The sequence below is a fragment of the Rhizobium sp. PK7-22 genome (assembly GCF_056530405.1).
Genome location: NZ_CP096514.1, coordinates 3,720,034 through 3,776,483, shown reverse-complemented (window position 1 = coordinate 3,776,483; position 56,450 = coordinate 3,720,034). Strand labels below are relative to the sequence as shown.

Sequence of the window (56,450 nt, the reverse complement as noted above, 5' to 3'; positions counted from 1 at the left end):
CTGGTTTCACGCCTGCACCCTTTTCTGGCAATCGCCTTCGCAGCGTTTCTGCTGCTTATTCTCGCCGCGCCGATGAACCTCGGCGACGCCGTCACGGCCCTGTCGTTTGCCATGTTCTACAACAGGATCGGGTGGGTGGCTCTTGCCATTCTGCTGGTACTGTATCTCCCGCCTGATCGCATGGCCCGCGGCTCCATCCTGCTGGATGCCGTCGCCGCCGCCGCGCTGACCCTCATCATGATCTATCTGCGCGTCTCCTACGGGCTCGTTGGGCTTGGCTTTCTCCTGTTCATGACGACCGATCGCAGTCAGCTTCGCTGGGCCGCTCTGGCCATTGTTCTGACTGCGCTGGTGCTGCTGGTCGTCGAACTCCTCTGGGGTGGCAGCTCGACCTATCTGCGGGACTCCTGGCAGGCGATGCGTGAGACGAGCGCGGACTATCTGCAGCTGGGTGTGGCCCATCTGGCCGATTTCCTGCTGCTTTCGCTTCTCGCCGGGCTGGCATTGTGGCGCCATTGGAGCGACAGGGACTTCGTCTTCTTCATCTTCTGCTGTGCAGTCGGGCTCTGGCTCCTGAGCCAGAACGTCCAGGGATGGGGGATCATCTCTGTCCATGCGGCCGCCGCCGTGGCCGCCCAGCGGCTCTTGCAGCAGATCGACGAGGGGTCCGAAGCCTACGAAGGCGGATTCGTCAACCGGAGCGGCGTCAAGCTGTTCTTCCTCGCCTTCGTGCTGCCGACGGCGCTTCACTGCGGCATGGCGCTTGCCTTGCATGCCGGCGCCGCGACGGTGCGGGCGGGGCAGGCAGTGGAGCTTCCCCGCCTGTCCGGTATCCGCCTCGCCGATCTCTGGACGGGCGGCGACTTTGGCGGCGGCCGGTGGTATCTTTCGACCGTGGACGACGGGCTTTCTCTTCTTGCCCGGCAGGAGATGCCGATCGGACGCCTCACCGTGGTGGGAGCCGTTGACGCCTTCAGCCCCGCGCTTGGCCTGTCTGCTGCCGAGGGCGGCGTCATGGACCTGCGCTGGAGCGGCATGCAGGCCATCTCCCCAGAGCGCAGCCTGGCAGGAGCCGATACCATCCTGTTCCGAAATCCGGGAGAAACGCCGGCCGGTGCCGCTGCGCAATATCTCGAATTTGCAAACCGGAACTTCTCCAGGATCGGCGAGAGCCAACACTGGATCCTGTTCCGGCGAAGCCAGCCGACCGCCGTTCCGGAATGAGCGCGACCGCTCCCCGTTGGGCCCGACGCCATGCGGCAGCCCTCTGCATCGCGGCGATGACGATCGTCTGCGCCTTAATGCTGGCATTGCCGGGTCGTACGGTGACCGCTGCTTTCACGAACGATGTGCTGATCTTCCTCGACGGCGCCCACCGGATCGCCTCCGGTCAGCTCCCCAACCGGGACTTTCACACCGCTCTCGGCCCGCTCGTCTTCCTCATTCCTGCGGCAGGCTACTGGCTGACCGGCAATCTCGGGGCTGCCATGCCGGTTGGAATGGCCGTTCTTCTTCTCGCGGTCATGCCGGCATTCATCGCGATCCTGAACTCTCGCCTGCATACGCCGATCGCGGTGGCACTGGGGGCCTTCCTGATCCTGATCCTCGCCGCTCCGATCAACCTGGGAAGCCCTGTCTCGCTTCTCTCGTTTGCCATGTTCTACAACCGCATCGGCTGGGTGGCCTTGAGTCTGCTCCTCGTGATGTACCTGCCTGCGCGAGAGCGGGGCGTGACGGGCGAGATTGCGGATGCCATGGCCGCTGCCCTGCTGTTGCTGCTGCAGTTCTACACCAAGGCCACGTATGGGCTCGTCAGCCTGGGCTTCATCGCGTTCATGCTGACGGACGAGAAGCAGCGCCGCTGGGCTGCCGGGAGCCTGCTGCTCACCCTGGTCGCAGCGGCTGTGATCGAGCTGGGCTGGGGCGGCACCCGGCAGCATGTCGAGGACCTGATGGCTGCGGCGCAGGTCAGCGGCGGTCGCGATCTGGCGAGCCTCGTCCGGCCCGGCTTGAACAATCTTGCGGATCTTACCGTCTTCGCCATTGCCGCCGGCGTCGCCCTGTGGCGAACGCGCAGTCTTCGCGACCTTCTCTTCTACGGCTTCTGCGTCACGGCCGGCCTTCTCATTCTCGCTCAGAACGCGCATGGCTGGGGCATCATCACGCTTTACTCGGGAGCGGCGGTTGCAACGGAACTGCTCTTCCGCCTCCACGCCGGAATAGAGAGAGATGTCGCCGTACGACGCCCTTCGCTCGCCGACGGTCTGCCCTTGCTTCTCGCCTTTCTTCTGCTGCCCCCAATCGTCCATCATGGAGCCGTTCTCGCACGGCATGCCATGCTTGCCGCCACAGATGCCGGCAGATCTCTCGGTCTGCCAAAGCTGCGGGACCTGCGGATTCCTGAACGGGCCGACTCCCCCGGTTTCATGACCCGCTACCACGACAGCATCGAGAGCGGCGGCAAGCTGCTGCTGTCGTTGTCACCCAAACCCGAGCGCGTGGTGGTTCTGGATTTCGTCAATCCGTTCTCTGCGGGGCTTGGGCTGCGCCCCCCCGCCGGTGACAGTTCCTGGCTGCACTGGGGAAGGAATATCGATGGCAACACACATCCCGACCCTGAAGTCATGTTCGCCGATGCCCAGTTCGTCATGATCCCCAAGGTCGGCATCAACAGCCTGCCCTTGCAGCAACTCTACGGTCCATTCATATCCAGAAACTTCCAACTCGTGCAGGAGACCGACGCTTGGATCGTCTACGAGAAACGGCAGCCGCGGGAGACGATGCGGTGACGGAGGCAACGGACGCCCGACGACCTGCCTCCGCACCTCGTCTGCCGACGTGGCTGCGGGCCATAGGCCTGCGAGGTGCGATCCTGTGGCTGGGCCTCGTTCTCGCGGCGCTTCTGGCCGCGCCCGGCAAGACGGTGACGACGAAATACGTCAACGACCTGTTCATCTTCCTGGATGGGGCGCAACGGATCTGGTCGGGCCAGGTCCCGAACGTCGACTTCCACACATCGCTCGGCCCTCTTGCCTTCTACATTCCGGCTGCCGGCTACGGTCTCTCCGGCGCCATGAGCGCCGCCATGCCGGTGGGAATGGCACTGGTGGTCCTCGTGATCGCGGTCATCGCGTCGGAGGTGATCGCAAGCCGGATGAGCGCATTGATCGGCCTGCCGCTTGCGGTTTTCCTGCTTCTGATCGCCGCCGTTCCCGCCAATCCCGGCGAATGGATCGGCGAGCTCACCTTTGCCATGTTCTACAACCGCATCGGCTGGGCCTGCCTTGGTCTGCTTCTGGTCCTGTATCTGCCCCGGCAGCCGGACCAGCCCCGGCGCGACGTGCTGGATGCGCTCTGCGCCGCCTGCCTCTCGCTGCTGATGCTGTACACCAAGATCACCTACGGCCTGATGGCCGTGGCGTTTCTCAGCCTGATGCTCCTCGATCGCCGGCAGCGTACCTGGGCTGCCATCGCGCTGGCCATGATCGTCGTCTCCGTCGCCGTCATCGGCCTCGTCTGGCGGGGCAGCCTCAACCACATCGCAGACCTTCGGCTGGCGAGCAGCGTCAGCGGCGAGTTGCCGAGCTTTCGGGTGATGGCGGACATTGTCCTGAAGAACCTCGCGGACATCGCCGTCTACGCAATCTTCGCGGTGGCGCTGCTCCTTCTTCTACGGCGTCTTCGCGATCTCCTGTTCGTCGGCTTCTGTGGCGCCAGCGGGCTGTTGATCATCGAGCAGAACTTTCAGATCGTCGGCATCCTGACGCTGGGCGCCAGCGCAGCGGTCATCGCCGAACTGCTGCTGCGGGCGGACCTTCCGTCACGTCGGCGAACCTGGGCGCGAGGCTTCCCGCTGCTGCTGCCGGTGCTGCTTGTGCCGGCTTCCGCCAGTCATGCCATCAGCCTGTCGATGCATGCGGTCTATGCCGTCGCCGACAAGGGCGAGCAGCTGGCGCTTGCGGACTTTGAAGGGATAAGGCTCGTCCCGATGTGGAGCCAGGGGCAGTATGACTTCTTTCGCCGGTATAACCTCTCGATCGCCGATGGCTCTGCCGCGCTCGCCAACCTGGACGGGCCCGTGGAACGCCTTGCGGTGCTGGATTTCGTCAATCCCTTTTCCGCGGGCATGGCGCTCCTGCCGCCGGTCGGCGACAGCCCCTGGTATCACTGGGGCCGCACCCTGAACCGGCAGCATTATCCGCCGGCGGAGGAGATCTTTGCGGATGTCGCGGTGATCATGGATCCGAAGTCACCCATCGAGGTCTGGACGGCCAACGGCATGAGAGAGATCTATGCGGACTATATAGCCTCGCGGTACCGGCTGGTCGCGGAGACGGGCGACTGGCGTATCTACCGCCGAACAAACTGACGAGCCGGGTATGACGTCTGCCGTTCGTTGGCAATGAGGCCAAGGAGAAGCAGGACGAGCGACCAGCCGTAGACAGAGCCGATCGTAAGCTGCACCCAGGGAGCCGCGCCGAACTGCGCCAGGACGAGCGGCACCGGGATGGTGAGGGCCACTGCGACCGGCCATGTCCAGGGTCTCCGCCAGTGATGCAGGAGGACCGGCAGCAGAAACAGGGTATAGTGGATCCAGCCGAGCGGTGACGCCAGAAGCGCTGCGACGAGCGCAAAGCTGCTGACATCCATCGTCACGGGTTTTCGCCAAGCAGCCCATGCCGCAAGCGTCAGGAGCAGGAGGGCGCTGAGCACGGTCCCGAGCAAGGGCAGCCCCGCCCGCGCCGCAAGTCCCGCGAGGGAGGCGTTGGTGAGAAAGACGGCGCGATCGCCATCGGAGGCCACCAGGCTCAACCAGTCGAGATAGATCTGCGGCCCGAAGACGGCGAGCGGAATTGCGGCAACGACGGCAGCCGTGGCGGCTGCGACAAGAGGCGGTCGCCAGTAGCCCGCAAGAAAGAGGAGCACCGGCCAGACGAGGAAATTCGGCTTCATCGACACCAGTAGGCCGATCATGATACCCGCCTGAACAAGCTTTCCCCGCTCCAGCGACAGCCAGGCGACGACGGCCGCCAGCACCAGCGGCGTATAGATCTGCCCAAGGAACAGGGTGTCCCAGAAGCCCGCCAAGGCAAAGGCCCAGAGCCCGAGGAGGATGGCTTCGAGACCTTCGCTGTAGCGTCGCAGCAGCAGGACGACAGCGGCCAGATAGCAGACGAGGGAAATGACCCACCAGACCCGCAGCGCGGTGTCCAGATCCGCGACGTCGAAGAGCTGGAAGAGGAGCGCGGAGATCGGCGGGTTCAGGTTCGGGTTCCAGGCCTCAAAGCCCGGGAAGACCACATGTGGCGTCAGCGGGGGGTAGATGCCGTAGGGATCCAATCCAGCTGCGGCAGCACGCCCGGAGGCGACGAAGGCGCCGAAATCCCAAAAGCCGTGATCCGACACGACACGCGGAAACTCGAAATTGATAGCCCACAGCGAGAGAAGCGCGAGCCCGATCGGAAACAGCAGCTGAAAAACACGGTGCTGCTGGCGCGACGCAGGAGGTTGTCTCGCATCCATCTGTCTATCTCCTGCCTCGGCTGTGGATCACTGCGCACTCAGCAGGACCGAACGTGCGGCGCTTGCGAAAGTTGCACTATGATCCCCGGTCCGCCAGCAAGGCCCGAGGCCGCGCCGTCGTACGCTATGGAAGGTCTTCCTGGCGCTTTGCATTCTCCCGAACGCGGAGGTCATTGCGCAGGGACGTGACTTCGGCCCGCAGGGCGCGCAATTCGGCCAGCACCGTTATCGAATCGTCGTGCAGCGTCTGTCGGTCGGCCGTGGCGGAAGCCTCGGAATCCTGCTGCATGGCGGATACGATCACACCGATGAACAGGTTCAGAACCGCGTAGGTGGACAGCAGGATAAAGGGCACGAAGAAGGCCCAGGCCTGCGGGTGGACCTCCATGACTGGCCGGACGATGCCCATCGACCAGCTTTCCAGCGTCATCACCTGGAAGAGCGTGTAGAGCGAGGCCGTCAAGGTGCCGAACCAGTCGGGGAAGTTCTGGCCGAAGAGATTGGTGGCCATGACCGCAGCGACGTAGAAGAGCATGGCCATCAGCACCAGGATGGATGTCATGCCCGGCAAGGCCGAGATGAGGCCGCCCACCACCCGTCGCAGCGCCGGCATCGTCGAGATCAGCCGCAGCACCCGCAGGATCCGAAGGGCACGCAGCACCTGGAACGGACCGGTGGCCGGGATGACGGCGATGGCGACGACCGCGAAGTCAAACAGGTTCCAAGGATCGCGGAAGAACCGGGGTCCGAACGCGTAGACGCGCACCACCAACTCCGCCACGAAGATCGCCAGAATGGCCTGGTCCAGAAGATGGAGGAGCGGACCATAGGTGGCGATCATGTCCGGATAGGTCATGAGGCCCAGCACGATCGAATTCACAACGATGATCGCGATGATCACCTGCTCCCAAAGCCGGGAGCCGAGCAGCTTTACGAGCCTTTGACGCATTGCAATAAGTTCCCCTCAAATTGCGAGGAGGAAGAGCGCAACCCGCTGCATTCGTCAAGTGGCGGGAGGCTGCTAGTGCACCGATGGATCGTCCTCGCCGACGAAAGACGCCAGACCGTCGCGCTCGGCCGTGGCGAGGAACTCCTCCCATGCGTCCTTGTCCGTGGCGAAGGGTTCATCCCAGGTGGTCACATCCTCCGTTTGCGAAATGACCTCCATCTGCCAGTCCCCTTGCGTTCCGGCGGGTCGGTAGATGTCGACGAGGACGGTGATCCCGTCGTCTTCAAACTCCCCGGAAAATTCGGAGTGCTCGAGCTTCGGCTCCTTGGCCATCACGTGTGCTCCTGAGAGAATTGCCAGCAATGGCCACCGATACCGCAGGGACCGGCTTCAGGGCAAGCCGGTGATGCAAAGTGAGCCACAGGGCACGGATGCTGTTTCGTGGAACCGGCAACGGGGCACGGACAGTGTCACCGCCTAGACCAGTGATCTGCGGAAGCTGCGCAGCGAGAAGACGAAGAATATCAGGGCGATTGCCGCCAGCCATACGAACTGCGGCCATACCACGGACAACCCGGCGCCGCGGTAGAGGATCGCCTGTGCCATCAGGATGAAATGCGTGTTCGGCGCCGCCAGCATGATCGTCTGGATCATCTCCGGCATGCTTTCGCGCGGCGTGGTTGCGCCCGAAAGGATCTGCAGCGGCAGGAGGACGAGCATCAGGAGCAGGCCGAACTGCGGCATCGAGCCGGCAAGGGTGGCCAGCGCGATGCCCATGGCGGTGGTGGCCAGCAGATGAAGCGTGGCGCCCGCCATGAACAGGAGGAGCGAGCCTTTCGATCGGCACCTGCAGCAATCCCTGCACCACGACGATCAGCGACAGGAAAGTCGCGACAAGCACCACAAGCCCCATCGACCAGACCTTTGCCGCCATGATTTCGAAGGGTGTCAGCGGCATCACCAACAGGTGCTCCACCGTCCCGTGTTCGCGCTCGCGGATGAGGGCGGTGCCGGTCAGGATGATCGACAGCATGGTGACGTTGTTGATGACGTTCATCACCGACGCGAACCACATCTGGTTCAGCTCGGGATTGAATCGCGCGCGGAGCGTCAGGCCCACAGCCGCGCCGGCACCAGCCGCATCCATTGCGCCGAATCCAGCGACTTCGGAGGTGACGATGTTCTGGATGTAGCCGGAGCCCGAAAAGGCCTGGGTCATGCGGGTGGCGTCGACGTTGAGCTGGATGACCGGCGCCTTTCCGGCGATCAGGTCGCTCTGGAAGTTCGGCGGGATGTCGAGGGCGAAGGTATCCGTACCGGCATCCATGCGCGCGTCCATTTCCGCCGTCGAGATCATCACCGGCGGCTTGAAAAAGGGCGCAAGGAAAGCGTCGGCAATCCGCCGTGACAGCGGGGAGTTGTCCTCGTCGACGATGGCGATGGGGGCATTGTTCAATGTCTCCGGAACGGCCTTTGCTTCCGTGTAGACGGCTATGGTGAAGGCGTAGAGGATGAAGGCAAGGAGCGCTGGCTCGCGCATCAGGCCACGAAATTCCTTCACGCCGAGGTGGAAGATGGTCCCGAGCCGCATGGTCAGCGCGCCTGTTTCTTGAGGAGAAGGGCGGCGGTCGTGATCAGCAGCGGTCCGGCGACCAGGAGAGGCAGCAGGGCATCCCAGACATCGCCGAACGCCAGCGCCTTGGAGAAGGTGCCCCGGGCGACGATGTTGAAATAGGTGGTCGGATAGATCGCGCCGATCCAGGCGCCGAATCCCTGCAGCGACGACACGGGATCCATCATCCCCGAAAACTGCGTGGCGGGAATGATCGTCATCATCGTCGTCCCGAAGATGGCCGCGATCTGGCTGGACAGGAAACTCGAGACGAGCAGGCCGAAGGCCGTGGAGAAGGCGACATAGAGCACCGCTGCCAGCGCAAACGTCGGCAGGCTGCCGGTGAAGGGTACCTGGAAGACGAAGACGGCAAACAGCCAGAGCAGCACCGCGTTCGCCACCCCAAGTGCCAGATAGGGTAGCTGTTTGCCGAGCAGGAATTCGAGCCTGGTGACCGGCGTCACGTAGAAGTTGATGATCGAGCCCAGTTCCTTCTCCCGCACCACCGACAGGGCCGCGAGAATGGCCGGGATCAGCAGCAGGAGCAGCGGGATGACCGCCGGCACCATCGCGATGAGGCTTTCGATCCCCGGGTTGTAGCGAAAGCGTGTTTCGATGGCGAAGGAAGCCGCTGCGGCGTCGCCGTAAAGGGCGCGGGCCTGACGGGCCGTCCAGCTGGCATGCATCCCCTGCACATAGCCGCGGATCGTCTCCGCCCTCTGCGGCATCGCCCCGTCGATCCACGCTCCCACCTCGACATTGCTGCCGCGTGCGATGCGTTCGGCAAAGCCTGGCGGGATCTCGACCGCCAACGAAAGAGATCCTTCGCGCATGCGTCGGTCGAGATCGGCGTAGTCCTGGATCGGCGGCTGCTCGATGAAATACCGGGACCCGGAAATGTCGGCGACATAGTCACGGCTCGTCGACGTATTGTCGCGGTCGAGAACCGCAAACGTCAGCGCCTCGACATCCATGTTAATGCCGTAGCCAATGACGAACATCAGGATGACGCTGCCGACCAGAGCCAGCGTTGCCCGGATCGGATCTCGCCGCAGTTCCAGCGTCTCCCGGCGGCTAAAGCTCCAGACGCGGCGCGGGTCGAAAAGGCGGCGACGCCGCATGGCAGCAGGCCTCGGCGGCTCTGCGGGTTCTTCCAGCGCGACCTCGGAGCCGTCTTCCACCTGCGCGCCGACCTCGTCCTCCAGATAGGCGATGAAGGCGTCTTCAAGCGTTGCAGCATGGCGGCTGTCGCGGATGGCGGCCGGCGTGTCGGTCACCAGCACATGGCCGGCGTGCATCAGCGAGATGCGGTCGCAGCGCTCCGCCTCGTTCATGAAATGGGTGGAGATGAAGATCGTCACTTTTTCCTGGCGGGAAAGCGCGATCAGCATCTCCCAGAGCTGGTCTCTGGCGATCGGGTCCACGCCGGAGGTGGGTTCGTCGAGGATGAGGATCTCGGGTGAATGGACGAGCGCCACCGCCAGTGACAGGCGCTGGCGGATCCCAAGCGGCAGCGCATCCGGCAGCGCCTCCATCACGTCGAGCAACTGGAAGCGCCGGGCAAGCTCCAGGATCCGCGTCGGTATCGTGCTCGGCGCGAGCCGGAAGAGGCGGGCGTGCAGCTCGAGGTTCTGCCGGACCGTCAGCTCGGTGTAGAGCGAGAAGGCCTGGCTCATGTAGCCGACCCGTCTGCGGATCTCCATGTCGCGCGGATCGACCGGTTTGCCGAACAGCCGGGCGGTGCCGCTGCTGGCCGGCAAAAGGCCGGTCAGCATCTTCATCGTCGTGGTCTTGCCGCAGCCGTTCGAGCCGAGAAAACCGAAGATCTCGCCCCGGTGGATCCGGAAGCTGGCATTGTCGACGGCCGTGAAGTCGCCGAAGCGCATGGTAAGGCGCTCCGCCTCGATGGCGAAGTCGGAGCTCTCGGAGGAGAGATCGGGTGTTGGTGGGGGACGGTGCTTCTCGTGGTCCTGGACCGGCATCAGGGCGATGAAGGCTTCGTCGAGTGTCGAGGCCCCGGTCTTTGCCAGCAGTTCCGAAGGGGTGCCCGTGGCGAGGATCTGGCCCTGGTCCATCGCGACCAGCCAGTCGAAACGGGCGGCTTCCTCCATATAGGCGGTGGCGACGACGACGCTGATGTTGGGCCGTTCGCGGCGGATGCCGTCGATGAGGCGCCAGAACTGCCGCCGTGACAGAGGGTCGACGCCGGTCGTCGGCTCGTCGAGGATCAGGAGGTCCGGATCGTGGAGGAGGGCGCAGCAGAGGCCGAGCTTCTGCTTCATGCCGCCCGAAAGCTTGCCGGCCGGCCGATCCTCGAAGCCGGAAAGCCCGGTGAGCTTCAGGAGCGCGTGAATGCGCCGCTGTCGTTCCTCGCGTCCCTGTCCGAAGAGGCTGCCGAAGAAGTCGGCGTTCTCGAAAACGGAGAGCGTCGGGTAGAGGTTCTTGCCAAGCCCCTGCGGCATATAGGCAATGGCCGGGCAGACGCGGCTGCGGTGGCTGCCGCTGCGCATGTCGCCGCCCAGCACTTCCACATCGCCCCTCTGGATGACGCGTGCGCCGGCGATCAGGGATAGCAGCGTCGATTTCCCGACCCCATCCGGTCCGATGAAGCCGATCATCCGGCCGGCGGGAATGTCCAGCGTGACATCGTTCAGCGCGACCCGCTTGCCATAGGTGTGGCTCAGCTCTTTCAGCCGTGCGGCATAGGCGGGCTCCGCGGGGTCGCGCATGGCAGTCGCTCCCCGTCTATGGCGTGATGGGATTGGCAAGAAGGGCCGGCCATTCGGCAGCCGAGTCGAGCTTGACGTAGGCCTCGCCGGGAAGCCCCGTCTTCACCTGCGCCACATATTTCTGCAGCAGTTCCTCCGGCACCTGCGCCCGCAGGCGGAACATCAGCTTCTGGCGCTCCTCCTCAGTCTCCACCGTCTTCGGCGTGAACTGTGCGACATCCGACACAAAGGAAATTCGTGCGGGGATGACGTATTGCGGAGCGGCGTCGAGGATGATGCGGGCATCGCTGCCAATGGCGATGCGGCCGGCATCCGCCGTCGGCAGGAAGAAGGTCATGTAGACGTCGCCGACATCGAGCATGTTCAGAACGCGTCCGCCGGCCGCGACCACTTCGCCGGGACGCGCCACCAGGTACTGGATCCGGCCGCTGCGGGGCGCCTTGAGCTCGGCATCGCGCAGATCCGCCTCGAAGCGCTCGATCGTCGCCTGCGCCGCATCCACCGAAGCTTCCGCATCGATCACCTGGGAGCGGGCGGCACCAATCGCCGCGTCCGTGGCGGCGAGCTGAGCCTTGGCAGCAGACAGCGAGGCCTTGGCGGTCTCGACCCGGCTGCGGTCATCGTCGAGCGCCTGTTCGGACACTGTTCCGCTGCGGGAAAGCTGTTCGCTGCGCCCGAGGCGCTTCTGCGCCGATTGCAGCGCGATGTCGTTCTGGGCGACGACGGCCGCTGCAGCCTCCTTTTCAGCCAGCCTCTGGGTCACGACGCTTTGGGCAGTGTTGATGCTGACGCTGGCGCGCGCAAGCTGGGCTTCGGCTTCCCGCTTCTGGGCGCTGAGCTGTTCGATGTCCATGCGGGCGACCACCGTGCCCCTCTCGACGAAGTCACCCTCGCGCACGAGGACATCCGACAGTCGCCCAGCTGTCCGCGCGGCGACGTCGATCTCGGCGGCTTCGATGCGGCCGTTGCCGCTGGCGATCCCGGCCATTGCCTGTGCGCCCACGCGTGTGGACCAGTACTGCCAGCCGAAATAGCCGGCGATGGCCAGGGTGGCGAGGATGGCGCCCATCTTCCAGTATCGGGTCAATCTGCCCTCCTGCTGTGGCACGTTGGAGTGCATCCTCATGCGCTTCTTCGCACCGCAGATCCTTGACGAGGATCAATCCGCAGGGCGAGCTGCCCGATACACTTGGGTTCGCGGAGGCAATCGAAGGCCCCGCGGAACCTGAAGCTGCGTTGGTCGAGATCCATCGCCGGATACGATCTGCATCAATGCAGCCGCCGCTCGGTCCCTGCATCTGGATGTCATCTCCGACACCATAGGTGCTGCCGGCGATGCAGTCGGGCAGGCACCCAGCGGTGGCGGGCTACGGCGATACGGGAGGGCAGAGGCATGAAGTTGAAAGATCCCCATAGTCAGGCATTCAATACTTGCCTCGACACTCTGGAGACGAGTGTGGGTGGGCTCACCGCGGCGGAGGCGGCACGACGGCTGGAGGTGCACGGACACAATCAGCTGCCGGAAGCGCGTCGGCGCGGACCTGTTCGCCGGTTTCTGACCCAGTTCCACAACGTCCTGATCTATGTCCTCCTGGGGGCGGCCCTAGTGACGGCGTTGCTGCAGCATTGGGTGGACACGGGGGTGATCCTGGCCGTGGTGCTGGCCAATGCGGTGATCGGTTTCCTGCAGGAGGGCAAGGCAGAAGCGGCGATGGCGGCGATCAGGGACATGCTGGCTCCGCATGCCGCCGTCCTGCGCGACGGCGCGCGGGTGACTGTCAGCGGCACCGAGCTTGTGCCGGGCGACATCGTGCTGCTGGAGGCCGGTGACAAGGTGCCCGCCGACCTGAGGCTGATCGAGGCACAGGGTCTGGCCGCGCAGGAAGCGATGCTGACGGGAGAATCCGTCCCCGTCGAGAAGGCGACCAATCCGGTCGCGGAGGATGCCGCCCTTGGTGACCGCAGCTCGATGCTGTGGTCCGGCACGCTTGTCACGCAAGGGACGGCGAAAGGGCTGGTGGTTGCCACCGGAGCCTCGACCGAAGTCGGTCGCATCGGCGGACTTCTGGAGGGGGTCGAGCAACTGACGACACCGCTGGTCGCGCAGATGGATTATTTCGCACGCTGGCTGTCTTTCCTGATCCTGCTCATCTCCGCTCTGCTTCTGCTCTACGGCTACTTCGTCGGACATCGGGATTTCGCGGAATTGTTCATGGTCGTCATCGGCGTGGCCGTCGCGGCCATACCCGAGGGTCTACCCGCCGTCATGACCATCACGCTTGCAATCGGCGTGCAGGCGATGGCGCAACGCCATGCGATCGTCCGGCGTCTGCCGGCGATCGAGGCCATCGGCTCCGTTTCCGTGATCTGCACCGACAAGACGGGGACCCTTACACGCAACGAGATGATCGTGGCCGCCGCCGAGACACCTGACGGTGCGTTCGAGATTTCCGGCGAAGGCTATGCCCCGGAGGGCGTCGTGACGCCAAGCGGAGAGCTTGCGCGGCTGGCCCTCGCCGCGAGCCTGTGCAACGACGCGGAACTTGCCATGCGCGACGGTCAGTGGATGGTGGAAGGCGATCCGATGGAAGGGGCACTGCTGGCCTTCGCCGGCAAGATCCTCACCGGAAGCCGCCCGGACATGCGCCGGCTGGACGTCATCCCCTTCGACTCCCGCCACCGCTTCATGGCGGTCCTCAGCGAGGGGGGCGATGGCCGCACCACCTTCGTGAAGGGGGCACCTGAGCGCGTTCTGCGCATGTGCGATGGCATCGACTTCGGCCACTGGCACGATCGGGTCGAGGCAATGGCCTCGCGCGGTTTGCGTGTCCTCGCCCTTGCCGAACGGAGCGAAAGCAGCGACACCATCGATCCCGCATCCCTGCAGGGAAGCCTCCGGTTTCTCGGCCTTGTCGGTCTGATCGACCCGCCACGCCCGGAGGCGATCGCGGCCGTGGCCGAATGCCGTGCGGCCGGCATCCGCGTCAAGATGATCACCGGGGACCATGCCGGGACTGCTGCCGCAATCGCGGCTCAGATCGGTCTGGAGAACCCGACCCGCGTCCTGACGGGTGCCGATCTCGACAAGCTCGACGAGACACAGCTGGCGCTTGAGGTCGCAGGCGTCGATGTCTTTGCCCGCACCAGCCCGGAACACAAGCTGCGGCTGGTCACGGCGCTTCAGGCCAATGGCCTGACCGTCGCCATGACCGGCGACGGTGTGAATGACGCGCCAGCCCTTAAACGCGCGGACGCCGGCATTGCGATGGGGCGAAAAGGGTCCGAAGCTGCCAAGGAGGCTGCCGATCTCGTGCTTGCCGACGACAATTTCGCCTCCATTGCCGCGGCTGTCCGCGAGGGGCGTACGGTGTACGACAACCTCAGGAAGGTGATCAGCTGGACGCTGCCCACCAATGCCGGGGAGGCACTGGTGGTGGTGCTGGCGCTGCTGGTAGGGCTGGCTTTGCCGGTGACCGCAGTGCAGATCCTCTGGATCAACCTCATCACCAGCACAACGCTGGGGGTCGCACTTGCCTTCGAACCCACGGAGGCAGGTACCATGAGGCGGCCGCCACGCCGACGCAATACGCCCATCTTGTCGGGCGAGCTCGTGTGGCATGTCTCGCTGGTCGGCCTGCTGTTCCTCGCGGCCGTCTTCGGGGTCTTCTCCTACGCGATCGACCGAGGCTATCCGCTGGCGCTGGCACAGACGATGGCGATGAACACACTGGTCGTGCTGGAGGTCTTCCACCTCTTCTTCATCCGCAACATCTACAGCACCTCGCTGACCTGGGCGGCCATCCGTGGAACGAAGGTCGTGTGGGGGATCGTCATCACGGTCATCGTCGCCCAGTTCGCCGTCACCTATGTGGCGCCGCTGCAGGCGATCCTCGGCACCAGGCCGGTCGCGTTGCTGGACGGCCTGCTGATCGTGGCCGTTGGTGCCGTCTTCTTTGCCATCATCGAGATCGAAAAGCAGATCCGGCTGGGCTTGAGGCGGTGATTTTTTCAGGAGGTGACGGCACATCAGGATGGAATCGTCGGCTCATACTTGTATAATATACAATATTACATTATGTATTTTAATATCAGGTGATCAACCAGGAGCCAATCATGTCTTTCACGGCAATTACAGAGAAGCTATCGGTGTCCGAGCAGCCCAACGTCAAAGGGATTAAGCTATTCCGCGACCAGGGGTTCATGACGCTGCTCAACAACCGCCCCGACAACGAGGATCCTTCGCAGCCGAGCAGCGAGGCGGAACGGCAGGAGGCCGAACGGTGTGGTCTGGCCTATGCCTTCATCCCGGTGACCTCCGAGACCATCACTGAAGCGGATGTCCGCGCCTTCCAGCGCGTGCTGGAAGGGTCGCAGGGACCGGTGGTGGCGCACTGCAAGACCGGCACGCGCTCGCTCAACCTCTATCTGATCGGCGAGGCTCTGGATGGCCGCATGGCTGCCGAGGAGGTCGTCGAGTTCGGCCGCAGCCGCGGCTTCGACACGACATCCGCCGCAGCCTGGCTGAAGAAGCACGCCGCGCAGCGGCCTCAGGTGAAGGGCTTCTTCGACAAACGCACCTGGAGCGTCCAATACGTCGTCTCCGACCCCGAGACCCGCAAATGCGCCATCATCGATCCCGTGCTCGACTTCGACGAGAAGGCGGGAGCGACGGCACCCAAGTGCGCGGACGAGATCTTGGGCTACATCCGCGACCACGACCTGACGGTGGAATGGATCCTCGACACGCATCCGCATGCCGACCACTTCTCCGCAGCCCATTACTTGAAGGAAAAGACCGGTGCGCAGACCGCCATCGGCGAGCGCGTGGTCGATATCCAGAAGCTGTGGAAGGGGATCTACAACTGGCCGGAGCTTGACACGGACGGCTCGCAGTGGGACCGGCTCTTTGCCCATGGCGACACCTTCAAGGTCGGTTCCATCGAGGCAAAAGTGATGTTTTCTCCAGGGCATACGCTGGCCTCCATCACCTATGTGATCGGCGATGCGGCCTTCGTCCACGACACCCTGTTCATGCCCGACAGCGGCACGGCACGGGCGGACTTTCCCGGCGGGAACGCCCGGGTGCTGTGGCGCTCGATCCAGGACATCCTCGCCCTGCCCGACGAGACACGCATCTTCACCGGCCACGACTACCAGCCGGGCGGCCGGGCTCCTCGTTGGGAAAGCACGGTGGCCGACCAGAAGAAATTCAATGCTCATCTCGCCGGCGTGACGGAGGAGGCCTTCGTGGCGCTGCGGACGAAACGCGACAAGACACTGCCGATGCCGAAGCTGATCCTGCATGCTCTGCAGGTCAACATCCGCGGCGGGCGTCTGCCGGAACCGGAAGCCAACGGCAAGCGGTACCTCAAGTTTCCGCTGGATGCCCTGCAGGGAGCCGCATGGGAATGAACGGAGATCTGAAGCAGATGATGAAGGCCGGATTGTCCCCCACGGAGATGGCCGGCCGCGCCGGGGAGGTCGCGAACCTTCTGAAGACCCTCTCTCATCCGGCGCGCCTGATGATCGTCTGCACCCTCGTGGACGGCGAGTATTCCGTCGGCGAACTGGAAGACAAGGTCGACGTCCACCAGCCGCATCTGTCGCAGCATCTGACCGTGCTGCGCGGATCCGGCATCGTCGAAACGCGCCGCGAGGGCAAGCAGATCTTTTACCGGCTGACGGAGGAGAAGGCCGCGCAACTGGTGGGAGCCCTCTACGAGATCTTCTGCGCAAAGGACGTAACATGAGAACCTACCTTGCATCTCTGCTCGGCGGCATGCTGATCGGCACCTCCGCCGTCATGCTTCTGCTTCTGAACGGCCGCATCGCCGGGATCAGCGGCATCGTCGGACGCCTTGTCCAGGGCGTCCAGACGGCGACCAATCTGGCCTTCGTGATCGGGCTGCCTCTTGGCGTGCTCGTCTATCTCCTGGCCTTTGGCGGCTGGCCGGAAGTGCGCATGACGGTTGGCCTGCCGCTCATCGTTACGGCCGGACTGCTGGTCGGCTTCGGCTCGCGGATGGGATCCGGCTGCACCAGCGGCCACGGCGTCCTCGGACTGGCGCGCCTGTCGCAGCGCTCCATGGTCGCGGTCGCCACTTTCCTGACTGCGGGTGTCGTCGCGGTCGCTCTCCTGCGGGGGCTTGGCCTATGAACCGGACCGTTCTTCAAGTTGTGTCGGCACTGGCGTCGGGCATCGTCTTCGGCTTTGGCCTGTCTCTGTCCGGGATGCTGAACCCCGCGCGCGTCCAGGGCTTCCTCGACATCTTCGGCGCCTGGGATCCGAGCCTTGCCTTCGTGCTCGGCGGCGCCGTCGCGGTCGCCTTCGTCGGTGTCCGGACCATGAAACGGATGAAGCATCCGGCCTTCGACGACAGCTTTCATGTGCCGACCAACAACCGCATCGACGCACCGCTGGTGGTGGGCTCGGCTCTCTTCGGCCTCGGCTGGGGGATCGGTGGCTTCTGCCCGGGCCCGGCGATTGCCGCCCTGATGATCGGCCTGCCGGAGACGGTCGTCTTCGTCGTCGCCATGCTGGTCGGCATGACCTTCCATGACCGGGTGTGGAGCAGACGGACGTGACCTATTCCATCCTGTCGGCGGTGGCGTCGGGCGGCGCGGTCGGCTTCCTGCTCGGCCTCCTCGGCGGCGGTGGCTCGATCATCGCCACGCCTTTGCTGCTCTATGTCGTCGGCGTCAGCCAGCCGCATGTGGCGATCGGCACGGGCGCGCTTGCCGTCTCGGTGAATGCCTTTGCCAATTTTGCCAGCCACGCCGCCAAGGGGCACGTCTGGTGGCGATGCGCGGCGGCATTCTCCGTCCTCGGCGCCATCGGGGCGCTCGGCGGCTCGAGCCTCGGCAAGGCCATGGACGGCGATCGGCTGGTCTTCTTCTTCGCCATCCTGATGGCCGTCGTCGGCCTCCTGATGCTGCGACCGAAGAAGCTCGTCGAGGTTGAATGCCGGCCGGTCGATCTGAAGATGTGCCTGGCGACCGGTGCCGTGGCGCTGGCGGCCGGTGCCGCCTCCGGTTTCTTCGGCATTGGCGGCGGTTTCCTGATCGTGCCGGGCCTGATGCTGGCGACCGGCATGCCGATGATCAACGCCGTCGGCACCTCGCTTCTCTCCGTCGGCACCTTCGGGCTTGCGACCGCTCTGAACTATGCAAGCTCCGGCCTCGTCGACTGGGTGCTGGCGGCGCAGTTCATCGGCGGCGGCGTTATCGGCGGAATTCTGGGCATGCTGCTCGCCGTGCGCCTCAGCGGCTACAGGAGCATCCTCAACCGCCTGTTCGCGGCCCTTGTCCTCGTCGTCTCCGGATACATGCTCTACCAGAGTTGGGGAGAGTTCTTCGCCTGACGGGGAGTTACACGCCTTCGAGCCGGGGCTTGATGCGCAGGGCGCGCAACGCATTAACGATGACCGCCACGTCGATGACCTCCTGAAGCAGCGCCCCCTGCACAGGGTTGAGATAACCGAGCGCCGCAGCGATCATGCCGGCAACCGACAGTCCGATCCCCGCCGCGACGCTCTGCAGCGCGATCTGTCGGGCCCGTTGCGCCACCTCGATCCCCGGCAGCAGGCGATCCAGATGGTCGACCAGGAGAACCACATCCGCCGCTTCGGCAGAGGCCGCTGCCCCGCGCGCGCCCATGGCGACGCCGACATCGGCGGCAGCCAGGGCGGGCGCGTCGTTGACCCCGTCGCCGACCATCATCACCGGACCGTTCTTGCGCTCGGCGATCACCAGAAGGACCTTCTGGTCCGGAATCAGGTCGGCGCGCACGCCATCGAGGCCGAGCCCCTGCGTTATTGCCTCGGCGACGGCCCGCCGGTCGCCGGTCGCCAGCAGGATGCGGGCGATGCCCAGCCGTCGCAGCCCCGCCAACAGGTCGCCAGTGCCTTCGCGGAGCGCGTCCGACATCACCAGGCGACCCTGGAGCTTCCCGTCGACCGCAACGGCCACGATCACCGAACCCGCGTCCTGCACCCTGCTTTCAGGCTCGTGCCGATCTGCGCTCTCACGAAGCCTGGCCCGCCGACGACGACTTCCCTGCTGCCGACCGTGCCCGTGAGCCCTTCGCCGGGCGTCTCGAGCACATGGGCGGGCAGGGCAAGCGCCATGCCCTTCGCCTGGGCCGCAGCGACGATCGCCTGCGCCATCGGGTGTTTCGATGCCTGCTCCAGGGCGGCGGCAAGGGCGACGATCTCGTCAGCCGACATTTCGCCGAACGTCTCGACGGAGACGATCTGCGGCCTCCCGTCGGTCAGTGTGCCGGTCTTGTCGAGGATCAGCGTCTTGATCTGCGCCAACGATTCCAGCGGTTTGGCGCCCTTGATCAGCACGCCAAAATGGGCCGCACGCGACAGCCCGGCCACCAGTGCCACCGGAACGGCGAGGATCAGCGGACAGGGCGTCGCCACCACCAGCACCGCAACGGCGCGGATGGGATCGCCGGTTAACCACCAGGCCGCGGTCGCCAGGAATACCGTCAGGCCGAGAAACCAGAGCGAATAGCGATCCGCCATCCGCGACATCGGCGCCTTGGACTTCTGTGCCGCCTCCACCAGGCGGACGATTCCGGCATAGGTGCTGTCGGCAGCGCGGTGGGTTGCCCGCAGATCGAAGGCCTCGCCGGCATTGGTAGAGCCGCTCATCACCTCCATGCCCCGATCACGCCGCACCGGCATGGGCTCCCCCGTCAAGGCGGACTGGTCGAGCAGGGCCCGGTCGCTCTCGACCGTACCGTCCACGGGTGCCACGTCCCCCTGGCGGATCAGCAGCAGATCGCCCGGCAGGATGTCTGCGAGCGGCACCTCCTCGAGCGATCCCGCGCCGTGCCGTGTCGCCGTCCGCGGCACGCGCGACAGAAGATCGCTCATCTCGCGCCGGGCACGGCCTTCCGCATAGCTTTCGAGGAAGGTCCCGCCGGCATACATTACGGCGACAACGGCTGCGGCAAGCGTTTCGCCGAAGAAGAGCGCCGCCGACATCGACAGGGCCGCCACGATGTCGAGGCCGACCTCGCCCTTTGCGATGCTCCGGACGATCTCGACCAGCAGGGCGGCGAGCACCGGCAGGACACCCGCCGCCCAGACGACGTCAGCGAGTTCGCTTTCTGCCGCCATCAGCCCCAGGCCGGAGACCAGACCGGCCAGCGCCACAGCCAGCAAAGCGATGTTGAGGCGGCTGTGCGACAGTGGGTCCATCAAGCCGGTGTCCTGAGTTTATCCACCGGCAGATACCCTGAGGCTGGCAGCAGCCGTTCGTTTCCCCTCCGCCTCGGCCACCTTCTGCTTCACGGCGACAAAGCTGTCCGGGCTGACGGAGATGCTGTCGATGCCGCAATCCACCAGGAACTTCGCGAATTCCGGGTGGTCGCTCGGGGCCTGGCCGCAGATGCCGATCTTCGCGCCAGCCTTGCCCGCCTCGGTGATGACGTTGTGGATCATCCACTTCACCGCATCGTCCTGCTCGTCGAAAAGTTCAGCGAGCTCGCCGGAATCGCGGTCAACTCCGAGCGTCAGCTGGGTCAGATCGTTCGAGCCGATCGAGAAGCCGTCGAAGTGCTCGGCGAACTGCTTGGCGAGGATGACGTTCGAGGGGATCTCGCACATCACATAGACCTGCAATCCGTCAACGCCGCGGCGCAGACCGTTCTCCTCCATGACCTGCAGCACCTTCTTCGCCTCCGCGACGGACCGGCAGAAGGGTATCATAATGATCACGTTGCGGAAGCCGAGTTCATTGCGCAACTTGCGGATGGCCCGGCATTCGAGCGCAAAGCCCTCGCGGTAGCGCGGGGAATAATAGCGCGACGCGCCGCGAAAACCGATCATCGGGTTTTCCTCGTCCGGCTCGAATTCGGCGCCGCCGATCAGTCCCGCATATTCGTTCGTCTTGAAGTCGCTCATGCGCACGATCACCGGCTTCGGATAGAGCGTCGCGGCGATGCGCGAGAGCCCTTCGGCGAGCTGGTCGACGAAATAGGCCGGCTTGTCGTCATAGCCGGCGGTGATGGCGGCAATCTCCTGCTTGGCCGCCTCGTCCTTCAGCCGGTCGAAATGGACGAGCGCCATCGGATGGATGCGGATGGCATTGCTGATGACGAACTCCATGCGGGCAAGGCCGACACCATCTGCCGGCAACTTCCACCAGCGGAAGGCGGCACCTGGGTTGCCGATGTTCAGCATGACCTTCGTCTTCGTTTCCGGCACGTCGTCCATGTTCAGCGTCTCGACGGCGTAGTCCGCGAAGCCCTCATAGACCTGACCCTCGTCGCCCTCGGCGCAGGAGACGGTGATCTCCTGTCCCGTATGCAGGAGATGCGTCGCATTGCCGGTGCCGACGATCGCCGGCAGGCCGAGTTCACGGCTGACGATGGCGGCATGCGAGGTGCGCCCGCCATGGTCGGTGACGATGGCGGCTGCCCGTTTCATGATCGGCACCCAGTCCGGATCGGTGGTCGAGGTGACGAGGATCGAGCCGTCAACGAACTGGTCGATGTCCTTGGCGGAATCGATCAGGCAGACGGTGCCGGAGATGATCGCATCGCCGATCGCCAGGCCGCTGACGAGCGTCTTGCCCTTGCTCTGGATCCGATAGGACTTGAAGACGGCGGCCTCGCGGTTCGATTGCACCGTCTCCGGCCGCGCCTGCACGATGAAGAGCTGCCCGGTCTCGCCGTCGCGCGCCCACTCCATGTCCATAGGGCAGCCATAATGGTGCTCGATGGTCACGGCCCAGCGGGCGAGCTTCAGGATCTCGTCGTCGCGCAACACCAGCGCCGCGCGCTCCGCCCTGGAGGTCGGCACGTTGCGCGTCGGCTGCTCCTGCGTACCGTAGATCATCTTGATCGCCTTGGCGCCGCGCTTGCGGGCGATGATCGGGCTAAGCGAAGGGTCGCCGAGAAGCGGCTTGAAGACCTGGTATTCATCCGGATCGACGGTGCCCTGCACGACGTTTTCACCCAATCCCCAGGCGGCATCGATGAGCACGACCTTGTCGAAGCCGGTCTCCGTGTCGATCGAGAACATCACGCCCGATCCGCCGATGTCGGAGCGCACCATCTGCTGCACGCCGATCGAAAGCGCCACCTTCATGCGGTCGAAGCCCTTTGTCTGGCGGTAGGAGATGGCGCGGTCGGTAAACAGCGAGGCGTAGCAGCGCCGGCAGGCGTCGAGCAGCGATGTTTCGCCGGCGATGTTGAGATAGGTTTCCTGCTGGCCGGCAAAGCTTGCGTCCGGCAGGTCCTCGGCCGTGGCGTTGGAGCGCACCGCGACGCTGGCATTGTCGCGACCGGCGCGCTTCGACAGCTCTTGATAGGCCGTGAGGATCGCGTCTGCGGTTGCCTTCGGCCACTCGCCGTGGAGGAAGAGCTTCCGGACAGCCGCGCCGGTTTCCGGAAGGCTGGCCTTGCCCTTGGTCCATTCGCCGATCAGCTCGGTCATTGCTGCGCGGATGCCGTTCTCGTCCACATAGTTCCAATAGGCGTCCGCAGTGGTGGCAAAGCCGGCCGGAACGTCCACGCCCTGTTTGCCAAGCGTCTGGATCATTTCTCCGAGAGAGGAATTCTTGCCACCCACCTTGGCGACGTCGACGCGTCTGAGGTCTTCGAACCAGACGACGGGAGAAGATGCATCACTCATTGCTGACCTCCATAGGCAAGCGGTTCGCCGGATGCGGTTGCTTGCGATGACGTGAGGCTAATTGCAGGGCGCGTCCGCAACCTTGATCCTTGTCAAGGTGACGGGGCTCTCCCTGTCACACCTTGGACCGGGTGAGGACAAGGAGATGCACCATGATACCCAGGAGACGGACGGCGATTGCCGGAGAGGTCGGACCGACACATGTCCGGTTTGCCGTCATCGACATCGATAAACTGCGCCTCGATCACTTCGTCAATTTCCGGTGCGGCGACTTCACGTCGATCGAACAGGCACTGGCCTCCTATCTGCGCTCGCTGCCGGCGCATCCCGATGTGCTGAGCCTTGCCGTCGCGGGCACCGTCGCTCACGATCGCGCTTCCGTCGTAGGCAGCGGCTGGCACTTCACGCGCCGGCACCTGGAGACGGCAATGTCGATGCGGCATGTGACCCTGATCCGGGACATATCGGCCATGGCGCTCGCCCTGCCATTGCTGGAGCCGCACGAGATCGAGCAGATCGCCGGCGAGGCACCCTTCATAGACAGGCCAAAGATCGTCATGAGCTTTGGCCATTTCCTTGAAGCAGCTACCATCATTCCCGTCGAGGACGGCTGGATGGCGCTTGCTGGCGCCGCCGGCGAGATGTCCCTTGGAGGCTGTGATGCCGACGAGATCGAGCTTCTGAAGCATGCCGGGGCCGACGGTCCGATGTCGGCCGCCAACCTGCTGTCGAGCCAGGCCCTCCAACGGCTCTACGTCCACCTGCTGAGCCGCGAGGGAAGAGTGGCGGACGGCAATCTGCACGACAGCCTGGCCACCGGACTAGCAAAGCAGGATGCCGTTGCAGTGGAAGCATCGCAGATCTTTTCTCACTGGCTTGGCCGGCGGATTGGCGATCTTGCTCTACTCAACGGCGCAGAAGGCGGTGCCTATCTTGTCTCCGACGAGGGGAGCTACGGGCTCGACGTGCTCTCGCCGCACGCCCTGCGCCAGGGCTTCGAGGCCGGTCGCACTGGCTCCGGCGTCGCCAGGCTCCCGCTGTTCCTGGCCCGTTCGCCAACGGCGGTGCTGCGCGGTGCAGCGCTTGGCATCCAGTTTGACCAAGATCATGGCGCCGGGCTGCCGGCTGCCTAGTCTTAGAGACACAAAAAGAAAGGAACAGTATCATGACATTCAAGACGGTTCTGGCGGTTGTCGGCAGCGATGGCGCAAAAGGCGATCTTTCTCCTGCGTTGCAGGCAGCATCGGAAATCGGGGCGCATCTGACGGTCGTTATCGCAGGGATAGCGACCGCTCCCACGATCGGCGACTATCCCGTCGGCATCGGCTGGATCGAGCAGCGCGACAATGACCTGAAGGCGCTTCGAGCGGTTCGCGAAGAGGTACTCGAACGCTGCCGGGCCGAGGGCATCTCCTGCGACGTCGATCTGGCCTATTCGGAACGTGCGTTCCTTGAGGAAATCCTCTTCCAGAGGGCGCTCTATTGCGATGTCGTGGTGATCGGGCAGGGCGTCATCCGGTCCGCCGAGCTTGCGCGTTCGGTGCTGGATGCCGCCGTTTTCCAGGCGCATCGGCCGCTTGTCCTCGTCCCGGCCAGTGGAAAGATGAGTTTCCGTCCAAAACGGGTCCTCCTGGCGTGGAATTCGAAGCTGGAGGCTGCGCGTGCCGCCCGCGAATCGCTCGAAATGCTGATCGGCGCCGAACAGGTGAACGTCACTCTCGTCGATCCAGATGGTTTTTCCGGACGCACCGGCGAGGAGCCGGGCGCCGACGTTGCGGCCTATCTGGCACGGCATGGGGTGAAGGTGGTCGTGGACCAGCTTCCCAGCGCCGGTCGGCCAGTCAAGACGGTGCTGCAACAGCACGCGCTGGATCTGGACGCCGACCTCCTGGTGATGGGCGCCTACGGGCATTCCCGAATGCGCCAGCGCATTTTTGGCGGCGTGACGACGTCCATCATGGAAGAGGCACAGCTACCGGTCCTTCTGGCACGGTAGCGGATTCTGCGCTTCTGGTTCAGACCTCGGAAAGGACGGTCCGCCATGATTATCGAAGATCAGAGTGCCGTCATCGCCTTCCTTTTCGCTCCCGAAACCTATGGCCTCGGCGAAGCTGTCGAGGTCATTCGCACGCATATCTCCGAGGTCTTCCTCGCAGGAGGACGCGCCTACAAGATGAAGCGGGCGGTCAGGCTTCCCTATGTCGACTTCTCGTCCATCGAGCGTCGCCTCGAAGCCTGCCAGGATGAGGTGTCGCTCAACAGCCTGACCGCTCCCGATCTCTATCTCGGCATACGCCGGATCACCCGCGACAGCGACGGCCGTCTGGCGCTTGACGGGGCGGGGGACCTCGTCGAGGTCGTGGTGGAGATGGTGCGCTTCGAACAGGAGGCACTGTTCGACCGCATGGCGACGGACGGCCGGCTGACGCTTCCGCTCTTGACGGCGACGGCCCGTTCCATCGCGGTGTTTCATCGGTCAGCGCCGGTGATCTCCTCGGGCACGGGATCGGACAACATCGCCAATGTGCTGGCCATCAATGAGGCCGGCTTCCGCACGAGCCAGATCTTCACGGCCGAGGAGGTTTCCCGGATCTCGGCAGTTTTCCGCAGCCGTCTCGGTGAGCACGCGGAGGTGCTGGACCGTCGCTCGGATGCCGGTCGCATCCGGCGCTGCCACGGCGATCTCCATCTGCGCAACATCTGTCTCATGCAGGGACAGCCCCGGCTCTTCGACTGCATCGAGTTCAACCTGCAGATCGCGTCCACCGATGTTCTCTACGATCTTGCCTTCCTGCTGATGGACCTCTGGCACCGCGGCGACCGAATGCGCGCCAACTGGGTGATGAACCGCTACCTCGACGAGGCGCAGGATGAGGATGGTTTCTGCCTTTTGCCGTTCTTCATGGCGACGCGGGCGGCCGTGCGCGCCCATGTGACAGCAACCCAGGCCTCCGAGGCGGAAGGCGAGGCGGCGTCTGCGCTCTCTGCCGAAGCCCGGTCGTATTATAAGCTGGCTCTTGCCCTGCTGGAGAAGGCACCAACGCGGCTTGTGGCCATCGGCGGCCTGAGCGGGTCCGGCAAGTCCAGCCTCGCGGATGCGCTTGCCCCCGTTCTCGGCGCCGCGCCGGGTGCCCGGATCATCGAGAGCGACCGCATCCGTAAGGCGCTGCACGATGTGCCGGCCGAAACCCGGCTGCCGCCCGCAGCCTATCGGCCGGAGGTCTCGCAGAAGGTCTATGCCGAGATGGCCTGGCGCGCGGCAGTGATCCTCGGACAAGGTGGATGTGCCGTGGTCGATGCCGTCTTCGAGCGGCATGACGATCGGCTGAAGGTCGAGCGGACGGCAGCCGAAGCGGGTGTTCCCTTTCTCGGCGCATGGCTGGAGGCCGAGCCGCTGCTGCTCTGGGAGCGTGTCTCCAGCCGTTCCGGAGGCGCCTCCGATGCCAACACCGAAGTTCTCGCCCAGCAACTGGATCGCCGGCCGAAAGATATCGATTGGCTGCACCTCGATGCGGGCAGGGCGATCGACGAGAACGTCGCTCTTCTTCTGACCCTTGTTGGATGAATGGCCTGTGTTGTGGGTTGGAGGCCGTTCCTGTGGAAATCCGCTTTGCGGATGTTGCTCAGGGTGCTGGCGCGGGAAAGACGCGTCCCTCGAACAGCTTGCGGGCCGTCCGCAACGTGCCGATGCCTTCGATCTCTCCCTCGGCGTTGCGATGCACCAGTACCTCGGCAGCGCCGGACGGATGCTCGATCATAAAGCGCCCGTCCTCCGGCAGTTGCGCCAGCTCCGCCGCGATGGAATTCGGGATGGTGCAGGCCGTGGCGACGCTGACGGCGGCGAAGACGCCGATGGAGGCATGGCAGCGGTGCGGAATGAAGCTGCGCGTGCTGATCGTGCCGCCTTGCTGCGGCGGGGCAACGAGCGTCATCTTGGGCACCGATTTTTCCGTGACGTCCCCAAGGTTCATCAGCGGCCCAACGGCGAGGCGGATTGTTTCCAGGCGGGCCTTGAGGTCGCCGCTGGCGTCAAGATCTTCCCGGCTTTCGGTGCCGCGCAGGCCGAAATCAGATGCGCGCAGGATGACGATCGGCATGCCGTTGTCGATCAGCGTGCAGTCGATGCCCTCGACCACGTCGCGGGCGTTTCCGGAGGGCAGGAGGGCGCCGCACATCGAGCCTTCGGTATTCTGGAACAGGAGCGGCACGGCGGCGTGGTTGCCGGGAACGCCGTCGATGCGCGCATCGCCGTGGTAGCTGACCTTGCCGCCGGGGGTCGCGATCTGCGCGACCGACACCTCGCCGGTGTTGACCATGTGGATACGGACCGGCGTCACCCCGTCCTCGGCCGGTACCAGCCCCCGTTCGATGGCCGCCGGACCGACGGCCGCCAGGATGTTGCCGCAGCCCTGCGCGTCGGTCACCACCGGCTGATCGACAAAGACCTGCAGGAAGAGGTAGTCGACATCGGCATCGGCCCGCGTTGACTGCGACAGGATCGCCACCTTCGAGGTCAGCGGGTCGGCGCCGCCGATGCCGTCGATCTGGCGGCTGTCGGGAGATCCCATGGTGCCAAGCAGCAGCGCGTCGCGGTCCTTCGGATCTGCCGGAAGGTCGGACGCCAAAAAGACGGCAGCCTTGGAGGTGCCGCCGCGCATCCACAGGCAGGGAATGCCGTCGGCATAGGGATCAGACATATTTCAGCCCCTTCTCGGCCAGCCTTTCGCGCATGGAATAGATGTCGAGGCCGAGTTCTCCCGCGGCCAGACGCTTGCGCTTGGCCTCTTCCGCGGCCACCCGCGCTTCGGCCGCGTTCGCCACCGTCTCGGCCTCGGCGCGCTTGACGACGACGACCCCGTCGTCATCGGCGACGATCACGTCTCCCGCCTCGATGGCCGCCCCGGCGCAGACGATCGGGATGTTGACCGACCCCGGCGTCTCCTTGACGGTGCCCTGGGCGGATATCGCCTTCGACCAGACAGGAAATCCCATGGCGGTCAGATCCCGGATATCGCGCACGCCTGCCTCGATGACCAATCCACGGCAGCCGCGCGCCCGGGCGGAGGTCGCGAGTAGATCGCCGAAATAGCCGTTGTCGCAGGGCGAGGTCGGTGCGAGCACGAGGATGTCTCCCTCGCGCAGCTGCTCGATCGCCACATGGATCATCCAGTTGTCGCCGGGTGGGGCCGAGATGGTCACCGCGGAGCCGGCGATCTGGGCGCCCGAGTAGATGGGCCGCATGTAGGAGGCAAGGCATCCGCGGCGGCCTTGCGCCTCATGAACGGTCGCGACGCCGGCTGCCGCGAGGCGATCGATGACCTGCGGATCGGCCCGCTCGATGTTTTGTACCACGACAGCCATGTCAGTGCTCCCTGTTCACGGGCGGCGTGCCGTGGGTATGGAATGTCTCGATGGTCTTCAGGCCCCAGGCCTGCCCCTTCTTGCGGTCGGTCTCCGTCCAGACGACCGGCTGCCAGTCAGGCGCCAGGATGAGCCGGGCGCCGGCGTTGGCGAGTTCAACCCGGTTGCCGGCCGGCTCCCAGACGTAGAGGAAGAAGGTGCCCTGGATGGCGTGCTTGTGCGGTCCGGTCTCGATGTGGACGCCGTTTTGCAGGAAGATGTCGGCGGCCCGCAGGATGTCCTCGCGCTGGTCGGTGGCATAGGTGACGTGGTGGAGGCGTCCTTCGCCGCCGCCGTGCTCTTCGGTGCAGGCAAGATCATAGGTCTTGTTGTTGACGGTGAACCAGCAGCCGCCGATGCGGCCGTTGTCGAGCTGGATCATCTCCGTCACCCTCGATCCGAGGCAGGTTTCCATGAAGCGGCGAAACTCTGTGACGTCGCTCGACAAGAGGTTCAGGTGGTCGAGCCGGCGCGGGGCAGCGCCCGTGAAGGCGGAGGCCGTGTTCTTCAGCGCGGCACGATCGGACTCCACCTGAGGCGTATACCAGTTGGTCTCCCAGTAGATCTCGAACAGATGGCCGAACGGATCCTCGAAGCGGAAGGCGCGGCCATGGCCGAGGTCGCCGTCGCTCCAGCCGTGGACCGTGTAACCAGAGGCTTCGATCGCCTTGACGCGGCGCTCCAGCGCCTCCGGCGACGCGACACGGTAGCCGATGTGGCCGAGGCCCGTCTGGTGATGGCGCGTCAGCTTGAGCGAATGGAACTCGTAGTCGTCCCAGGCCCGCAAGTAGGCGGAGTTCTCATCCTCGGCCGTGAGCTTCAGGCCATAGACGCGGGTGAAGAAGTCGAGGCTTTCGTCATAGCGGTCCGTGTACATTTCCACGTGACCGAGATGGGCGATGTCGTGACACTGTTCCACGATATGCTCCCTTACAGCTCGTCGACGGTGCGCGGGAAGATCGACTGGAAGCCTTCGGCATATTTGCAGTCGCGGCCGCCCGACTGCCCGCCCGAGTTGCGCTTGAAATGGTTGGCGCGGTTGATCGCCACGCGGGTGTAATATTCCCACAGATGCTCCTGGCCCTCCATGCATTCGATGGCGGCGCGCTTCTTTTCCCAGACCGGGGTGATGTCGAGAAAGGTATCCGGCTTCCAGCCCATCTGTTCCGTCTGATGCGGTTCGAAGAGGTAGAGCTGAGGCGCACCCAGAACCTTCTCACCGGGATTGTGGCCCCAGGCCTGGGCGATCATGCGGCACTCGAGGGTCACCTGCGTCGCGTACATGTGGTCGGTGTTGTAGGGGTCGTACTGGGAATGGCTCAGCATGAAGCGCGGCTGCACCTTGCGGATGACGTCGACGAGCTGGTTCTTGTTCTCGCGCGTTAGCTCCAGCGGGTAGTCACCAAGATCCATGCTGACGAGGTCGTGGACGCCAAGCGCTTGCGCGGCGCGTTCGGCCTCGGCGCGGCGGGCGTCCTTGACCCTGTCGAGCGTCATGCCCTCCTGCTTCCAGAGCTTGGCGCTCTCGCCGCGCTCGCCGAAGGAGAGGCAGACGACGGTGACGTTGTAGCCCAGCTGGGCATGGAGCGCGATCGCGCCGCCGCAACGCCAGACGAAATCGGCTGCATGCGCGCTGATGATGAGAGCAGACTTGTTCGTGGACATGACGGTTCCTCCTCAACCTCCGCCAGACTTGCGCGCCAGCCGTCGCACGACAAATGAAAAAGGCGCCTCATGCCATAAGATTTAGCTATAGTACGTGGAAGTGACGGGTGACATCTGCGACATTTACCGCCCCGGAGGAGGTGCAGATATGGCTGACGGCAACGAGGATTACCTTTCGAATATCGTCTTCATGGGCTTCGGAGAGGCGGGTCATGCAATCGCCTCCGGCTGGTCGAAGACCTGGCGCGGAACGGTCCGCGCTTATGACATCGCCCTGGCTGAAGCCGGTGACGAGGGGCGGGCAGTGCGGGACCGTTGCACCGATGCCGGGATCGACGCCGTGGAGAGACTGGGGCAGGCGCTCGAGGGCGCTAGGCTGATCTTCTGCCTCGTGACGGCCGATCAGGCCCTGGAGGCGGCGCGGACTGCGGCGCCCTATCTGGAACAGGGAGTGCTCTGGCTGGACTGCAATTCCTGTGCGCCCCAGACCAAGGAGAGGGCGGCTCTCGTCATCGAGGCGGCGGGCGGAAAGTACGTGGACGTTGCGGTCATGGCGCCGGTCTATCCGAAGCGTCATCAGGTGCCTCTCCTGCTGGCCGGCCCGCATGCGCAGGAAGCTGCGGAGCTGCTCGAGCAGTTGGAGATGCGTCCGACGATCACCGGCGGGAAGGTCGGCGACGCCTCCAGCGTCAAGATGCTTCGCTCGGTGATGATCAAGGGCCTGGAGGCGCTGACGGCGGAGTGTCTGCTGGGCGCGCGGCGGGCGGGTGTCGAGGAGGCGGTGCTGGCCTCGCTCCAGGCGTCCGACCCCGGCATCGACTGGCGCGCCTGCGGCGCCTACAACCTGGAGCGGATGATGGTGCATGGCGCGCGGCGGGCCGCCGAGATGGAGGAGGTCTGCGTCACCCTGCAGGAGCTGGGGATACCCGACTGGATGAGCCGCGGAACGGTCGAATGGCAGCGAATGGTTTCGGACCTCGATCTGGAGCCCGGCGAGGATGATCTGGCGACGCGCGCAGATCTGATCTTGGGCAAGCTATGATCTCGCGGAACCTGCGGCATCTCAGGCTTTTCGTGGCGGTGGCGGAGCTGAAGTCCGTGACACAGGCGTCGGAGCGATGGCACGTCTCACAGCCTGCCGTGACGCAGGCGCTCAACAAGCTGGAGGCCGAGACCGGCGGGGCGCTGTTCGAGCGCAGCCGCAACGGGTTCTTTCTGAAGCCGCGGGGGGACATCCTGTTGCGGCGGGTGGAGAGCGCATTCGGGTTGCTCGACCCGGTGCTGGCGACCATCTCGCCGTGGTTGCGGATCTCGCTCACCTACGCGCAGCTCCAGGCCCTGGTGGCCGTCAGCGAGACCGAGAACTTCACGCTCGCCGCCCGACAGCTGGGGCTGGCGCAACCGACCGTCCACCGCGCCGTCACGCAGATCGAACAGGAGGCGGCCCGCAGCCTTTTCGAACGCACGGCCTTCGGCATCCTGCCGACGCGTCTCTGCCAGGCGCTGACGCAGGCCGCCCGGCTGGCGATCTACGAGCTCGATCAGGCGGACGCGGAACTGGCGGAGTTCGACGGCGGCGAGGCGGGGTCGATCGTGATCGGTGCCATGCCCCTGGCGCGCTCGGTTCTGTTGCCGACGGCGCTCGTCCGGTTCCGGCAACAGTACAGGGAGATGGCGGTGCGGGTGGTGGATGGTCCCTATCCCGGCATGCTAAGCGAACTACGTCGAGGCAGTCTCGACATCCTGGTCGGCGCATTGCGGGAGCCGGCGCCGATCCACGACATCGTGCAGGAGGCCCTGTTTGACGACCGGCTGGCGCTCCTGTCGCGGCCCGATCATCCGCTGACGGCGCAATCGGTCATCTCCGTCGAGGATCTCCTCGCCTACCCCTGGGTCGTGCCGCACAGCGGCACGCCGACGCGGGCGCAGTTCGAGACGATCTTTTCCTCTGCCGGAAGACAGCCGCCCCGGTGCCTGATCGAGTCCGGATCACTGTTACTGATGCGTGGGCTGCTTCTGGAAAGCGATCATCTCTGCTGTATCTCGCATGTCCAGGCGCGCACCGAATGCGACCGTGGGCTTCTGCGGCAGCTCCCCTTCGATACCGACGACCTGGTCAGGCCCATCGGGCTGACCTTCAGGGCCGGCTGGCGCCCGACCAATCCGCAGAGGAAGATGATCGAGATCCTTGGAGAGGCGGCAGCACTGCTGGGTGAACGACCTCGCGGCTTCGGCGAAAGTCAGGCAGCAGGAGCCACGTCCGGCTGAAAGCCCGCGAGCATGCCCGTGTAGGTCTTCTCCACGGGGAAGGCGTAGGCGCCGCGCTTGGCGGTGGAAAGCCCAAGGGTCACCAGTGCCTCGGCCTGCTTCACCGCCGCCGCGACGCCGTCGATCACCGGGACGCCGAATTCCAGCTGCAACTGCCGGGGCATATCGGCCATGCCGGCGCATCCCAAGACGATCGCCTCGGCCCGGTCTTCCCTCAGCGCAATCTCGATCTCCCGGCAGAGACGTTCGCGGGCCGTGGAGGCAGGATCTTCCAGCGAAAGCACCGGAATATCTGCCGCGCGCACACGGGCGCGCATGCCCATGCCGTAGCGGTGAACCAGCGCCTCGATCGGCAGGCGGGAGCGTTCCATGGTCGTCACGACGGTGAAGCGCTGGGCGATGAAGGAGGCGGTCGCCACGGCTGCCTCGCAGATGCCGATCACCGGGATGCCGGCCATGGCCCGGGCGGCGTCGAGGCCCGTGTCGTCGAAGCAGGCGATGATGGCGGCGTCGGCGCCATCGCGTTCTCCCTGACGGATGGCCTGGAGCAGGCCGGGCACGGCCAGCGCCTCGTCGTAGTAGCCCTCTATGGAGGCCGGTCCCATCGACGAGGTGACGGCGACGAGCTCCGTGCCGGCGGCCAGCACACGCTCTGCCGCCGCGGCGATGCGGCGGGTCATGCTGGCGGTGGTGTTCGGGTTGACGATCAGGATGCGCATCAGAGTTTCAATTCAGGCCTTGAGACGTCGCCGGTTGAGGCGGACGATGAGGAACAGGGTTGCCGCGATGACGAGGAAGGAGAAGGCCGTGGTGACCGTGCCGAGCGCATAGAGCACCGGCGTGGTGACATTGGTGGTCATCGCATAGATCTCCAGCGGCAGGGTGTTGTACGTTCCGGAGGTCATCAGCGTGCGCGCAAACTCGTCATAGGAGAGGGTGAAGCCGAAAAGGCCGACCCCGATCAGGCTGGGGGCGATGATCGGCAGCAGCACGTGGCGGAAGGCCTGCCAGGAGGAGGCCCCGAGATCGCGCGCGGCTTCCTCGTAGACCGGCGAGAAGCGGTTGAAGACGGCAAACATGATCAGCACGCCGAAGGGGAGCGTCCAGGTGAGGTGGGCACCGAAGGCGGAGGAATACCAGGCCGGCGGCAGGCCTGCCTGCTGGAAGAGCACGCCGATCCCGAGCGAGATGATAATCGAGGGTACGACGAGGCTTGCCACCGCCAGATAGAAAAGTGCCGTGGCACCGATGAAGCGCCTGCGGAAGGCAAGTCCTGCGAGCAGAGACACGACGACAGTCGTTGCCATCACAATCAGCCCGAGCATCAGCGAACGCCGGAACGAACCGCCGAAATCGCCGACCGCCTGGGTCTCGAAGAGATTGGCGAACCAGCGGAGGGAAACGCCGTTCAGGGGGAATGTCAGCCCGCCGTTTGGACCCTGGAAGGACAGGATGAGGATGGCCGACAGCGGCCCGTAGAGGAAGAGGACGAAAATGACGAAGAAGATGGCCAGCGCGTAGAACTCGCGGGAGCGTTTCTCTCTGTGCATCTAGAGCTCCTTGCGAATGTCGACGATGCGCAGGATGCCCGCGACCATCAGGAGAACCAGGGCCAGGAGCACCACGGCATTGGCGGCAGCGGCCGGATACTGCAGGAGCGACATCTGGTTCTTCATCATCAGCGCCACGGATGCGCTTTGCCCGCCGGACATGACCTGGACCGTGGAGAAATCGGCCATCACCAGCGTGACGACGAAGATCGTGCCGATCGCCATGCCGGGCTTGGCGAGCGGCATGATCACGTTGGTCAGCGTCTGCCATCCGGAGGCGCCGGCGTCGCGCGCCGCCTCGACCAGCGACTTGTCGATGCGCATCAGCGTGTTGAAGATCGGCGTCACCATGAACAGCGTGTAGAGGTGGACCATCGCGAGCACGACGGCGAAATCGGAGTAGAGCAGCCATTCGACCGGCTGCGAGATCAGCCCGCTGTTCACCAGCGTCGTGTTGACCAGGCCGTTGCGGCCGAGCACCGGGATCCAGGAGATCATGCGGATGATGTTGGAGGTCAGGAAGGGCACGGTGCAGATGAGAAAGAGCACCATCTGCATGGCGGAGCTGCGGATGTGGAAGGCGAGGAAATAGGCGACCCAGAAGCCGACGAAGAGGGTGATCGCCCAAACCATGAAGGCGAACTTCAGCGTGTTGAGATAGGTCTTCCAGGTGACCCAGGAGCCGAGCGTCTCGCCATAGTTGAAGGTGACGAAATCCGGGTACATCTGGGCGAAATCATAGTCCCAGAAGCTGACCACGGTGATCATCAGGATCGGCAGGAGCAGGAAGCAGAAGAGTATGATCGCCAGCGGCGCCGCCTGCAGATAGGAGGTGAGCCAAGATGGCATCCGGATCTCGCGCCTGGCCTCTGCCTCTTCGACGTCCGCGATCTGTGCTGTGGTCATGGATCGTCTCCCTATCTCAGTCGCTGAACATGACGTTTCGCCCACGCCAGACGGGTTGAAGGCTTGGCTGCGGGTCTCCCTCCCCCTTGTGGGGAGGGTGGCCTGCAGGCCGGGAGGAGTGCCTGGTCCAAGACCCCTCCCCAACCCTCCCCACAAGGGGGAGGGGGGCGGCCGAGCCTTCGCTTAAGCCGCGATGAACTCGTTCCAGCGGCGGACCATGTAGCGGTCCTCGTCCATGACCGAGTTCCAGCAGGCGACCTTGCCCATGCGTTCCTCGAAGGAGCCGCCATCGCGCACGGCGCCGGCCTTTTCCATGACCTTGCCGTCGGGCGCGACGATGTCGCCCTGGGCCGGCTTGCCCTCGACCCAGAAGCCCCATTCGTCGGCGGACATGTGTTCCTTGGCGGTATCCATGGCGGCGGAGTAGTAGCCCTGGCGGTTGAGGTAGGCGCCGACCCAGCCGGAGGTGTACCAGTTGATGTATTCATAGGCTGCATCGAGGTGGGCACCGGACAGGTGTGCCGCCAGACCGAGGCCGCCGCCCCAGGAGCGATAGCCTTCCTTCAGCGGCTGGTACTTGCAGGCGATGCCCTTGCCGCGCACGGCGGCGACGGCCGGGGACCACATGGACTGGATGATCACTTCGCCCGAGGCCATCAGGTTGACGGACTCGTCGAAGCTCTTCCAGAAGGCGCGGAACTGGCCATCCTTCTTGGCCTGGATCAGGAAGTCGATCGTCGCGTCGATCTCTTCCTTGGTCATGTTGCCCTTGTCGGCGTATTTGATGTTGCCCATGGCCTCCATGATCATGGCGGCATCCATGATGCCGATCGACGGAATGTTCAGGATCGAGGTCTTGCCCTTGAAGGCCGGGTCCATGATGTCGGCCCAGCTGGTGATCTCGCGGCCGACGAGGTCGGGGCGGATGCCGAGCGTGTCGGCGTTGTAGATCGTCGGGACCATGGTGAAGAGGTCGGTCTCACCCTTGGCAAAGGTCTTGTCTCCTGCCTTTTCGACGTACCCGACCGTATGCGGCGCGGTCCCCTGGGCGATGACGCTGTCGGGGGTCAGTTTGCCGTTTTTGAAGAGCGGCACGATCTTGTCGTAGTACTTAAGCTTGCTGATCTCCATCGGCTGGATGACGCCGGCCGGATAGACCTTCTTGAGGATCCAGTATTCGATGTCGGCAATGTCGTAGGAGTTCGGCTGGGTGACGGCGCGCTGGGCGGCTGCGTCGCTGTCGGTCGCGGTCATCTCCAGCGTGATGCCGAGATCTTCCTTGCACTTCTCGGCAATCGCATTGAGGTTCGACACGCCGGTGCCGAACTGGCGCAGCGTGATCGGGTTCTGGGCCCAGATGGTCGGGAAGCCGGTGATGGCACCGGAGCCGGCGGCGAAGCCGGCCGCAGCCGCACCGGTCTTCAGCAGGGATCGGCGGGTGACGCCCTTCGGCTGATTTTCTTTCGTCATGTCAGTTCTCCTCTGTTAGCCTTTGGCCTTCGTTATTGATGGAATTCACTGCCGGTGCGGCCGAGGACGATAACGTCCTCCTGGTTCCAGTAGAGATGCAGGGCATCGCCGATCCTGACGGGGGTGGCGAAGAATTCGCTGTCGCTGAGGATGGCGGTGAAATCCTCGATGCCTGCACCGGCCACGGAAATCTTCACCGAGGCGCCTCGGTATTCGATGTTGGTGACCGTGCCAGTGAAGCCAAGCCCTTCCTTGGCTGCCATCCCGATGCGCACTCGGTCGGTTCGAATCGCGAGGTCGGCGGTTTCGCCGAGTTGTTCTGTTGCATCCGCAGCAATGAACCGGCCGCCTTGCGAAACCACGAGCGTCATGATGCCGTCGCGATGGTCCTCGATGCGGCCGGAGATGACGTTATGGTTGCCCATGAAGCGCGCCACGAAAGAGGTGGCCGGACGTTCGAAGACCTGGCGCGGTGCGGCGGCCTGCTCGATGCGCCCGTCGTTCATGACGACGATCACATCGGCGAGCGCCATGGCCTCCTCCTGGCTGTGGGTCACATGTACGAAGGTGATGCCGAGAGAAGCCTGCAGCTTCTTCAGCTCTGCGCGCATGCGGACTTTGAGAAACGGATCCAGCGCCGAAAGCGGCTCGTCGAGGAGGAGCGCCTGCGGGTTGGTGATCAGGGCCCGGGCCAGCGCCACGCGCTGCTGCTGGCCGCCGGAGAGCTGTGCCGGCTTTCGCGTCGCATAGGCCTGCAACTCCATGAGCTCCAGCATCTTCATCGCTTTCGCCCGCCGCTCGTCCTTGGCGACGCCCTTCATCTTGAGGCTGAAGGCGACGTTGTCGACGAGGTCGAGGTGCGGGAACAGCGCATAGGACTGGAACATCATCGCGGTGCCGCGGCGCGCCGGCGGTAGGTCGGTCACGACGGTGTTGCCGAGCCGGATGTCGCCGCTGGTGATCGTCTCGTGGCCCGCGATCATGCGAAGCGTCGATGTCTTGCCGCATCCGGAGGGGCCGAGCAGGCAGCAGTATGTCCCGCCCGGGATCTTGATGCTGATGGCTTCCACGGCGGTCGTCGTGCCGTAGAGCTTGGTCACCGAAGCAATGTCTATCTCAGATGCTTTGTTCATCACTGTCACCCCTGCTGACCTAATCATGCAGGGTTCGTGCCAGTTTCGCTTTGCCTGCCGTGGACGCAGATTTTCGCTCCTGCTCCGCAGTCGACGCCCGGAGTTTCGGCCAGCCTGCATAAACCGGAAGCGATTGCTGTCACTGGCGTGACTAAATTGTATGCAATCATGATGTAGGTTTGTGAGCGCTTGGCATGGGCGATGGGTAACGGTAGAAGTGTGTGATCCGGAAGCAGTCCATGAACATCAAAGAAGACATCTCTCCATCCGAGTCCGCTACAGAAGATCGTGCTCTCACGATCCGCGACGCCTTGCGCAATGCCATCGTCGACCGCCGGCTGACGCCCGGGACCAAGCTTACGGAGAGCGAGGTGGGGGCCCTGTTCGACGTCAGCCGGACGGTTGCACGGGCGGGGCTGCAGATGCTGTCGTTCGAAGGTCTGGTGCGTCTGGAGCGCAACCGCGGCGCCTTTGTCTCCAATCCGACACCGGAGGAGGCGCGCCAGGTGTTTGCCTCACGCCGGCTGATCGAGCCGGGTGTGGTGATGTCGGCGCTCGAGCGTCTCGATCCCGACAAGATCGCGATCCTGAGGCACCAGCTGGAGGAAGAGAGCCGCTACCTCAACGAACGCGGCCCGACAGCGCGTCGCGCGGAGATCAAGGCGTCCGGGGATTTTCACCTACTGCTCGCCTCGATGGCAGGCAATGCGATCCTGGAAAAGTTCATGGAGGAGCTCATCGCCCGTTCCTCACTGGTCATCGCCCTCTATGGGCGGTCGGGTATTTCGAGCTGCGGCCATAATGAGCACATGGCTGTCCTTGCGGCCCTGGAGGCAGGTGATGGGGAAAGGGCGCGAGACCTGATGCTGCACCACATCGACCATATCGAGGCCGATCTGGATCTGCAGGTCCGTGATGTCACGCGGCTGAAGGATGCCCTCGACCTCGCCTAGGTCAGCAGCGTCTGCGTCAGCGGGTGGTTCGGGTCGGCCAACCCGTCGAGGACGTTGAAGTGATGCCTGTCAGGCTCTTCCACCGCCTCCGTCTCGGCGCCGAGGCCTTTCCACAGGTTGGCGAGCAGGGCGTTCTGTCGCAGAAATTCCGATCTTTCCGTTGCTCCGACCCAGCAGGTGAGTCTTGCACCGGGCATCGGTTCCAGCAGCGCCGGGCTTTCCCGCCAGGCTTCCTGGCGGTCGATGTTGAGCTGGGCGTTCATGGCCGTGTGCATCAGGGGCCGCAGATCGTGGACACCCGAGAGTGAAACCGTGTGGACGACGCGGGCTTGCACCTCTTGCGGGAGTGGAGACGTGGTGGTGATCATCCGCGTCACCAGATGCCCGCCCGCGGAATGTCCGATCAGCCGGATCGGCCCCGCGACCAGTTCCGCCGCCTTTTCGATGGCGGCGCCCACCTCGGCGGTGATGCCGGAAATCCGGATGTCCGGGCAGAGCGTGTAGGAGGGCATGGCGACGGCAAAACCTGCGTCGATCGGGCCGCGGGCGAGGTGGGACCAGTAGGACCTGTCGAGCCGCAGCCAGAAGCCGCCATGGACGAAGACGACCAGTCCGCGCGGCTTCCCGTTCGGCAGGAACAGGTCCAGCTTGTTGCGCTCTGCCTCGCCGTAGGGGATGTCGAGCCTTGTATGGCCCGCCTCCAGCATGGCCTGCCGATAGGTCCGCGCCGGCTCGATCCAGAGCCCGGGCCAGCGCTCGCCGCCAGCAATGTTCGGACCGTTGGCGTAGGCGTCGTCCCAGTCGGTGATGCGGTGGCGCATGTGGTCCTCATCGTGCGGCTTGCTGTGTCGCCCATATTGGCACCTGCCCGCTTGAGGCGGAAGAGGCCAGTGATCGGGCGAGACCAAAATTATTACAAACTTAAAACTTCTCTCTTGCCAGCGGGCGGGAGCGGTGCTTTTCTGGTGGAAAGGCAAAAATGCCGCGGCCGCCGCACCGGAAACATCCGGGCGTCGGACCAGAAGAACGCATGGGAACTCGACGATGAAACTGGGACCGACAGGCCACCTGGATACGTTTGCCCGCGACAATCTTCCGCCGTCGGATCAGTGGCCGGAGATCCGTCTCGACGGCTTCGATTATCCGGAATGGCTGAACTGCGCCGTGGAGCTTACCGACCGCATGGTCGAGCGCGGCTTCGGCGACCAGACGGCCCTGATCGGCAACGGCCGGCGTCGCACCTACAAGGAACTCTCCGACTGGACGAACCGCATTGCCCGGGCGCTGACGGAAGACTACGGACTGAAGCCCGGCAACCGGGTGCTGATCCGCTCCGCCAACAATCCGGCCATGGTTGCCTGCTGGCTGGCGGCGACGAAGGCAGGCGCCGTAGTCGTCAACACCATGCCGATGCTGCGTGTCGGTGAAATCGCCAAGGTGGTCGACAAGGCGGAAGTGACGATGGCGCTGTGCGACACGCGCCTGATGGACGAACTGGTGGCCGTCGCCAAGGAAAGCCGGTTCCTGACGCAGGTGATCGGATTCGACGGTACCGCCAATCACGATGCCGAGCTGGACCGCGCGGCGCTGGACAAGCCGGTAAAGTTCGAGGCCGTGAAGACCGGCCGCGACGATGTCGCGCTGCTCGGCTTCACCTCGGGTTCGACGGGCGTGCCGAAGGCGACCATGCACTTCCACCGCGACATCCTGATCATTGCCGATGCCTATGCAAAGGAAGTGCTCAATGTGACGCCAGACGACGTTTTCGTCGGGTCGCCGCCGCTCGCCTTCACCTTCGGGCTCGGCGGGCTTGCCGTCTTTCCGCTGCGCTTCGGGGCTGCGGCGACACTTTTGGAGCAGGCGACGCCGGCGAAGATGATCGAGATCATCGAGACCTACAAGGCAACCATCTGCTTCACCGCGCCGACCGCCTATCGCGCCATGCTGGCGGCGATGGACAAGGGCGCCGATCTCTCGTCGCTCCGCGTCGCCGTCTCCGCCGGGGAAACCCTGCCGGCACCCGTCTACGACGAATGGGTGCGCAAGACCGGCAAGCCGATCGTCGACGGCATCGGCTCGACAGAGATGCTGCACATCTTCATCTCCAACCGGCTTGATGACTCCAGGGCAGCCTGCACAGGCAAGCCGCTGGCCGGCTATGAGGCCATCGTCGTCGACGACGACATGCGCGAAGTGGCACCCGGGACGGTGGGCAAGCTTGCCGTGAAGGGGCCGATCGGTTGTCGCTATCTCGCCGACGATCGCCAGGGAGACTATGTCCGCGACGGCTGGAACCTGACGGGAGATTCCTTCATCCGCGACGAGGACGGCTATTTCCATTTCGCGGCGCGCTGCGACGACATGATCGTTTCCGCCGGTTACAATATCGCCGGGCCTGAGGTGGAGGCGGCACTGCTGAAACACGAGGCGGTGGCGGAATGCGCGGTCATCGGCGTGCCGGACACCGAACGCGGCCATATCGTGGAAGCGCATGTGGTTCTGGTGGACGGCATTGAGGCCTGCGACGCCATGGCCAAGCTCCTCCAGGAGCACGTCAAGAGCATCATCGCTCCTTACAAATATCCACGGTCCATCGTCTTTGCCGATACGCTTCCGAAAACGGAATCCGGCAAGATCCAGCGCTTTCGCCTGAAGCAGGCGAGGGCGGCATGAGGCGGCGGACGGCGGGAAAAGCCGCAAGCGCACCGCTTCGGCAGTGGACGTTCTTTTGCAAGTATGGAAGGTATCGCCAATAGCGGTCGGCTCTAAAGCCGACCCGGATATCCGGCTGCGAGATCAAGGGGTCCGTGCCTGGACTGGGACGACAAGAACAACTGGGAGTTCAAAAAATGAAGACACTGGTTTCCGCAGCCACGCTTGCGCTTAGCATGAGCGTTTCCGGCCTCGCCTTGGCCGAACCCGTCAAGATCGGCATGATCACCACCCTGTCGGGCGGCGGTGCCGGCCTCGGCATCGATACCCGTGACGGCTTCATGCTGGCCATCAAGCAGGCCAGCAACAGCGAGATCGAAGTCATCACCGAAGACGACGGACAGAAGCCGGAACTGGCCGTCCAGATCGCCGACAAGATGATCCAGAGCGATCAGGTAGACATCCTGACGGGCATCGTCTGGTCCAACCTGCTGATGGCCGTTGCCCCAAGCGCGGTGGCCCAGGGCAAGTTCTACGTGTCCACCAATGCGGCACCCGCCGCCCTTGCCGGCGCCAACTGCAACCCGCTCTATTTCAATGCGGCCTACCAGAACGACAATCTTCACGAGGCCATGGGCGAATACGCCAACAAGGACTACAAGAAGATCTTCATCATGGCGCCGAACTATCCGGCCGGCAAGGATTCGCTGACCGGCTTCAAGCGCTACTACAAGGGTGAACTGGCCTCGGAAGTCTACACGCAGGTCGGCCAGACCGACTATGCCGCCGAGATCGCCCAGATCCGCGCATCCGGCGCAGACGCCGTCTTCGCCTTCCTGCCGGGTGGCATGGGCATCGCCTTCATGAAGCAGTACGCACAGTCGGGCGTCGAGATCCCTGTCATGGGTCCCGGCTTCTCCTTCAGCCAGGACGTGCTTCCCGCCATCGGCGACGCAGCGCTCGGCGCCAAGGCCTCCGGCCAATGGGCTCCGGATTTCGATACCGATGTCAGCAAGAAATTCCTTGCCGACTTCCAGACCGAATACGGCCGCCTGCCGTCCATCTATGCCGTCCAGGCCTATGATGCGGCGCAGCTGATCCTCTCGGCGGCTGCCAAGGCCGACGTCAAGGACACCGAAGCGTTCCGCGCAGAGCTTCTCAAGGCAGACATCCAGTCGCCGCGCGGCGACTTCAAGTTCAACACCAACCAGCATCCGATCCAGGACATCTACCTGACGGAAGTGGTGAAGGGTGCGGATGGCGTTCTCACCAACAAGACCGTCGAGAAGATCTTCGACGATCACGAAGACGCCTATGCCAAAGACTGCAAGATGTAAGGCCAGTCAGTGACATTCGCACTTGCTCTTGAGCAGTTGCTCAATGGCCTTCAGCTCGGCGTCATGTTGTTTCTCATGGCTGCCGGGCTGACGCTGATCTTCGGCGTCATGGGCCTGATCAATCTGGCACACGGTTCTCTCTACATGGTGGGCGCCTTCGCCTGCGCGGCAGTGGCGGCAGCGACGGGGTCCTTCTGGCTCGGTCTCGTCGCCAGCCTCGCCTGCGCGGCGGCGGCGGGAGCCATCATCGAGCTCCTCGTCATCCGCAGGCTTTACGATCGGGAGCATCTGGACCAGGTGCTGGCGACCTTCGCGCTGATCCTGATCTTCTCGGAAGGGACGCGCTGGATGTTCGGATCCTTTCCGCTCTATCTCGACATTCCGCCGCTGCTGCAGGGCGCGGTGGCGCTTCCCGGCGGTGCGCAATATCCCGTCTATCGGCTGGCGATCATTGCCGCAGGCGCCCTGGTGGCGCTCGGCCTCTACCTGCTGATCGGCAAGACGCGGCTTGGCATGCGCATCCGCGCCGGCGAGAGCGACCGCGAGATGATCGGTGCGCTCGGCGTCGACATCCGCACGCTTTATACCGTCGTCTTTGCCCTTGGTGCAGCCCTAGCGGGGCTTGCGGGCGCCATGGTCGGCGCGCTGCAGTCGGTGCAGGTGGGCATGGGGGAGCCGGTTCTCATCCTTGCCTTCGTGGTGATCGTCATCGGCGGCATCGGCTCCATCAAGGGCGCACTTCTCGGCGCTCTGCTGGTCGGCGTGGTCGACACGATGGGACGCCTGCTGCTGCCACAGCTCTTCTCCCTTTTCGTGCCGCCGTCACAGGCCGGCATGATCGGTGCCGCCGCGGCGTCCATGCTGATCTATGTGATGATGGCGCTGATCCTGGCCGTCAAGCCGCGCGGGCTTTTCCCCGCGGCGCATGCGTGAGGCCGCCGCCATGCTGAGCCGCGAAAGCCTTATCAACATCCTGCTGGCCGTGCTGTTGCTGGCCGCGCCGCTGGCCGCCAATGCCTATGGCCAGCCCTTCTATGTGACGCTCGCCACCCGCGTCGCCATTCTGGCGCTTGCGGCCACCGGCCTCAATCTGGCGCTCGGGCTTGGCGGGCTCGTGTCCTTCGGGCATGCGGCCTTCTTCGGGATCGGCGGCTATGCCGCCGGCATCCTTGCCACGCACGGCTTCTCCGGCGATCCCCTCTTCTTCGGGCTGTCGGGCACGAACCAGATGCCGGTGATCTGGCTGGTGGCCATGGTTGCCGCCGGCCTGGTGGGGCTGCTGATCGGCGCCATCAGCCTGCGGACATCCGGCGTCTACTTCATCATGATCACGCTCGCCTTTGCGCAGATGGTCTATTATTTCGCCATCTCCTGGCCGGCCTATGGCGGTGAGGACGGGCTGTCGATCCTGGTGCGCAACCAGTTCCCGGGCATCAACACGATGCGGCCCGTGAACTTCTTCCTGATCTGCTACGTGGCGCTGATGGTGGCGCTCGGCCTCTTCGTGCTGATCCGCAGTTCGCGCTTCGGTTCGGCACTGCAGGCGGCGCGGCAGAACGAGGTGCGGGTCGCTACCGTCGGGATCGCGCCCTACCGGATCCGCTTGACCGCCTTTGCGCTGTCCGCCGCGATGACCGGACTTGCGGGTGCCCTGTTTGCGGATCTCAACCGCTTCGTCAGCCCCTCCATGCTGTCCTGGCACATGTCCGGCGAACTGATCGTGCTGATCATTCTAGGCGGTACGGGGCGGTTGTTCGGGCCCTTGGCGGGTGCCGCGCTCTTCGTCATCTTCGAGTATGTGCTGGGCGGGCTGACGGAACGCTGGCAGTTCTTCCTCGGCCTGATCCTGCTCGGCACGGTGCTCTTTGCGCGCGGCGGGCTGCTCGGGCTTCTGGCCGGAAAGGCACGTCATGGCTGAGCCCGTCCTGGAACTGTCCAACCTTGCAAAATCCTTCGGCGCGCTGCGGGCGACGGATGACGTCTCTCTCGATCTTCGGCCCGGCGAGATCCATGCTCTGATCGGCCCCAACGGCGCCGGCAAGTCGACGCTGATCCACCAGATCTGCGGCACGCTCCGCCAGGATTCCGGCACCATCCGCTTTGCCGGCCAGGATATCGGCCACCTCGGCGTTGCCGAGCGCTCGCGGCTGGGGCTGGGACGAACCTTCCAGGTGTCTTCGCTGGCGCCGGAATTCTCTGCCCTGCGCAATGTCATGCTGGCCGTGCAGGCACGGCAGGGATCGAGCTTCCGCTTCTTCAAGCCGGTGATGGGCGACGCGTCGCTGATCGATACCTCCATGGCGATGCTGGAGCGCGTCGGCCTGCAGGACCGCGCCCGGCTTCCCTCGGCCGAACTGTCGCATGGGGAGCGCCGCAAGCTTGAAATCGCGATCGCCCTGGCGCTCAACTCGAAGGCCTTCCTGCTCGACGAACCGATGGCCGGCATGGGACCGGAAGGCTCCAAGGCGCTGACAGGCTTCCTCGACGGGCTGCGCCAGGAAGCGCCGATCCTGCTCGTCGAGCACGACATGGACGCGGTGTTTGCGCTCGCCGACCGCATCTCCGTGCTCGTCTACGGCAAGGTGATCGCCACCGGAACCGTCGACGAGATCCGCAGCGATCCGGCCGTCCGCTCGGCCTATCTGGGAGACCACGCCTGATGCTGCTCGACGTCTCGAAGATCGAAGCCTCCTATGGTGCAAGCCAGGCCCTGTTCGGCGTCGATCTGACCGTTGCCGAAGGCGAGGCCGTGGCGCTGATGGGTCGCAACGGCATGGGCAAGACGACGACCATCCGGGCAATCTGCAATCTCACACCGCCACGGGCCGGATCGGTCCGGCTTGCCGGCACCGACCTGAAGGGCAAGCCTTCGCACCGGGTCGCCAGGCTTGGTATCGGCCTCGTGCCGGAAGGACGGCGCTGCTTCCCCAATCTGACGGTCCACGAGAACCTGGTTGCCGCTGCACGCCCGGGACCCTGGACGCTGGAGCGGGTCAACACGCTGTTTCCGCGTCTCGCCGAACGGCATGCGCAGATGGCGCGGTCGCTGTCGGGCGGCGAACAGCAGATGCTGGCGATCGGCCGTGCGCTGATGACCAATCCGCGCCTGCTCATCCTCGACGAGGCGACGGAAGGCCTGGCGCCGGTCATCCGCCAGGACATCTGGGCGGCGATCCGCAAGCTGAAGGCGGAGGGGCTGTCGATCCTCGTGGTCGACAAGACGCTGTCGGAGCTGCTGCCGGTCGCCGACCGCTGCGTCATCCTCGAAAACGGCAAGAGCGTGTGGCAGGGCACATCGGCAGAGCTCACCGCCGACGTGCAGGATCGCTATCTCGGCGTCTGAGCCGCCGCAAACATCGGCCCGCCCTTGTGGGCCGGAAAGCCGTAGCCGTTGATCATCACCAGATCGATGTCGCTCTCGCGCGCGGCAATGCCTTGCTCGAGCAGCGTGCGGCCTTCGTTGGCCATGGCGGCCAGCAGGCGCTGGACGATATCGGCGGCAGAGAAGTGGCGCGGCGTTATGCCCTTCGCTGCCCGGCATGACTCGATGATCGCGGTGACCTGTGGAGCCACCTGTCGCTTGCCGTCCGGATAGGCATACCAGCCACGCCCGGCCTTCTGGCCGAGACGGCCTGCCTCGCAGAGCCGGTCGGCAATCTCCACATAGCGTTCCAACGGATTGCGCGTCACGGCCTGCCGCTTGCGGCGGGCCCAGGCGATCTCCAGCCCGGCCATGTCGTAGACGGCAAACAGGCCCATGGGGAAGCCGTAGTCTTCCAGCACCGCATCGATCTCCTGCGGCAGCGCGCCATCCTCCAGGAGATATTCCGCCTCGCGGCGATAGGCGGAGAAGATGCGGTTGCCGATGAAGCCTTCCGTAACGCCGGTGACGATGGCGAGCTTGCGCAGCCTCTTTGCCACCGCAAGGCCGGTCGCCAGCACGTCCGGCGCCGTCCTGGCGCAACGGACGACTTCTAGGAGCCGCATGACATGCGCCGGCGAGAAGAAATGCAGGCCAAGCACGCGCTCCGGATGTTGCGTCCGCGCGGCAATCTCGTCCGGGTTCAGGTAGCTGGTATTGGTGGCCAGTATGGCGTCGGCGCGCAGCACGCGGTCGAGGCGGTGGAAGAGATCGACCTTTACCTCGAACTCGTCGAACACGGCCTCGATCACGAGATCGCAAGGGGCGAGGTCTTCGTCGCGGGCCGTCACGGCAAACTGCTGGGCTTGCTTGTCCCGGGCGTCCTGGTCCATTCGGCCGCTTGCCACGGCGCGATCCAGGAGGCCGAGGATGCGCTCGCGGCCCTGTGCCGCTGCCGTCTCGTCCCTGTCGAGGCCGATGACGCTATAGCCGGCGGCGAGCGCTGCGACGGCAATGCCGCTGCCCATCAGGCCGAGCCCGGCGACGCCGATCGTGGCGATCGGACGGGGCTCGGTGTCTTCCAGACCTTCGACCTTCGACGCCTGGCGTTCGGCGAAGAAGACATGCCGCAGGGCTGCCGCCTCGGCGCTGTCGCGCAAACGCAGGAAGGTTGCCCGTTCGTCGGCCAGGCCTTCGGCAAGCGGTCGTCCTGCCATCTCCACGAGCCTGACGGCTTCGGCTGGTGCTTGCTGGCCGCGTGTCCTGGCAAGGACCTTCGAGCGTGCCTTGTCGATCGCGGCTGGATCGGCGGAGGGGACCGTCAGCACACCGGTGCGGCGGAGAGGGCCACCAGCCATGTCCTGCGCGGCGGTGATGGCCGCCTCCAGCGGATGTCCGTCTGTGACCGCATCAATGATGCCAAGCGACAGCGCCTCCGCCGCCTTGACGCTGCGGCCGCTGCCGATGAAGTCGATGGCCGCGGGGATGCCGATGAGGCGTGGCAGGCGCTGGGTGCCGCCGGCGCCGGGAACGAGGCCGAGCTTCACTTCAGGCAGGCCCATTTGAGCGACCGACGAGGCGATGCGGTGATGGCAGGCGAGCGTCACTTCAAGGCCGCCGCCGAGCGCCGCGCCCTGGATGGCGGCAATGACCGGCTTGTCGAATGACGCGATCCGTTCGATGACAGCGGGCAGGAGAGGGGCAGCCGGCGGCTGGCCGAATTCCCGGATATCGGCGCCGCCGATGAAGGTCTTTCCGGCTCCGGTGATGACGATGCCACGCAGGCTTTCGGATGCGGCCGCGTGATCGAGTGCCGCCACCAGGCCGGCGCGAACATTCTGTGACAGCGCGTTGACTGGCGGATTGTCGATGGTCACCAGCAGCACGTCCTGCCGGATCTCGCCGCGGACGCTGTCGGAGAAGAAGATCGCGCTTGTCGTCATCGGTTTACTCCGGCACGACGGCGATGGCCTGGATCTCGATCTTTGCCCGATCTTCGAGCAGCGCCGCCACCTGCATGGCCGCCATCGCCGGGAAGTTGCGGCCCATGACCTCGCGGTAGGCGCGGCCGATGCCCTTGAGGTTGGCGAGATACTCCGCCTTGTCGGTGAAGTACCAGGTCATGGTGGTGACATGCTCCGGGCCGGCGCCACCGGCAGCCAGCACGGCGACGACATTCTCCAGCGTCTGGCGCACCTGTTCGGCGAAATCGTCGGTTTCGAACTGGCACTGGCTGTTCCAGCCAATCTGGCCGCCCACATAGATCTGCCGGCCCCGGGCCGCCACGCCGTTGGAATAGCCGATCGGCTTCGCCCAGCCTTCGGGCTGAAGGATGTCATGCATGCGTCTTCTCCGGAGGCGCGGCCTTCAGGAGCTCGCGCGCGATGATGAGTTTCTGGACTTCGGTGGCGCCCTCGTAGATCCGCAGCGCCCGGATCTCGCGGTAGAGGCTTTCGACGATCTCCCCGCGTCGCACACCCCGGCCACCGAACATCTGGACGGCGCGGTCGATAACCGTTTGCGCCGTTTCGGTTGCCGTCATCTTGGCCATGGCCGCCTCCTTGGTGGTCGGCAGGCCCTGGACGTCGCGCCGCCAGGCGGCGCGGTAGGTGAGAAGGGCCGCCGCATCGATGCCGGCCGCCATGTCGCCGAAGGCTGCCTGCGTGAGTTGCAGGTCCGAAAGCGTCGCACCGAACATCGGACGGCTCCTGGCATGCGCCAGGGCTTCGTCCATGGCGCGGCGGGCAAAGCCGAGCGCCGCGGCCGCCACGGAGGCGCGGAAGATGTCGAGGGTGCGCATGGCGATCTTGAATCCCTCGCCAGGAGCGCCGAGAAGCCGATCGGCGGGGATGCGGCAGGCGTCAAAGCGGATGGTCGCCAGCGGATGCGGCGCGATCACGTCGATGCGCTCGGCAATCGAGAAGCCCGGATCGTCGGCATAGACGACGAAGGCTGAGATGCCGCGCGTCCCGGGTGCCTCGCCGGTGCGCGCAAAGACGGTGTAGACGTCGGCGATGCCGCCATTCGAAATCCAGGTCTTCTCGCCGTCGAGCACGTAATGATCGCCGTCCCGGCGGGCCGCACAGGTCATGGCCGCGACATCGGAGCCTGCTTCCTGTTCGGAGAGGGCGAAAGCGGAAATCCACTCGCCGGAACGGGCCTTCGGCAGTACGGCGCGGCGCAGCGTCTCGGATCCGGAAAGGCCGATGGCTCCGGTCCCCAGTCCCTGCATGGCGAAGGCAAAATCGGCCAGACCATCGTGCCAGGCGAGCGTTTCGCGAGTCAGGCAGACGGCGCGGGAATCGATGGACGTCGTTCCGCCTGCACCGGTCGCGGCGTCCAGCAATCCGGCGTCGCCCAGCGACCGGACGAGGGCGCGGCAGGCGCGATCGGTATCGTCGTGGTCGATGCCGGAGAGGGCGCCCGAGGCGGCATGGGCGTCGAGCCTGTCCGCGAGCGCACGGTGACTTGCATCGAAGAACGGCCAGTCCAGATGCTCGCGGGTCGGGCCGACAAGCCGGGTTTGCGCCGCCATGTCAGTTCCCCTCGAAGACGGGCTTGCGCTTCTCTGCAAAGGCTTCGAAGGCGCGGCGGAAATCCTTGGTGGCCATGCAGACAGCCTGGGCCTGAGCCTCGGATTCGATCATCTCGTCGATGCCCATGGCCCATTCCTGGTTCAGCATGGTCTTCGTCATGGTGTGCGCGAACCACGGTCCGTCGGCCAGCGAATGGGCAAGCTTGCCGGCTTCCGCCTCGACAATCTCAGAACTGTGCAGCGCATTGTAGAAGCCCCAGGCATGGCCCTCCTCAGCGCTCATCGAGCGGCCGGTGAACAGAAGTTCTGCGGCGCGGCCCTGTCCGATGATGCGGGGCAGGATCCCGCAGGCGCCCATGTCGGCGCCCGCCAGTCCGACGCGGGTGAAGAGGAAGGCGGTCTTTGCCTCGGGCGTGGCAAGCCGCATGTCGGAGGCCATGGCGAGGATGGCGCCGGCGCCGGCGCAGATGCCGTCGATCGCCGTGATGATCGGCTGCGGGCATTTCTTCATCGCCTTGACGAGATCGCCGGTCATCCGGGTGAAGGCGAGGAGGTCCGGCATGGCCATCTGCGTCAAGGGCTCGATGATCTCGAAGACGTCGCCGCCGGAGGAGAAATTGCCGCCGGCGCCGGTCAGGACCACGGCACGGATGTCGGAGGCATAGGCGAGATCACGGAAGAGGTCGCGCAGTTCGGCGTAGCTCTCAAAGGTCAGCGGGTTCTTGCGTTCCGGACGGTTCAGCCGGATCGTCGCGACGCGGCCGTCTTCGCTCACCTCCCAGAGAAAGTGTCGTGCCTGATAGTCCTTGAAGGGTCGCAGATGACCTGCCATTGAAACCGTGCTCATCCTGCCAGTACCTCCCCGCCGGCGATAGCGATCGCCTGGCCGTTGATCGAGCCCGCGCCGGGTGACGCCAGCCAGAGAACGGCATCTGCCACTTCCTCCGGCGTGATCAGCCGCCCCTGCGGATTGTTTCTGGTGAAGGCGGAGGCCGCCTCCTCGTGGCTGCGTCCGGTCTTCGTCATGATCGTCTTGATCGCTTGCGCAATCATCGGCGTGTCGGTGAACCCGGGGCAGACGGCGTTGACGGTGATGCCGGACTTGACCAGTTCCAGCGCCAGCGACCGCGTCAGGCCGATGACGCCGTGCTTTGCGGCAGTGTATGCCGAAACATAGGCATAGCCGGTGAGGCCGGCGGTGGAGGCGACATTGATGATGCGCGCACCGGGCCCATGCGCCTTCAGATCGGCAAGGGCGGCCTGGGTGACCAGGAAGACGCCGGTCAGATCCACCGCAAGCACGTGGTTCCAGACCTCGAGCGAGGTCTTCTCGAAGGGTGCTGTCGGGGCCTCGCCGGCATTGTTGACGAGGATGTCGATCGGGCCGAAGGCGGCGCGGGCATTGGCTATGCCGTCGTTGATGGCCGTCGCGTCAGTCACGTCGAAGCCGGCGGCAGTCTGCGCCGAGGGACCGATCTGCGCCGCCAGTGCTTCCAGCGGCGTCGCACGACGACCGGCCAGCGTGACGTGGGCGCCGGCCGCAGCGAGCGCCACCGCGATGGCCGAGCCGATGCCGCTGCCGGCACCGGTCACCAGTGCGTGGCGTCCTTCCAGCTTCCTGTTGCCGTCCATCAGCCGATCCTCACTTTGCTGCGACCGCACGTGCCAGGTTGGTCTCGTACTGCTGCTTGCCGGAATAATACTGCTTCGGCCAGGCAATGTCGGTGAGGCCAATGCGGGCGGCTTCGTGCAGCACCCAGGCGGGATCGGCGAGATGCGGGCGGGCGACGGCGCAGAGATCGGCGCGGCCGGCCGCGATCACCGAATTGGCGTGATCGGCCTCGGAGATGGCGCCCACGGCCATGGTGGGAATGCCGACCTCGTTGCGGATCTTGTCGGAGAAGGGCGTCTGGAAGAGACGGCCGTAGACGGGCTTCTCCTCCTTCCAGACCTGGCCCGACGAGCAGTCGATCATGTCGGCGCCCGCCTCCTTGAACATCCGCGCGAAGATCGTCGCATCCTCCGGCGTGTTGCCGCCCTCGAACCAGTCGTGACACGAGAGGCGAACAGAGATGGGTTTGTCCGCCGGCCAGACGGCGCGGATGGCGCGGAATACCTCGAGCGGATAACGCGCGCGGTTCTCGTGGCTGCCACCGTATTCGTCGGTGCGGCGGTTGGTCAGCGGCGACAGGAAGCTCGACAGCAGATAGCCGTGGGCGCAGTGCAGTTCCAGCCAGTCGGCTCCGGCACTGGCGGCAAGCTCGGTCGCACGCACGAAGTCTGCCTTCACCCGATCCATGTCGGCGCGGTCCATGGGCTTCGGAACCTGGCTGTGCTTCAGGTAGGGGAGGGCGGAGGCCGAGATCAGCGGCCAGCCGCCCGCTTCGAGCGGCTGGTCCATGCCGTCCCAGGCCAGTTTCGTGGCGCCCTTGCGGCCGGCATGGCCGAGCTGGATGCCGACCTTGGCGGTGCTGTTGGAATGGGCGAAGTCGACGAAGCGCTTCCAGCCCGTCGCCTGCTCTTCGTTCCACAGGCCGAGGCAGCCGGGGGTGATGCGCGCGTCCGGCGAGACACAGGTCATCTCGCCGAAAATCAGGCCGGCGCCGCCGAGTGCGCGGGCGCCCAGATGCACGAGATGGAAGTCGTCAATCAGGCCGTCGGTTGCGGAATACATGGCCATGGGCGACATGACGATGCGGTTCTTCAGCGTCACGCCGCGCAGCGAGTAAGGCGTGAACATCGGCGGCGGCACCTTGCCCTCGGCATTCGGCTGCACGCCGGCCTCGGCGGCGAACCAGCGCTCGTAGCCTTCCAGCCACGTCTTGTCGCGCAGGCGCAGGTTCTCGTGGCTGATGCGCTGCGATCGGGTCAGCATGGAGTACATGAACTGCTCGGGCGGCAGCGTGTCGGCGTAGCGCTGACCGACGACCTCGAACCATTCCATGGCATTGCGGGCGGCATTCTGGATCCGGGCAACATCGACTCGGCGGATCTCTTCGTAGGTTTCGAGGACTGCCGGGATCTGGTCGCGGGTGTGGCCGTGCTTGTTGAACTGGTTGGCAAGCTCGATGGCGTCGTCGATCGCAAGCTTGGTGCCGGAGCCGATGGCGAAATGGGCGGTGTGGGCGGCGTCCCCCATCAGCACGACATGCGACTGGCCGTTGAAATGGCTCCACTTGCCGCAGATCAGGCGGTTGAAGTTGAGCCAGGCCGAGCCGCGCAGATGGCGCGCATTGGTCATCAGCTCCGCGCCGTCGAGCACCTCGGAAAAAAGGGTCTGGCACAAGTCGATGGAGCCCTGCTGGTCCATCTCACCGAGCTGATGCTTCTCGTAGGCCTCTTCCGTCGTCTCGACGATGAAGGTCGAGGTGTTCTCGTCGAACTTGTAGATATGCGCCTGGAACCAGCCGTTATCGGTCTTGCGGAAATCGAAGGTGAAGGCGTCGTAGAGCTTGTTGGTGCCAAGCCAGATGTAGCGGTTCGGCCGCGTCACGAGATCGGGCTGGAAGACCTCCGCATAGCGGTTGCGGATCTTCGAGTTGAAGCCGTCCGACGCGATGACGAGATCGGCATCCGGGTAGTCGAGATCGCTGGCGACATCGGTTTCGAAGACGAGCTCGACACCCAGCGTCTCGCAGCGGCGCTGCAGGATGTTGAGGAGTTTCTTGCGCCCGATGCCGACGAAGCCGTGGCCGGAGGTGCGCTGGCGGGTGCCCTTGAACCAGACCTCGATGTCGTCCCAGTGGTTGAATGCGTCCTCGATTTCGGCGGCGCTCTCGGGATCCCAAACGCGCATGGCCTGCATGGTTGCGTCGGAAAACACTACGCCCCAGCCGAAGGTGTCATAGGCCCGGTTACGCTCCACGACCGAGATCTGATGCTCCGGATGCTGCTTCTTCATCAGAAGCGCGAAATAGAGCCCGGCTGGTCCGCCGCCGATGCAGACGATGCGCATGAAGCACTCCTCCTGAAGTTCCCGTTTATTATTTTAAGTTTAAACTATATAATCGCTTCAAGGAGCGTCAAGCGCTTTTTGGGGTTGCGGCAGCTGCAAGTCAGCGATCCTTTGACATTTCAAATTGTGCTTCGTAGTTGTTCGTTGAGGTGGAGGATGAAAGTGCGGATGGATATCACCGACAGCCAATCGACCAGCGGCGATCTGGAAATGATCGTGCATGGTCCCAGCGGACGCAACAAGCCGGAAACGCGGCTGTGGTTGCGCATGCTGTCCACGACAAAGCTGATCACCACCGAAATCCGTCGTCGCCTTCGCGCCGAGTTCGGCGCGACCCTGCCGCAGTTCGACCTGATGGCGCAGCTCTATCGGGAGGCGGACGGTTTGCGGCTGGGCGAGCTTTCCAAGCGGACCATGGTCACAAACGGCAATGTGACGGGCCTCGTGGAGCGGCTGGAGACGGACGGGCTTGTGAAGCGGGTGACGCCGGACAAGGACCGGCGGGTCACCGTGGCGCAGCTGACGCCGGCCGGGACCGAGCTTTTCACGGCAATGGCCGAGGCCCACGAGCACTGGCTGCGCGAGCTCTTCGCGGATCTAGACGCCGAGACGGTGGATGCGCTCTGGTCGGATATCGGGCGGGTCAAAAGCTCGGCCAGCAACCATTTGTCCGGTGCAGACGTCGAATAGCCTAAGGCCCGAGAACGGTCTGCGCCGATCAGAACACGAGTTGCGGCAGGCTGAGGACGATGGCGGGGAAGGCGATGGTGAGAATGATCACCACGAGGTCGGCAAGGATGAAGGGTACCACGCCCTTGAAGACCTGCACGACGCTGACATAGCGCGACGCCACGTTCTTGATGACGAAGACATTCAGCCCCACCGGCGGCGTGATCATCCCGATTTCCAGCATCTTGACCACGAACACCCCGAACCAGACCAGGCTGATGCCCTCTGCCTTCAGGACCGGAAGCAATACGGGAAGCGTCACCAGCAGGGCGCCGAAGGGCTCCATGAACATCCCCAGGACCAGATAGATCGCCACGATGATCGTCATCAACTCCACGTAGCCGAGGTCCGCGCCGCCTACCAAGGAGCCGATGAACGAGGAGAGGCCGGTGATGCCCAGGAAGCGGGTGAACATCGAAGCACCGATGCCGATGATGAACAGCGAGGCGCAGGTGGTCAGGGTCTCCAGAAGCGAGACGCGCATTACCTGCAGCGTCAGCTTGCCGGTGACGGCCGACAGGAGAATGGCGCCGCCTGCGCCCACCGCACCGGCTTCGGTCGCCGTGAAATATCCGGAGAACAAGCCGCCGAAGACCAGCAGGACGAGGATGGCGATCGGCCAGATCCGGAGGATCGCCGGCAGCCCTCCGGCATCGGCAAAGCCGGCCGCCAGGTGGCGCGGCACGATGTCCGGCCGCAGCCAGCAATAGGCGAAAACAATGAGGCAGTAGGAGACGGCGGTCAGGATGCCGACGCCGATGCCGCCGACGAAGACCTGGGTGATCGAGGTTTCCGCAAAGACGCCATAGACGATCATCAGGATCGATGGCGGGATCAGTGCGCCGATCGTGCCTCCGGCAGCGATGGCGCCAGCGGCGAAACTCGGGCGATAGCCGGCAGCGACCATCTCCGGGATCGCGATCCGCCCCATGGCCGCAGCGCAGGCGATCGAGGATCCGGAGACGCTGGCAAAGCCCGTGCAGGCAAAGATCGAGGAGATCGCCAGCCCGCCCGGCACCCGCCAGAGAATTGCCTTGGCCGCATCGAAGAGACTGGTGGTCAGGCCGGCGTGAAAGGCGATGAAGCCCATCAGCAGGAACATCGGCACCGCGCTCATCGTCCAGCTGGCGACAAAGCTGTAGGGGGTCGAGGTAACGATGCCGAGGGCCGGCTGGAAGCCGAGAAGCATGGCGATGCCGCCGAAGGAGACGGTGATCATCGCCAGCGCCACAGGTACACGCAGCAGGAGAAGCAGCATCAGGATGCCGACACCATAGAGACCGACGTCTACGCTCATGCCTGATGCTCCCGCGCCGGCTGTTCGTTGCCGGTGATGATCTGAAGAAGGCGCACGGTGACGATGATCGCGGCCAGTGCGAAGCCGGCGGGCGGCAGGAAGTAGCCGGGCCAGGTGATGATCTTGACCTGCAGCGCGACGACGAAGGTGCCGGTATCGTAGTTCCTCACGGCCGTCAGCCAGCTGGCATAGGCCATCACCGCATAGATCACGACGCCAAGCGCGGCGATCAGCAGATCGGAGACACGGCGCAGGCGTGGCGGCAGCATGAAGTCAAGCAGTTCGACCGAAATCATGCCGCCCCGGCGTTCCACCCAGGCCAGTGGCAGGAAGGCGACCAGGAGCATGTAGTAATAGGAGACCATCTCCACCGTTGCCGGCAGGGAGGCGCCTATAAAGACGCGCGAGAGGATGTCCGCGCAGACATGGATCATCATGGCAAGCACGCCGATGGCCGCGATGAATGCCATCATGCGCGAGAGCTTATCGGCTAGACCGGAAACATAGGACATGGACGATCCCGTTGCGCATTGTTCAGGGCAGGCAGGGCCTGCGGGACGATGCCCGCAGGCCCTTTGCCTCACATGCCGTAGGTCGCGAAATCGACCTTGCTCCAGACCTCCTCGTCGAGGCGCGTGGCGATGGCATCAGGATCGCCACCGGCCTCCTTCACGATGCCGTTCCACTTTTCGACGAGCTGCGAGAAACGGGCCACGCGTTCTGCCGCATCATCGAAGCCGAAGCGTTCCTGCGCGACCTTGGCTGCCGTTTCCTTGTCGGCCTCCGCAAACTCCTCGGCCGCCTGGACGAAGGCGGGATCCGGTTCGATGAATGCAATGCCGGCCTTTTCCGCGGCAGCCTTCGCCTCGGCGGCCATGTCGTAGCCCCAACGTTGGGTGAAGGTGACGTTGGCCTGGTTGGCGGCGGTCGCCAACTGCTTGCGCTCTTCCGCACTCAGCGATTCCCAGGCCACGTTTGCCACGGTGAAGTCGGAGGTCGCGTGGTAGGTGCCGAGCGGGATGAAGGTGATGTTGGTGACGAGTTCGACCAGCCGGAACGACAGGAGATCGCCGATCGAGGCCATGGAGCCGTCGATCACGCCCTGGGACATGGACTCGAAGGTGTCGCCGACACCGATGTTGGCCGGTACGGCACCGAAGTGCTCCGCCCAGCGCGAGAAGGGCGCGCCGCCGCTGCGCAGGCGCAGCCCCTTGACGTCTTCGGCCGTGCGCACCGGCTTCTTCGTCAGCAGCGCATAGACGTCGGACGATCCGGAGCCGAGATAGGTGACGCCGAACTTCTTCAGCTCCTGCTGGCAGGTGTCGCAGGTCACCATGTATTCGGTCATGGCCGCGGCCATGGCATGCGGTTCGCGGCCGGAGAGAGCAAGCTCGCCCGCCAGCGACATGTTCGGCAGATCAGCCGGGAAGTAGAGCGGCAAGAGGTTGCCGACCTCCACGAGCTGGCTCTGCAGGCCGTCCTTCATCTGGCCCAGGCCGACGACCTCGGGGCCGAGGATCTGTGCGGTGAGATTGCCGCCCGAAACCTCGGGCAGGATTTCAGCCAGCTTCGAGTACAGGTGGCTGTGCGAGGGGTGGGCCGGCGGGGCGCCGGGGGCGATGCGCAGTTCGCGCGCGTTGGCGGTGGTTGCGGCAAGCGCCGCCAGTCCGACCATCATGGACAACACATATTTCATGTTCATTTCCTCCCAGTTCAGAACATGTTGCGGATAGCAGTTCAGAGATTCAGCAGTCTCCGGGCGTTCTCCTTGAGGA

General features: G+C 64.7%; 48 protein-coding genes and 2 pseudogenes (2 of these 50 only partly in view). 22 read left to right on the top strand and 28 right to left on the bottom strand.

All coding sequences use genetic code 11. The features are described from left to right. The 3 genes in view from M1E10_RS23260 to M1E10_RS23250 are tightly spaced (each overlapping or abutting the next) and all read left to right on the top strand, a layout consistent with a single transcriptional unit that may run on beyond the window. Positions 1 to 1,224, top strand: partial view of a hypothetical protein gene (locus tag M1E10_RS23260; RefSeq protein WP_499175151.1) — the 3' portion only. The gene continues 339 nt to the left of window position 1, outside the view; only the last 1,224 of its 1,563 coding nucleotides appear in the window; its start codon lies off the left edge, out of view; its stop codon occupies positions 1,222 to 1,224. Beyond that, positions 1,221 to 2,789 (top strand): DUF2339 domain-containing protein, encoded by a 1,569-nt coding sequence (locus M1E10_RS23255; protein ID WP_499175150.1) that lies wholly within the window; start codon positions 1,221 to 1,223, stop codon positions 2,787 to 2,789. Before M1E10_RS23260 ends, M1E10_RS23255 begins: the two co-directional genes overlap by 4 nt. Then, on the top strand, positions 2,744 to 4,369 hold the full coding sequence (locus M1E10_RS23250) for a hypothetical protein (protein WP_499175149.1): 1,626 nt from the start codon (positions 2,744 to 2,746) through the stop codon (positions 4,367 to 4,369). The genes M1E10_RS23255 and M1E10_RS23250 overlap by 46 nt, the downstream gene beginning before the upstream one ends. Here the strand turns inward: M1E10_RS23250 and M1E10_RS23245 are convergent. The 6 genes and pseudogenes from M1E10_RS23245 to M1E10_RS23220 form a co-directional block, all read right to left on the bottom strand. Next, a complete protein-coding gene (locus M1E10_RS23245; RefSeq protein ID WP_499175148.1) occupies positions 4,351 to 5,523 on the bottom strand; it encodes a glycosyltransferase family 87 protein in 1,173 nt (390 codons plus the stop codon). The genes M1E10_RS23250 and M1E10_RS23245 overlap by 19 nt on opposite strands. A gap of 124 nt (positions 5,524 to 5,647) precedes the next feature. Further along, positions 5,648 to 6,472: an ion transporter gene (locus M1E10_RS23240; protein ID WP_499175147.1), complete on the bottom strand. Its 825-nt coding sequence runs from the start codon at positions 6,470 to 6,472 to the stop codon at positions 5,648 to 5,650. Between the two features lie 72 nt (positions 6,473 to 6,544). Beyond that, positions 6,545 to 6,805, bottom strand: coding sequence for a hypothetical protein (locus tag M1E10_RS23235; protein ID WP_499175146.1), 261 nt, complete (start codon positions 6,803 to 6,805; stop codon positions 6,545 to 6,547). A 144-nt stretch (positions 6,806 to 6,949) separates the two neighbouring features. Beyond that, positions 6,950 to 8,063: pseudogene (locus M1E10_RS23230) on the bottom strand (ABC transporter permease). 2 nt (positions 8,064 to 8,065) lie between these two features. Continuing rightward, on the bottom strand, positions 8,066 to 10,813 hold the full coding sequence (gene rbbA, locus M1E10_RS23225; protein WP_499175145.1) for an ABC transporter ATP-binding protein/permease: 2,748 nt from the start codon (positions 10,811 to 10,813) through the stop codon (positions 8,066 to 8,068). A gap of 16 nt (positions 10,814 to 10,829) precedes the next feature. Further along, positions 10,830 to 11,882: an HlyD family secretion protein gene (locus M1E10_RS23220; RefSeq protein ID WP_499177285.1), complete on the bottom strand. Its 1,053-nt coding sequence runs from the start codon at positions 11,880 to 11,882 to the stop codon at positions 10,830 to 10,832. A 324-nt stretch (positions 11,883 to 12,206) separates the two neighbouring features. Here M1E10_RS23220 and M1E10_RS23215 point away from each other — a divergent pair, with 324 nt between their 5' ends. The 6 genes from M1E10_RS23215 (at position 12,207) to M1E10_RS23190 (ending at position 18,174) form a co-directional block, all read left to right on the top strand. After that, a complete protein-coding gene (locus M1E10_RS23215) occupies positions 12,207 to 14,816 on the top strand; it encodes an HAD family hydrolase (protein ID WP_499175144.1) in 2,610 nt (869 codons plus the stop codon). Positions 14,817 to 14,926: 110 nt separating this feature from the next. Then, a complete protein-coding gene (blh, locus tag M1E10_RS23210) occupies positions 14,927 to 16,225 on the top strand; it encodes a bifunctional sulfur transferase/dioxygenase Blh (RefSeq protein WP_499175143.1) in 1,299 nt (432 codons plus the stop codon). Continuing rightward, the gene (gene bigR / locus M1E10_RS23205; protein ID WP_499175142.1) at positions 16,216 to 16,563 is read left to right on the top strand and encodes a sulfite-sensing transcriptional repressor BigR; all 348 of its coding nucleotides are present in this window, start codon (positions 16,216 to 16,218) and stop codon (positions 16,561 to 16,563) included. Before blh ends, bigR begins: the two co-directional genes overlap by 10 nt. Next, on the top strand, positions 16,560 to 16,970 hold the full coding sequence (locus M1E10_RS23200) for a YeeE/YedE family protein (protein WP_499175141.1): 411 nt from the start codon (positions 16,560 to 16,562) through the stop codon (positions 16,968 to 16,970). Before bigR ends, M1E10_RS23200 begins: the two co-directional genes overlap by 4 nt. Continuing rightward, on the top strand, positions 16,967 to 17,398 hold the full coding sequence (locus tag M1E10_RS23195) for a DUF6691 family protein (RefSeq protein WP_499175140.1): 432 nt from the start codon (positions 16,967 to 16,969) through the stop codon (positions 17,396 to 17,398). The genes M1E10_RS23200 and M1E10_RS23195 overlap by 4 nt, the downstream gene beginning before the upstream one ends. Further along, positions 17,395 to 18,174: a sulfite exporter TauE/SafE family protein gene (locus tag M1E10_RS23190; RefSeq protein ID WP_499175139.1), complete on the top strand. Its 780-nt coding sequence runs from the start codon at positions 17,395 to 17,397 to the stop codon at positions 18,172 to 18,174. Before M1E10_RS23195 ends, M1E10_RS23190 begins: the two co-directional genes overlap by 4 nt. Positions 18,175 to 18,340: 166 nt before the next feature. On the opposite strand, the pseudogene M1E10_RS23185 reads toward M1E10_RS23190, so the two are convergent. Further along, a pseudogene (locus M1E10_RS23185) lies at positions 18,341 to 19,755 on the bottom strand (heavy metal translocating P-type ATPase); the annotation flags it as partial. Between the two features lie 288 nt (positions 19,756 to 20,043). Continuing rightward, the gene (gene ppsA / locus M1E10_RS23180) at positions 20,044 to 22,464 is read right to left on the bottom strand and encodes a phosphoenolpyruvate synthase (protein WP_499175138.1); all 2,421 of its coding nucleotides are present in this window, start codon (positions 22,462 to 22,464) and stop codon (positions 20,044 to 20,046) included. Between the two features lie 152 nt (positions 22,465 to 22,616). On the opposite strand from ppsA, the gene M1E10_RS23175 reads away from it, so the two are divergent. From M1E10_RS23175 to M1E10_RS23165, 3 genes are read left to right on the top strand one after another with little or no spacing between them, the layout of a single operon-like run. Beyond that, positions 22,617 to 23,597 (top strand): glucokinase, encoded by a 981-nt coding sequence (locus tag M1E10_RS23175; protein WP_499175137.1) that lies wholly within the window; start codon positions 22,617 to 22,619, stop codon positions 23,595 to 23,597. A 32-nt stretch (positions 23,598 to 23,629) separates the two neighbouring features. Then, the gene (locus M1E10_RS23170; RefSeq protein ID WP_499175136.1) at positions 23,630 to 24,460 is read left to right on the top strand and encodes a universal stress protein; all 831 of its coding nucleotides are present in this window, start codon (positions 23,630 to 23,632) and stop codon (positions 24,458 to 24,460) included. A 45-nt stretch (positions 24,461 to 24,505) separates the two neighbouring features. Continuing rightward, complete coding sequence (locus M1E10_RS23165; protein WP_499175135.1) at positions 24,506 to 26,029, top strand: bifunctional aminoglycoside phosphotransferase/ATP-binding protein; 1,524 nt, start codon at positions 24,506 to 24,508, stop codon at positions 26,027 to 26,029. A gap of 58 nt (positions 26,030 to 26,087) precedes the next feature. Here M1E10_RS23165 and M1E10_RS23160 read toward each other — a convergent pair whose 3' ends face one another. The 4 genes from M1E10_RS23160 to M1E10_RS23145 are packed head-to-tail and all read right to left on the bottom strand — an operon-like array spanning position 26,088 to position 29,529. After that, on the bottom strand, positions 26,088 to 27,161 hold the full coding sequence (locus tag M1E10_RS23160) for a 2-methylaconitate cis-trans isomerase PrpF family protein (RefSeq protein ID WP_499175134.1): 1,074 nt from the start codon (positions 27,159 to 27,161) through the stop codon (positions 26,088 to 26,090). Continuing rightward, a complete protein-coding gene (locus M1E10_RS23155) occupies positions 27,154 to 27,825 on the bottom strand; it encodes a 4-hydroxy-4-methyl-2-oxoglutarate aldolase/4-carboxy-4-hydroxy-2-oxoadipate aldolase (protein WP_499175133.1) in 672 nt (223 codons plus the stop codon). Before M1E10_RS23155 ends, M1E10_RS23160 begins: the two co-directional genes overlap by 8 nt. A gap of 1 nt (position 27,826) precedes the next feature. Continuing rightward, positions 27,827 to 28,783 (bottom strand): VOC family protein, encoded by a 957-nt coding sequence (locus M1E10_RS23150; RefSeq protein ID WP_499175132.1) that lies wholly within the window; start codon positions 28,781 to 28,783, stop codon positions 27,827 to 27,829. Between the two features lie 11 nt (positions 28,784 to 28,794). After that, a complete protein-coding gene (locus M1E10_RS23145; RefSeq protein ID WP_499175131.1) occupies positions 28,795 to 29,529 on the bottom strand; it encodes a PIG-L deacetylase family protein in 735 nt (244 codons plus the stop codon). Positions 29,530 to 29,677: 148 nt separating this feature from the next. Here M1E10_RS23145 and M1E10_RS23140 point away from each other — a divergent pair, with 148 nt between their 5' ends. Next, positions 29,678 to 30,571 (top strand): NAD(P)-dependent oxidoreductase, encoded by an 894-nt coding sequence (locus tag M1E10_RS23140; protein ID WP_499175130.1) that lies wholly within the window; start codon positions 29,678 to 29,680, stop codon positions 30,569 to 30,571. After that, the gene (locus M1E10_RS23135; protein WP_499175129.1) at positions 30,568 to 31,797 is read left to right on the top strand and encodes a LysR family transcriptional regulator; all 1,230 of its coding nucleotides are present in this window, start codon (positions 30,568 to 30,570) and stop codon (positions 31,795 to 31,797) included. The genes M1E10_RS23140 and M1E10_RS23135 overlap by 4 nt, the downstream gene beginning before the upstream one ends. Here the strand turns inward: M1E10_RS23135 and M1E10_RS23130 are convergent. The 5 genes from M1E10_RS23130 to M1E10_RS23110 form a co-directional block, all read right to left on the bottom strand. Beyond that, positions 31,770 to 32,516, bottom strand: a complete 747-nt coding sequence (locus M1E10_RS23130) for an aspartate/glutamate racemase family protein (protein ID WP_499175128.1) — start codon at positions 32,514 to 32,516, stop codon at positions 31,770 to 31,772. The genes M1E10_RS23135 and M1E10_RS23130 overlap by 28 nt on opposite strands. A gap of 12 nt (positions 32,517 to 32,528) precedes the next feature. Continuing rightward, the gene (locus M1E10_RS23125) at positions 32,529 to 33,347 is read right to left on the bottom strand and encodes an ABC transporter permease (RefSeq protein ID WP_499175127.1); all 819 of its coding nucleotides are present in this window, start codon (positions 33,345 to 33,347) and stop codon (positions 32,529 to 32,531) included. After that, on the bottom strand, positions 33,348 to 34,196 hold the full coding sequence (locus tag M1E10_RS23120; protein WP_499177284.1) for an ABC transporter permease: 849 nt from the start codon (positions 34,194 to 34,196) through the stop codon (positions 33,348 to 33,350). A gap of 240 nt (positions 34,197 to 34,436) precedes the next feature. Continuing rightward, on the bottom strand, positions 34,437 to 35,723 hold the full coding sequence (locus tag M1E10_RS23115) for an ABC transporter substrate-binding protein (RefSeq protein ID WP_499175126.1): 1,287 nt from the start codon (positions 35,721 to 35,723) through the stop codon (positions 34,437 to 34,439). A 32-nt stretch (positions 35,724 to 35,755) separates the two neighbouring features. After that, complete coding sequence (locus M1E10_RS23110; protein WP_499175125.1) at positions 35,756 to 36,856, bottom strand: ABC transporter ATP-binding protein; 1,101 nt, start codon at positions 36,854 to 36,856, stop codon at positions 35,756 to 35,758. A gap of 239 nt (positions 36,857 to 37,095) precedes the next feature. Here M1E10_RS23110 and M1E10_RS23105 point away from each other — a divergent pair, with 239 nt between their 5' ends. Beyond that, entirely contained in the window at positions 37,096 to 37,809 is a 714-nt protein-coding gene (locus M1E10_RS23105) for a GntR family transcriptional regulator (RefSeq protein WP_499175124.1), read from the top strand. Here M1E10_RS23105 and M1E10_RS23100 read toward each other — a convergent pair. Next, positions 37,806 to 38,630, bottom strand: a complete 825-nt coding sequence (locus tag M1E10_RS23100; RefSeq protein WP_499175123.1) for an alpha/beta hydrolase — start codon at positions 38,628 to 38,630, stop codon at positions 37,806 to 37,808. The genes M1E10_RS23105 and M1E10_RS23100 overlap by 4 nt on opposite strands. 223 nt (positions 38,631 to 38,853) lie before the next feature. On the opposite strand from M1E10_RS23100, the gene M1E10_RS23095 reads away from it, so the two are divergent. From M1E10_RS23095 to M1E10_RS23070, 6 genes are all read left to right on the top strand, one after another. Beyond that, a complete protein-coding gene (locus M1E10_RS23095; RefSeq protein WP_499175122.1) occupies positions 38,854 to 40,482 on the top strand; it encodes an acyl-CoA synthetase family protein in 1,629 nt (542 codons plus the stop codon). 176 nt (positions 40,483 to 40,658) lie between these two features. Next, complete coding sequence (locus M1E10_RS23090) at positions 40,659 to 41,798, top strand: ABC transporter substrate-binding protein (RefSeq protein WP_499175121.1); 1,140 nt, start codon at positions 40,659 to 40,661, stop codon at positions 41,796 to 41,798. A gap of 63 nt (positions 41,799 to 41,861) precedes the next feature. Continuing rightward, positions 41,862 to 42,731, top strand: a complete 870-nt coding sequence (locus tag M1E10_RS23085) for a branched-chain amino acid ABC transporter permease (protein WP_499177283.1) — start codon at positions 41,862 to 41,864, stop codon at positions 42,729 to 42,731. A gap of 10 nt (positions 42,732 to 42,741) precedes the next feature. Then, positions 42,742 to 43,716 (top strand): branched-chain amino acid ABC transporter permease, encoded by a 975-nt coding sequence (locus M1E10_RS23080; RefSeq protein WP_499175120.1) that lies wholly within the window; start codon positions 42,742 to 42,744, stop codon positions 43,714 to 43,716. After that, complete coding sequence (locus tag M1E10_RS23075) at positions 43,709 to 44,458, top strand: ABC transporter ATP-binding protein (protein WP_499175119.1); 750 nt, start codon at positions 43,709 to 43,711, stop codon at positions 44,456 to 44,458. The genes M1E10_RS23080 and M1E10_RS23075 overlap by 8 nt, the downstream gene beginning before the upstream one ends. Continuing rightward, the gene (locus M1E10_RS23070; protein WP_499177282.1) at positions 44,455 to 45,141 is read left to right on the top strand and encodes an ABC transporter ATP-binding protein; all 687 of its coding nucleotides are present in this window, start codon (positions 44,455 to 44,457) and stop codon (positions 45,139 to 45,141) included. The genes M1E10_RS23075 and M1E10_RS23070 overlap by 4 nt, the downstream gene beginning before the upstream one ends. On the opposite strand, the gene M1E10_RS23065 is transcribed toward M1E10_RS23070, so the two are convergent. The 6 genes from M1E10_RS23065 to M1E10_RS23040 are packed head-to-tail and all read right to left on the bottom strand — an operon-like array spanning position 45,126 to position 52,649. Continuing rightward, complete coding sequence (locus tag M1E10_RS23065; RefSeq protein ID WP_499175118.1) at positions 45,126 to 47,102, bottom strand: fatty acid beta-oxidation multifunctional protein; 1,977 nt, start codon at positions 47,100 to 47,102, stop codon at positions 45,126 to 45,128. The genes M1E10_RS23070 and M1E10_RS23065 overlap by 16 nt on opposite strands. Positions 47,103 to 47,106: 4 nt before the next feature. Further along, positions 47,107 to 47,502 (bottom strand): RidA family protein, encoded by a 396-nt coding sequence (locus M1E10_RS23060; protein WP_499175117.1) that lies wholly within the window; start codon positions 47,500 to 47,502, stop codon positions 47,107 to 47,109. Further along, the gene (locus M1E10_RS23055; protein ID WP_499175116.1) at positions 47,495 to 48,694 is read right to left on the bottom strand and encodes an acyl-CoA dehydrogenase family protein; all 1,200 of its coding nucleotides are present in this window, start codon (positions 48,692 to 48,694) and stop codon (positions 47,495 to 47,497) included. The genes M1E10_RS23060 and M1E10_RS23055 overlap by 8 nt, the downstream gene beginning before the upstream one ends. Before the next feature lies 1 nt (position 48,695). Continuing rightward, positions 48,696 to 49,541 (bottom strand): enoyl-CoA hydratase family protein, encoded by an 846-nt coding sequence (locus tag M1E10_RS23050; protein ID WP_499175115.1) that lies wholly within the window; start codon positions 49,539 to 49,541, stop codon positions 48,696 to 48,698. Further along, positions 49,538 to 50,326 (bottom strand): SDR family NAD(P)-dependent oxidoreductase, encoded by a 789-nt coding sequence (locus M1E10_RS23045; RefSeq protein WP_499175114.1) that lies wholly within the window; start codon positions 50,324 to 50,326, stop codon positions 49,538 to 49,540. The genes M1E10_RS23050 and M1E10_RS23045 overlap by 4 nt, the downstream gene beginning before the upstream one ends. 10 nt (positions 50,327 to 50,336) lie before the next feature. Then, positions 50,337 to 52,649 carry an oxidoreductase gene (locus M1E10_RS23040; RefSeq protein ID WP_499175113.1) on the bottom strand — a complete coding sequence of 771 codons (2,313 nt, stop codon included), beginning with the start codon at positions 52,647 to 52,649 and terminating at the stop codon, positions 50,337 to 50,339. Between the two features lie 168 nt (positions 52,650 to 52,817). Here M1E10_RS23040 and M1E10_RS23035 point away from each other — a divergent pair, with 168 nt between their 5' ends. Beyond that, on the top strand, positions 52,818 to 53,339 hold the full coding sequence (locus tag M1E10_RS23035) for a MarR family winged helix-turn-helix transcriptional regulator (protein WP_499175112.1): 522 nt from the start codon (positions 52,818 to 52,820) through the stop codon (positions 53,337 to 53,339). A gap of 28 nt (positions 53,340 to 53,367) precedes the next feature. On the opposite strand, the gene M1E10_RS23030 is transcribed toward M1E10_RS23035, so the two are convergent. The 4 genes from M1E10_RS23030 to M1E10_RS23015 form a co-directional block, all read right to left on the bottom strand. Further along, the gene (locus M1E10_RS23030) at positions 53,368 to 54,675 is read right to left on the bottom strand and encodes a TRAP transporter large permease (protein ID WP_499175111.1); all 1,308 of its coding nucleotides are present in this window, start codon (positions 54,673 to 54,675) and stop codon (positions 53,368 to 53,370) included. After that, positions 54,672 to 55,187: a TRAP transporter small permease gene (locus M1E10_RS23025; protein WP_499175110.1), complete on the bottom strand. Its 516-nt coding sequence runs from the start codon at positions 55,185 to 55,187 to the stop codon at positions 54,672 to 54,674. Before M1E10_RS23025 ends, M1E10_RS23030 begins: the two co-directional genes overlap by 4 nt. 68 nt (positions 55,188 to 55,255) lie before the next feature. Beyond that, a complete protein-coding gene (locus M1E10_RS23020) occupies positions 55,256 to 56,371 on the bottom strand; it encodes a C4-dicarboxylate TRAP transporter substrate-binding protein (RefSeq protein ID WP_499175109.1) in 1,116 nt (371 codons plus the stop codon). 41 nt (positions 56,372 to 56,412) lie between these two features. After that, positions 56,413 to 56,450, bottom strand: partial view of an amidohydrolase family protein gene (locus M1E10_RS23015; RefSeq protein ID WP_499175108.1) — the 3' end only. Its footprint extends 838 nt past the window's final position; only the last 38 of its 876 coding nucleotides appear in the window; the start codon falls outside the window, past its right edge; its stop codon occupies positions 56,413 to 56,415.

What these genes read in the sequence shown, in the direction of transcription:
- M1E10_RS23240 (WP_499175147.1), bottom strand. Translation starts at nt 6,472, where the DNA reads ATGCGTCAAAGGCTCGTAAAGCTGCTCGGCTCCCGGCTTTGGGAGCAG.
- M1E10_RS23085 (WP_499177283.1), top strand. Translation starts at nt 41,862, where the DNA reads ATGTTGTTTCTCATGGCTGCCGGGCTGACGCTGATCTTCGGCGTCATG.
- M1E10_RS23110 (WP_499175125.1), bottom strand. Translation starts at nt 36,856, where the DNA reads ATGAACAAAGCATCTGAGATAGACATTGCTTCGGTGACCAAGCTCTAC.
- M1E10_RS23125 (WP_499175127.1), bottom strand. Translation starts at nt 33,347, where the DNA reads ATGCACAGAGAGAAACGCTCCCGCGAGTTCTACGCGCTGGCCATCTTC.
- M1E10_RS23155 (WP_499175133.1), bottom strand. Translation starts at nt 27,825, where the DNA reads ATGGCTGTCGTGGTACAAAACATCGAGCGGGCCGATCCGCAGGTCATC.
- M1E10_RS23105 (WP_499175124.1), top strand. Translation starts at nt 37,096, where the DNA reads ATGAACATCAAAGAAGACATCTCTCCATCCGAGTCCGCTACAGAAGAT.
- M1E10_RS23135 (WP_499175129.1), top strand. Translation starts at nt 30,568, where the DNA reads ATGATCTCGCGGAACCTGCGGCATCTCAGGCTTTTCGTGGCGGTGGCG.
- M1E10_RS23100 (WP_499175123.1), bottom strand. Translation starts at nt 38,630, where the DNA reads ATGCGCCACCGCATCACCGACTGGGACGACGCCTACGCCAACGGTCCG.
- M1E10_RS23040 (WP_499175113.1), bottom strand. Translation starts at nt 52,649, where the DNA reads ATGCGCATCGTCTGCATCGGCGGCGGACCAGCCGGGCTCTATTTCGCG.
- M1E10_RS23080 (WP_499175120.1), top strand. Translation starts at nt 42,742, where the DNA reads ATGCTGAGCCGCGAAAGCCTTATCAACATCCTGCTGGCCGTGCTGTTG.
- ppsA (WP_499175138.1), bottom strand. Translation starts at nt 22,464, where the DNA reads ATGAGTGATGCATCTTCTCCCGTCGTCTGGTTCGAAGACCTCAGACGC.
- M1E10_RS23160 (WP_499175134.1), bottom strand. Translation starts at nt 27,161, where the DNA reads ATGTCTGATCCCTATGCCGACGGCATTCCCTGCCTGTGGATGCGCGGC.
- M1E10_RS23045 (WP_499175114.1), bottom strand. Translation starts at nt 50,326, where the DNA reads ATGGACGGCAACAGGAAGCTGGAAGGACGCCACGCACTGGTGACCGGT.
- M1E10_RS23255 (WP_499175150.1), top strand. Translation starts at nt 1,221, where the DNA reads ATGAGCGCGACCGCTCCCCGTTGGGCCCGACGCCATGCGGCAGCCCTC.
- M1E10_RS23220 (WP_499177285.1), bottom strand. Translation starts at nt 11,882, where the DNA reads ATGGGCGCCATCCTCGCCACCCTGGCCATCGCCGGCTATTTCGGCTGG.
- rbbA (WP_499175145.1), bottom strand. Translation starts at nt 10,813, where the DNA reads ATGCGCGACCCCGCGGAGCCCGCCTATGCCGCACGGCTGAAAGAGCTG.
- M1E10_RS23215 (WP_499175144.1), top strand. Translation starts at nt 12,207, where the DNA reads ATGAAGTTGAAAGATCCCCATAGTCAGGCATTCAATACTTGCCTCGAC.
- M1E10_RS23115 (WP_499175126.1), bottom strand. Translation starts at nt 35,723, where the DNA reads ATGACGAAAGAAAATCAGCCGAAGGGCGTCACCCGCCGATCCCTGCTG.
- M1E10_RS23060 (WP_499175117.1), bottom strand. Translation starts at nt 47,502, where the DNA reads ATGCATGACATCCTTCAGCCCGAAGGCTGGGCGAAGCCGATCGGCTAT.
- M1E10_RS23035 (WP_499175112.1), top strand. Translation starts at nt 52,818, where the DNA reads ATGGATATCACCGACAGCCAATCGACCAGCGGCGATCTGGAAATGATC.
- M1E10_RS23120 (WP_499177284.1), bottom strand. Translation starts at nt 34,196, where the DNA reads ATGCCATCTTGGCTCACCTCCTATCTGCAGGCGGCGCCGCTGGCGATC.
- M1E10_RS23235 (WP_499175146.1), bottom strand. Translation starts at nt 6,805, where the DNA reads ATGGCCAAGGAGCCGAAGCTCGAGCACTCCGAATTTTCCGGGGAGTTT.
- M1E10_RS23020 (WP_499175109.1), bottom strand. Translation starts at nt 56,371, where the DNA reads ATGAAATATGTGTTGTCCATGATGGTCGGACTGGCGGCGCTTGCCGCA.
- M1E10_RS23245 (WP_499175148.1), bottom strand. Translation starts at nt 5,523, where the DNA reads ATGGATGCGAGACAACCTCCTGCGTCGCGCCAGCAGCACCGTGTTTTT.
- blh (WP_499175143.1), top strand. Translation starts at nt 14,927, where the DNA reads ATGTCTTTCACGGCAATTACAGAGAAGCTATCGGTGTCCGAGCAGCCC.
- M1E10_RS23145 (WP_499175131.1), bottom strand. Translation starts at nt 29,529, where the DNA reads ATGTCCACGAACAAGTCTGCTCTCATCATCAGCGCGCATGCAGCCGAT.
- M1E10_RS23200 (WP_499175141.1), top strand. Translation starts at nt 16,560, where the DNA reads ATGAGAACCTACCTTGCATCTCTGCTCGGCGGCATGCTGATCGGCACC.
- bigR (WP_499175142.1), top strand. Translation starts at nt 16,216, where the DNA reads ATGGGAATGAACGGAGATCTGAAGCAGATGATGAAGGCCGGATTGTCC.
- M1E10_RS23025 (WP_499175110.1), bottom strand. Translation starts at nt 55,187, where the DNA reads ATGTCCTATGTTTCCGGTCTAGCCGATAAGCTCTCGCGCATGATGGCA.
- M1E10_RS23175 (WP_499175137.1), top strand. Translation starts at nt 22,617, where the DNA reads ATGATACCCAGGAGACGGACGGCGATTGCCGGAGAGGTCGGACCGACA.
- M1E10_RS23090 (WP_499175121.1), top strand. Translation starts at nt 40,659, where the DNA reads ATGAAGACACTGGTTTCCGCAGCCACGCTTGCGCTTAGCATGAGCGTT.
- M1E10_RS23065 (WP_499175118.1), bottom strand. Translation starts at nt 47,102, where the DNA reads ATGACGACAAGCGCGATCTTCTTCTCCGACAGCGTCCGCGGCGAGATC.
- M1E10_RS23140 (WP_499175130.1), top strand. Translation starts at nt 29,678, where the DNA reads ATGGCTGACGGCAACGAGGATTACCTTTCGAATATCGTCTTCATGGGC.
- M1E10_RS23095 (WP_499175122.1), top strand. Translation starts at nt 38,854, where the DNA reads ATGAAACTGGGACCGACAGGCCACCTGGATACGTTTGCCCGCGACAAT.
- M1E10_RS23030 (WP_499175111.1), bottom strand. Translation starts at nt 54,675, where the DNA reads ATGAGCGTAGACGTCGGTCTCTATGGTGTCGGCATCCTGATGCTGCTT.
- M1E10_RS23165 (WP_499175135.1), top strand. Translation starts at nt 24,506, where the DNA reads ATGATTATCGAAGATCAGAGTGCCGTCATCGCCTTCCTTTTCGCTCCC.
- M1E10_RS23055 (WP_499175116.1), bottom strand. Translation starts at nt 48,694, where the DNA reads ATGGCGGCGCAAACCCGGCTTGTCGGCCCGACCCGCGAGCATCTGGAC.
- M1E10_RS23195 (WP_499175140.1), top strand. Translation starts at nt 16,967, where the DNA reads ATGAACCGGACCGTTCTTCAAGTTGTGTCGGCACTGGCGTCGGGCATC.
- M1E10_RS23075 (WP_499175119.1), top strand. Translation starts at nt 43,709, where the DNA reads ATGGCTGAGCCCGTCCTGGAACTGTCCAACCTTGCAAAATCCTTCGGC.
- M1E10_RS23050 (WP_499175115.1), bottom strand. Translation starts at nt 49,541, where the DNA reads ATGAGCACGGTTTCAATGGCAGGTCATCTGCGACCCTTCAAGGACTAT.
- M1E10_RS23130 (WP_499175128.1), bottom strand. Translation starts at nt 32,516, where the DNA reads ATGCGCATCCTGATCGTCAACCCGAACACCACCGCCAGCATGACCCGC.
- M1E10_RS23170 (WP_499175136.1), top strand. Translation starts at nt 23,630, where the DNA reads ATGACATTCAAGACGGTTCTGGCGGTTGTCGGCAGCGATGGCGCAAAA.